Genomic DNA, 55242 nt, shown 5'->3' with positions numbered 1-55242 from the left:
GAGTTGCTTCATGTTCCTCCCCTTGTGTTGGATGTCACTGCGAAATCGGGCTGGGCGCGGCCACGGGGGCCAATGCGCTGCGCGCGAGCTTGCCCACGCTGGTGCGCGGCAAGGCTTGCGCCGCGCCGATGCGGCGCGGCACCTTGTAGCCGGCAAGATGCGTGGCGCAATGGGCCTGCAGGGCGTTCGTGTCCAGGCTCTGGCCGGGTGCGGGCGTGACCCAGGCGTGCACCACCTGTCCCAGCCGCTCGTCAGGCACGCCGAAGGCGGCGGCTTCGCCAACCTCGGGACGCGACAACAGCACTTGCTCCACTTCCAGCGGATAGACCTTGAAGCCGCCCACGTTGATGCAGTCGTGCCGTCTGCCTTGCAGATGGAGATAGCCTTCGTCGTCCAGAACCGCGACATCGCCGGTGTAGAACCAGCCTTCGCACAGGGCTCGCGCGGCGTCCGGAGCGGGCTGGCGGTAGCCCGCCATCACATGGGGACCGCGTACGCGGATTTCGCCGGGCTGGCCGGGCGGCAGCAGCCGCTCGCCGTGGTCCAGGTCCACGATCTGCAGTTCGCCGCCCGGCACGGGCAGGCCCACTGAACCCGGTTTGCGTGGGCGGTGCATGGGATTGAACGCCAGGCATGGACCGGCTTCGCTCATGCCGTAGCCTTCGTAGATGGGGCAGCCGGCGCGCTGCTCGAAGCGCGCCAGGGTCTCGCGCGGCAGCGGCGCGGCGCCGGAGAAACAGGCGCGCAGGCTGGCCAGGCGTTCCAGGCTCAGGGCCGGGCTCAGCAGCAGATCATGGAAAATGGCGGGCGCGCCCGGCAGCAGCGTGACACGGTGCGTGGCGATGGCCTCTATGGTGCGGGCGGCGTCGAAGCGCCGCATCACCACCAGCTCACCGCGGGCGTGCAGACTGAGGTAGAGCGACATCGAGACTGCCGACACATGGAACAGGGGCATCACGCAGAGCACCACTTCGGCCTCGCGCCGCGTTGGCAGCCAGGCTTCGCGCTGTGCGATGTTGTACGCGATCTGCCGGTGCAGGATATTCACACCCTTGGGGCGGCCGGTGGTGCCGCCGGTGTATTGCAGCGTGGCCAAGTCCTCGTGCCGCGGCAGGTCTGCGGGCAGCGCGCAGGCTTGCGGCAGCATGCCGAGCAGGCCGGCACCGTTGCCGGTGCAGAGGATGGCGCCGGCATCCAGGGCGGGACACAGGGCGCCCGGGTCCAGCTTCACGCTGTCGTCATGCAGCAGCATGCGGGGCGCGGCGTCTTCCAGCATATAGGCCAGTTCGCGTTCGCGGTAGCCGGGGTTGAGCGGCACGGCCTGGGCGCGCAGCGCATGCACGGCGAAGGTGGCGACCGCCAGGTCCAGAGAGTTCTGCATCAGCAGCGCGACCCGGTCGCCGGGCCGGACGCGTTCGCCCAGGCGGCGCGCCAGCGCTCCGGCCAGGCCGGCGTATTGCGCGTAGTTCAGGCGCGAGCCTTCGAAGGACAGGGCGGGAAGATCGGGCGTTTCGCGGGCGGCGTCGCGTAGCAAGTGGACCACCGAATCCGGGACCGCGGGCAGGGAGGGAACGTTCATGCCTTGCGCTCTGCGGCCTTGCGGGCGGCCTTGGCATCGCTGGCCTGCCACACAGTGGGCCGGCCTTCGCCGCCCAGCAGGGTGATGGGATCGGCGTTGTCGATATGGCCGTACTGCCCTTTGTAGATGCTGTAGCCGCACAGTTCCTGCAGACGGCGCGGGAAGCGCCGCACCACGTCGGCCGGGATGCCGAGCTGCAGGTTTTCCTGCTGGCGTATCCAGCCGGCGCAGTAGTAGCAAGACAGCGCGTAGCGGCGCGCATTGCTGTTGTTGGCGCCGCCTTTGTGCCACATGGCGCTGTCAAACAGCATGACGCTACCGGCCTTCATGGTGGCCTGCACGGTCTCTATGTCCTGCGCGCCGTAGGGCGGTGAAGAGTCGTAGCGATGGCTGCCGGGCACGATGTGGGTGGCGCCGTTTTCTGCGGTGAAATCGCTCAGCGCCCAGATGGCGTTGACCGCCAGCGGCGGGCGCGGCCGCGGCAGGGCCAGCTGCTGGGTGTCTTCGTGCAGGGGCTGGGCGCCTTGCCCGGGCGCCAGCGTCAACGAGCACAGCGAGGACAGCAGCAGTTCGCGGTCCAGCAGACGTTCGGCCAGGGCCAGCACCTCGGGTTGCAGCGGCACGTCCCAGAAGCGCGGATCGTAGACCAGCAGGTTATTGATGCGCACCGTCTTGCGGCCTTCGAACGAGGTCTGGGCGTAGCCGAGGTTGTGCTCGGCTTCGATCCGGATCAGGGCTTCCTGCAACTGGCTGACCTGCTCGGGTGGAATGATCCCGGGCAACACCACGAAGCCGTCGCGTTCAAAGGCTGCGATCCGCTCGTCGAGCGGTTCGGGCGTGCTCATCTTTTGTCTCCTGATGGGGCCTGGATCCGAGTCCGGCGATATAGGTCTGTGCGTATAATCGGCCGGTAGTCTTCGCCCTGCCAGCGCGTAGCGTCCACGGCAGTGGCGCAAAGCGTCCATCCCCAAGAAGATGGCGGCCCCCGTCGGCATGATCCGGTACTCAAGATGAGCGCGCAGGCCTACCACCACACCACCGATGTCATAGCGCCGCAGGACCAGTTCGCGTATTGGCGCGACGCGATCTGCGATGCCTACGTGCCGCTCGAACCCGAGCGCGATGCCGCGCGCAGCTTCCGCGGCCAGATCGACGGCCTGCTGCTGCCGGACCTTCATGGCTCGACCGTCACGGCGCAATCCCATGTGGTCAGATTGTCCGCGGCCGGCCTTTCGGCCCGCACGCAATCGCCTTTTTTCGCCAACCTGCTGTGTGCCGGCGAGGCCATGGTCTCGCAGGACGGAAGCGCCATGCGCGCGCGCGCCGGTGACGTCTACGTGGTGGATTGCGCTTCGCCCTGGGAAGTCGACTTTCGCACCGATTTCCGCATGTTCTGCATAGAAATTCCGGAAGGCCTGCTGCGGCCGCAGCTGGGGCGGCGCGGACGGCTGGCCACGCCGGTGCTGGACGGGAGTTCAGGGGCAGGACGGGTGTTGGCTAGCTACATGCGGCTGGTGAGCGAATTGCCGGCGAATGAACTGCAGCAGGTGCAGGCGCTGATGGTCAGGCATTGCAGCGAACTGCTATCGCGGACCCAGCTCGAAGGAACGGACGCTGGCGCACAGACCGCCGAACGGGTGAGGCATGACGTCCTGGATCGCATCCTGGCGCTGGTGCAGCGCCGTCTGGCCGACCGCGGCTTGACGCCGGCCTCGGCCAGCGAGGAACTCGGCATTTCGCGCAGTTATCTGTTCAAGATCCTGGCCGAGCACGGCTTGAGCTTCAGCGCCTACGTGCGGCAGTGCCGGTTGGAGAAATGCCGGCAGGCTATCGAAACCCAGCCTGGCCGCTCCATCGCGGATATCGCCGCCAGCTGGGGATTCGAGGAAGTTTCCACATTCAATCGGGCGTACCGCACGCACTATGGCCGCTCGCCAGGCAGCGGGCGCGGCGGTGCGCCCTCGCGGGCAGGGTAGCGGCGCATTACCACTTGCTCTGGCCCTGCGACTGCTGCATCTGCGGGGCGTTGGCAGGCCTGACTGTGTCCACGTACTTCTTGTAGGCGGCAACATACTCTGGGCTGCTGATGTCCGGGGTGCTGTCGCTGTCCCAGTTTCTTTCAACGCCGGATTGCTTCCAGGCAGCGAGATCCCGTTCGACCTGATCGCGGCTGAGCTGGACGTCGGACGGGGGCGCCGCGGTGGTGGGCGCGGCGGACATTTGCGCGACGGCGGGGCCGGAGAGCAGGGCGCAGGCTGCCAGGACGAGGGGAATCGCGGCGCGGACGGTTAGGGCAGTGTTCATGAAATGCTCCTGATGACGTGAGTGACCGCAGCATTGGAAACCGGTGTCCCTGGGGGCTTGCGGCAATGCAGCCCGGGGCAGGAACAGCTGCGCGACCGGATTGGCGCATTGGTGTTTTTCTTGGGCAGACCGGCCCGGTCCGCGGCGGGCGCGAACACGCTCCCGGCGCGGAGCCACGCCGCCAGGTTTGCGACTCGGGCCGGATCGGGCGTCCGGGCCTCATGCCTTCGTGCTCATCGTAGGACGGCGCAGGTGGACGCCACATACTCAATATTGAGTACGTCATGCCAGCGGGGGAGCGCGCTTAGAGCAGCGACGCCAGCCTGACGAGTTCGGACTGGCGGTTACATTCCATCTTGTTGAGCAGGGACGCCACCTGCTTGCGCACCGTCAGCACGGAGGCATGGCGCAGGGTGGCGACCTCCTCCACGCTATGGCCCATTGCGAGTCCGGCCAGCACCGCCGCTTCGGCGCGGGTGATGGCGAATACGGCTTCCAGCCGGTCGACGTCGGGTTGGGCGAAGGCGCTCTTGCGCCGCATGCGCACCAGCAGCATGCGGTTGCCGATCAGGCTCAGCGCTTGCGGGGCCGCGCTGATGTCGATCCAGGTCAATTCGCCCCAGCCAGCCGCCGCGGCCAGGGACCGCGCCTTGCCGTCGCGCGCAACCGCCTGGCAATAGGCGTCGAACAGCGCCTGTATTTTTGCGTCCGGATGGAGCAGCTTGCCGCCCCGCACGTTCCAGCCGCGCGCGTCGTCCAGATACCGCACGGCGAGCGCGGACATCTTGTCCACGATTGCATCGCGGCTGACCAGCAGCACCGCTTCGCCGACATCGGTGAGCGCGCTTTCGATGGCTGTCCAACCGATGGCGAGCGTCTTTTCGCGCTGAGCCAGCTCGCGGGCGCTCAGCAGGACGTCATGCCAGTGCGGATCGGGACTGGCCAGGTGGTCCAGCGCTTCGATCGCGCTCTGGACGGCAATCTGGTGTTCAGCCATTTGGTGCCTCCAACTCTGGTTCAGACGCAAACGCTGTCACGCATCACAGATCGTTGTAGAGGTGGCTCCGGCCAGATCGGGAGGAGCGCTGCGCGGCCGTGGTCTGGCGGCGCTTAGGCAAGACGGGCCGGTCTGATTGCCGGCGGGTTTTTCCCTAAGGAAATTATCCTCGCAAAATCCCGGGCCAGATGAAAAAAATGGGTACTGGGCGGGTATGAAAAGGGTCCGGATCCATAACCGCGCGCCCCATGGTCCGGGAAGTGGTGCGAGCGCACCGGGCCATGCTTACCAGCGCGCCGGGAAACAGGGGTCAGGGCTGTGCGCTGCCGCCGGGCGGATGGACCGCCGCGCGCCACAGGTCGAGGAAATGCCGCTTCTTGAGCGGGTCCAGATACACCAGCAGTCCCACGCCCAGTCCCACTGGCCGCACGCCTGCTTCCGGATTGACCGACGCGCTCACCGGCCGCATGCCGGACTGGCGGGCGACCATTTCCTGGCCGCGCGGCGACAACAGGTAGTCCAGGAACATCGCGCCCAAGTCTGCGCGCGGCGCCTGCCTGGGAATGATGGCGGAGCGCGACAGCATCAGCGTGTAGTCCTGCGGGTATACGATGGCCAGCGCCGCGCCTTGGTCGATGCGGTGCCGGGTATAGGACTCCAGCAGGTTATAGGCCAGCGTGATCTCGCCGCGTTCGAGCTTGTCCAGCGCGTCTTCCGTGGACGCGTGCACGGTGACGCGGTTGCGGCCCAGCTCGGCCAGCAGCGCGCCGGCCATACTGTCCAGGCGCGTGTCTTGTGTCGCCGCCAGGTAGCCGATGCCGCTGCCTTCGACATCGTAGGTGGAGATGGCGCCAGCCAGGGGCTGGTCCGGCGCCTGCAGCAGCGACAGCAGCTCGCGCCGGGTGCGCGGCGCCCGTGCGGGGGCAAGCTTGCCGGTGTTGTAGACCATGACGATGGGGTCGGTGCCGATGCTGAAGACTTCATCGCGCCAGTTGGCCCAGGCGGGCAGGGCGCGGGTCTCTGGCGAGATGTGGGCCTGCGCGTAGCCGTCGTTGACCAGCTTGGTTTGCAGGTCCATGGCGCTGCTGATGACGAGATCGGGGCCAGACCTGGACGCCGGCGTCCGTGCGGCGCGGGCGACGGTCTCGGCGTATAGCTCCTGTGTGGAAAGTTCGGTGTATTCCAGGCGCAGGCCAGGGTTGAGCCTGCTGAAGTCCTCCAGGACGCCGCGGAACACTTGCACGCTGTTCGAGGCGTGCACGACCAGCACGTTCTTGCTGTTGGCAGGCCCCAGCGTCAGGCCCTCGGCGCTGGTTTCCGCGGCATGACCGGCCACGGCCGGCAGCAGGGCGGCCAGCGCCGCCAGCAGGCGCAGGGGTTTCAGGAGATCAAGCTTCATGGGGGCGGGCCGGCAGCGTGACCACGGCGTCCAGGCCGCCGCCGACGCGGTTGCTCAGGGCCAATCGGCCCTGATGGATGTCGACCACGCGCTTGATGATGGACAGGCCCAGGCCGGCGCCGGGCGCGCGCGGATTCGGTCCACGCACGAAGCGCTCGAAGGCGGCGTTGGCCAGCGCCGGCGGAATGCCTGGCCCCTGGTCGGATACGGCAATGCGCCAGCCATCGTCCTGCGGCTCCAGCCGTACGTCGATGTGGCCGTCTTCGGTGGCGCCGTGGCGCAGGGCGTTGTCGATGAGGTTCTTGAAGGCTTCGCGCAGCATCAGGCTGTCGCCCAGAATGGTGGGGGGACTGCCAGGCGCATGGGCGGGCAGGTGCAGGCGCACGTCGGGTTGGGGATCGGCTTGCGGGACCGTGTCGTACACCGCCTGGCGTAGCAGCTCGGCCAGATCCACCGGCTGGAACTGGCGCATGTTGCTGCGGTGGATGACGCTGGCGTCGCTCAACAGCTGGTTGACCAGGCGCGAGAGCTTTTCGGCGTTGCGCAGCACGGCCAGCAGGCTGCGGCGTTGTTCAGCGGGATCGTCCTCGTCCAGCGCCACTTCCATCTGCGCGTGCAGCGCGGCCAGCGGCGTGCGCAGCTGGTGCGCGGCCTCGGCGATGAAGAGGCGCAGGGTGTCCAGGTTTTCCGACAGGCGCGCCATGAAGCCGTCCAGCGAGTGCACCAGCGTGTCGAGTTCCTCGGGTACCGGGGCGGCGATGGGATGCAGATCGGATGCGCTGCGGGCCGCCAGTTCGCGTTCGATGCGGCGGATGGGGGAGAGCGAACGCAGCAGGCCCCAATAGGCCAGCGCCAGCGCCGCGGCGGTGAAGCCGATCAGCGCCAGCGTGCCTTGCCAGAGGATGCCCGCCGCCAGCGCATTGCGAGCTTCGCGAGTTTGCGCGACCTGGATGAGCGCGGTCTCGGCGTTGCGGGGGCCGGCGATCTTGCGCTCCATCCAGGCGATGCGTACCGGCTCGCCTTGGTAGCTGGCGTCGTACAGGCGGGGCGTGTACGCCGGCCCGTCCTTACCGCGGCTGGGCGGCGCGGGAAGGTCCGCGTAGCCGGAGATCAGCGTGCCGCCGGCGTCGCCGACACGGTAGAACACGCGGTCGCGCGGCGCCTGCTCCAGCAGCGCCAGCGAGGCATAGGGCATGTCCATGCGCCATTCGCCCTGCACCAACTGCAGGCTGTCGGCGATGGACAGCACCGAGGAGCGCAGCAGCTGGTCGTAGGTGGTGTCGGCAGTCTGATTCGCATAGCCGCGCACCAGCAGGTAGAGCGTGGCCAAGGCGACGACGAACAGCGCCAGCAGCATGGCCAGCAGGCGGCGCTTGATCGAGATGCGGCCCTGCGCGGCGGCGGGCCGGGCGGATTCAGTCCCGGCCGGAGCCGGACGCGGCGGGGCTGTCGTGGTCATCGGTGGCAGTCAAAAGGTAGCCGGTGCCGCGCTGCGTTTCGATGCGCAGGGGCGAGCCTTCGAGCTTGCGGCGTAGCCGGGCGATATAGACCTCGATGGCGTTGGGCGCGGCATCGTCGTCGAAGGCGAACAGCTTGTGGGCGATTTCGGTCTTGCTGACGGCGCGGTTCATGCCGGCCAGCAGGATCTCCAGCAGGCTGTATTCGCGCTTGGGCAATTCGATGCGCTGGCCGGCCAGCGTGACCTGGCGCGCCGCGCTGTCGATGACCAGTTCGCCAAAGCGCAGCACGCCGGCGGCCTGGGCGCTGGGGCGTCGCAGCAGGGCGCGGCAGCGGGCTTCCAGTTCGCGGAAATCGAAGGGTTTGGCCAGGTAGTCGTCGGCGCCGGTATCCAGGGCGTGGACGCGGTCTTCGATGTCGATGCGGGCGGTCAGCGCCAGCACCGGCGTCTTGCTGCCGCGGTCGCGCAGCCGATGCAGGATGTCGAAGCCCGACATACGGGGCAGGCCGATGTCCAGGATGACGAGGTCGAAGGTTTCGTACTGCAGCACGCCGTCGGCGCTGAGGCCGTCGTTCTGGCAGTCGACGGCATGGCCGAGACGGCGCAGCCGGCGCACGAGTGCGTCGGCAAGGTCCGCGTCGTCTTCGATCACCAGTATGCGCATAAGGGCGATTGTCGCATGGCTGGACGAGCCTTCCCGCGCTGCTCTCGCGTTCAAAAACGACAGGTTGCCGACAGCTTTTATTTCTAGTCTTGCGGTCGCGCTTCCCCCAGCCGGAGGCGCGACACACGCATAACAACGACTAGCCGGAGATAACCCTCATGCTTCTGACCCTGCTTGGCTTCGGCATGGTGATCACGTTCATGACGCTGATCATGACCAAGCGCCTGTCGCCGTTGGTGGCGCTGATCCTTGTCCCCATTATTTTCGCCCTGCTGGGCGGATTCGGGTCGGGCATCGACAAGATGATGCTGGACGGCATCCGCAAGATCGCGCCTACCGGCGTGATGCTGATGTTCGCCATCCTGTACTTCGGGGTCATGATCGACGCCGGCCTGTTCGATCCCATCGTGGGCCGCATCCTGCGCGCGGTGAAGGGCGATCCGCTGAAGATCGTGGTGGGCACGACCGTGCTGGCGCTGGTGATCTCGCTGGACGGCGACGGTTCGACCACCTACATGATCGTGGTGGCGTCGATGCTGCCGCTGTACCGCCGCCTGAAGATGAACGCGCTGTCCATGACCTGTCTGGCGATGCTGGCCAGCGGCGTCATGAACCTGACGCCCTGGGGCGGCCCGACGGCGCGCGCCGCAAGCGCCTTGCACGTGGACGCGGGCGATATCTTCGTGCCGCTGGTGCCGGTGATGGGCGTGGCCATCGTGTCGATTCTGATCCTGGCCTTCTTCCTGGGCCTGCGCGAACGCCGCCGCCTGGGCGTGCTGTCGCTGCCGGACGGCGCCTCGCTGCACGCGGGCTACGACGAGGACGGCCCCAAGAACCTGCCCGAGATCGAGGTCGACCAGGACCTGCGCCGCCCCAAGCTGCTGTGGGTGAACGCCGGCCTGACGCTGGCGCTGATGGTGAGCCTGGTGCTGGGCGTGCTGCCGCTGCCGGTGTTGTTCATGATTGCCTTCGCGATTGCGCTGGTCATCAACTATCCCGACCTGGCCGAACAACGCCGCCGCGTCGCGCAGCACGCGGGCAATGTGTTGTCGGTGGTGTCGCTAATTTTCGCCGCGGGGATCTTTACCGGCATCCTGTCTGGCACCGGCATGGTCGAGGCCATGTCGCGCAGCCTGCTGGCTGTGATTCCGGATGCCATGGGTCCGTACCTGGCCGGCATCACCGCGCTGGTCAGCCTGCCGTTCACCTTCTTCATGTCCAACGACGCCTTCTACTTCGGCGTGCTGCCCATCCTGAGCGAGGCGGCCCAGGGCTATGGCATTTCGCCCGTCGAGATGGCGCGTGCCTCCCTGATCGGCCAGCCGGTGCACTTGCTGAGCCCGCTGGTGCCGTCGACCTACCTGCTGGTCGGCCTGGCCGGCGTGGACTTTGGCGACCACCAGCGTTACGCGCTGAAGTGGGCCACGATGGTCTGCCTGGTGATGCTGGCCGCGGCGCTGGCGTTCGGCTTGTTCCCGCTGGTCGGCCAGGTGGCCTGAGCGGCGGCGCGATACCGTCTTTTCAAAAGGGGAAGTACATGGCTTTGCGCATTGCTTACGTCACCAGCGGAATGGGCCACACGGGCACCGCGATCTGCCAGGCGCTGCACAACGCGGGACACCGCGTGGTGGCAGGCTGCGGGCCGCGCTCCTCGCGCAAGGACCACTGGCTGAAGGAACAGAAGTCGCTGGGCTACGACTTCATCGCGTCCGAGGGCGACGCCACGGATTGGGCCTCGACCGAGGCGGCCTTCGCCAAGGTGCGGCGCGAAGTCGGCGAGATCGACGTGCTGGTCAACAATGCCGGCGCCATGCTGGACATGCGGTTCCGCCAGATGAGCCACGCGGACTGGTCGGCGGTGCTGCGCAGCAATCTGGACACGCTGTTCAACACCACCAAGCAGGTGGTCGACAGCATGGCCGACCGCGGCTGGGGTCGCATCATCAACATCGGCTCCGTCGCGGCGGAGAAAGGCCAGATCGGCCAGATCAACTACGCCACCGCCAAGGGCGCGGTGATCGGCTTCACGCGTTCACTGGCGCAGGAAGTGGCGGCGCGCGGCGTGACCGTCAACCTGGCGTCGCCGGGCTTCATCGCCGACGATACCGTGAAGGCGTTTCCGCCGGCCCTGCTGGACCGCATCATTGAAAGCGTGCCGGTGGGCCGTCTCGGCACGGCCAAGGATCTGGCGGGGCTGTGCGCCTGGCTGGCATCGGACGAGGCGGCGTTCGTGACGGGTGCGAATTACGCGATCAATGGCGGCGTGTATATGAGTTGAGCCAGGCGGCGTCGGATTGCCGTACGCTAGGTCAATATAGTTTTTCAAGCCTCCCATCTCCTCGCGGGGGGGGCATGAGCAGGCGCCCTCCATGTTCTAAGGTTTCCCGAGAGGGATGATCAAGCCTTTGCATCTATTCCAGGACGAACGCCCGACTTATTGCTGCGCCTCAATTCGCCAGCTTCACCGCCCCGCTATCAATCAGCTTCTGCCACTTGGCGCTGTCCGCCTGGATGAACGACTGCAATTCATCCCGCGAGCCGCCGCCGGCGATCATGCCGGCGTTCTCAAGGGCGGCCTTGAACTCCGGCGTGGCCACGGCGGCGCGTAGCGCGGCGTTGACCTGATCCAGCTGCGCGGCCGGGATGTCCTTGCTGGCCGCGACCGAGAACCACTGAGTGGCGGCGTAACCCTTGAAGCCGGTTTCTTCCACCGTGGGCACGTCGGGCAGGCTGTCCAGGCGGTAGGGCGTGGTGACGGCGTAGGCCTTGAGCACGCCGGCCTTGATCTGCGGCATGACCGGGGCCGAGCCCAGGATGGCCAGGGGGATCTGGCCGCCGGCTACGTCGGCCACCGCCTGGCCGCCGCCCTTGTAGGGCACGTGCACGATGCGGGTGCCGGCGTACTGGTTGAGCAGTTCACCCGCCAGGTTCTGGGACGTGCCGTTGCCGGAACTGCCGTAGCTCCAGGTTTCGGGCCGTTGGCGGGCGTCGGCCAGCACGTCCTGCAAGGACGGCTTGGCGTCCTTGGCGGGGCCGACGATGACCATGGGGCCTTGGGCCATCAGGATGACGGGCGCCAGTTCGCGGCCGATTTCGGGCTGGGGCGTGGGATAGATCAGCGGACCGGGCACCGTCAGCAGATAGCCGTCGCTGGCCTTGCTGCGCGCCACCAGCTGTAGCGCGATGGCGCCTGCCGCGCCGGGGCGGTTTTCGACGATGACGTTCAGGCCGCTGCGCCGGGCCAGTTCCTGGGCGGCGATGCGGGTCAGTACGTCGGCGGTGCCGCCTGGGACGAAGCCGATCACCCAGGTGATCTGCTTGCCGGGCCATTCCAGCTTGGCGTCCGCCGCGCTGGCGGTGGCGGTCAGCGCGGCGCCCAGCAGCAGCGCGCAGCAGCGGATAGCGAATTTCATGTTTTCCCCTTGATGTTTTTTTGCTCAGGCCGCCGCGCGTTTCAGCTCGGGTCCGGCTTGCCGGGCGGCGTATTCGGATGCGCGGCGCAGGACTGGTTGAAGGACTGCACCATTTTCAGGATAGGGCCCAGCACCCAGGTATTGAAGATGAGGATGTCGCTTTCTTCCTTGGGGTCCTGCTTCAGGTTGAACAGGTACGGCGACTCCAGTTTGCCCTTGCCTTCGTTGACCTCGGGCTCCCAGTAGAAGTGCAGCTTCCAGTCGCGCCATTTGACTGCGCGCAGGTCGTTCTTGATGTAGAACAGGAAGCCCTCGCGCGCCGATGCCGGACTGGCGCCGGTGAAGAAGTCGGTCTGATCGATGCCGTCGATGGGGCGGTCCTGCGGAATGGCGGCGCCGCCGATGCGCGATAGCGTGGTGTACAGGTCGGTGACGTGCACGATCTCGTTGGAGACCTGGCCCGGCTGCACCTTGCCCGGCCAGCGGATCATGAAGGGCACGCGCAGGCTGCCTTCCATGGCGGTGTGGTAGGTGCCCGTCCAGGGGCCGGCGGTGCCGCGGTAGGGCTTGCGGAATTCCGGGCCGTTGTCGCTGCAGAAGATGAACACGGTGTCATCGCGCAGATTCAGCTCGTCCACCGCCTGCACGATCTGGCCGACGCGGTGGTCCATTTCCACCATGGAGTCGGCGAAGTCGCCGGCGCCGGTGCGCCCCGAGAAGTCCGGGTGCGGCAATGTGGGAAAGTGCAAGTGCACCAGCGGCAGGTACAGGAAGAAGGGGCGGCTGGCCTCGGCGTGCTTGCGCATGAAGCCGATGGACCGGTCGACCAGTTCGGCGTCGATGCCGCGGCGGGTCTCCAGATCGTAGACCTTGACGTTTTCGGAAGGCGCACCGGCCTGGCCCTGCATGATGTGCGGGATGTCGGCGACCGAGGGATCGAAGCCGATGGACGAGGTGAACTGGCTTTCGTCGGTGGTGCGCGGAATGCCGTACCACTCGTCGAAGCCGCGATCGGACGGATAGCGGCCGGGGATGTCGCCCAGATGCCATTTGCCGTAATGCGCCGTGGCGTAGCCCTGCCCGGACAATTGCTGGGCCAGGGTGATTTCGTCGCGCGCCAATCCTTGCGGCAGGCCCGGAGGCACGGACTGCAGGCAGCCGGTGCGGATGGGGTGGCGGCCGCTCATCAGCGCCGAGCGCGTGGGCACGCAATCGCTTTCCACGTTGAAGTTCTGCAGCAGCAGCCCTTCGGCGGCCAGCCGGTCGATATTGGGCGTGGGCGCGCCGCGCAGGGCGCCGCCGCCGTAGCAGCCCAGCTCGCCCCATCCCAGGTTGTCGGCCACGATCAATACGATATTGGGCTTCTTGTCCACGCGCTGCGCCTCCTGTCGGTCCTCGGGTTTATCCAGGGATTCTAGGAGCGCGGGCTCAGCTTAATATTCCTGAAGCTGAGTTTATGCATAACCAATAATTATGAATCTGTCGCTGCGTGACATCGAATATTTCCTGGCCGTGGTGGAGCATGGCAACCTGGACCGCGCGGCTGCCGCCTGCGGCGTCAGCCAGCCGGCGCTGTCGAAGTCATTGCAACGGCTGGAAGCCGACACCGGACTGGCCTTGCTGGACCGCGGCGGGCGCGGGCTGCGGCTGACTTCGGCGGGCCTGGCGTTCCGCGAACATGCGCAGCGGCTGTGGGCGGAATACCGCGACGCCGTGCGCAACGCGATGGAACTGCGCCTGGGCGAGGCCGGGCTGTTGCGCATCGGCGCCACCGGCGCCACGGTCGACAGCGTGGTGATGCCGGCGCTGCGCCGCCTGTTGCCGCGCCGGCCGGCGCTACGGGTGCAACTGACCCAAGGGCAATCGGACGATCTCAACGATCAGGTCGCGGGCGGCAAACTGGACCTGGCGGTGACGCCTATCTATGCCGACGTGCCAGGTTCGCTGCACCAGGAACCGATCCGCGAGGACGGATTGTGCGTGGCCGCCAGCCGCAAGCATCCGCTGGCCTCGCGGCGCAAGCTGGCCTTGCGCGACCTGGCAGGCCAGCGTTGGATCCTGCCGATGCCGGGTTCGGTGGCGCGCCATGCGTTGGAGGCCCGCTATGCCGAGGCAGGCCTGGCACAGCCTTCGGCGGCGCTGGAGGTGCAGCATTTTTCCGGAGGCGCGTTGGCGCTGTTGGCGGCCTCGGACCTGTTGGCGTTGATGCCGCAAAGCGCGCTGGGTCCGGACATCGCGGAGTTGCCGGTGGCGCTGGGCCGGCCCCTGCGGCGCAGCATGGCGCTGGTCACGCGCCATGGCACTACCTGGTCGCCGCTGATGCAGGAGTTCCGCGCGGCGGTGCTGGACGCCGCCGCTTAGCGCTCCGATTCCACCTGCCTGTTGATCCGCCGTATCGGCGGTTCTTACCCCTCGCAGCCCCTAGGGGAATTCCCTAGCGGGCGATCCTGAGCGTCAAACGCAAACGCAGCCAGGGCAACGCTTTCCTCGATGATTCTAATTAAGGCAATGGTTTTTTAAGAATATTGATATGGTTGGAATGCTCCCTGCTATCTAGAATCCGCCGCTAGTCGCCCTGCGCCCACGCGCGGCGCGGCGTTCGGGATCACGGCCAGGCATCGCACCGGGCCGCGGCATCACTAGACAAGGGGAATCAATGCTCTCGTACACATTGCGACGGCTGCTTATGACGCTGCCCGTCATGCTGTTCGTCGCGCTGTTCGTATTCGGCCTGCTGGATCTGGCGCCGGGCGACCCGGCAGCGCTGCTGGCCGGCGAAGACGCCACGCCGCAGGACATCGCGCGCATCCGCGCCACGCTGGGCCTGGACCAGCCGTTCCTGCATCGCTTCGGCGAATGGGGCTGGAACGTGCTGCATGGCGACCTGGGCACGTCGCTGTTCACCGGCCTGCCGGTCAGCCACATGATCGGCCAGCGGCTGGTGCCGACGTTTTCGCTGATGGTGATGACGCTGATCGTGTCGGTGGCCGTGGCCATCCCGATCGGCGCGCTGGCGGCCTGGAAGCACAACCGCTTGCAGGACCGCGGCATCATGGTCCTGGCGGTGTTCAGCTTCTCCGTGCCTTCCTTCGCGGTGGGTTATCTGCTGGCCTGGATCTTCGGGCTGCAACTGCGCTGGTTCCCGGTGCAGGGCTATGTGCCGCTCGCCACCGGCTTCTGGGCCTCGGTGCATACGCTGGTGCTGCCGGCGCTGGCGCTGGGCAGCGTCTACGTGGCGCTGATCACGCGCATCACGCGCGCCACGCTGCTGGAAACGCTGAGCCAGGACTATGTGCGCACCGCGCGCGCCAAGGGCGTGGGCAACCGCGGCCTGCTGTTCCGCCATGCCTTGAAGAACGCGGCGGTGCCCATCATCACCGTCATTGGCAGCGGCGTGGCCCTGTTGATCAGCGGCACGGTCGTGACCGAGACGGTGTTCTCCATCCCCGGCCTGGGCCGCCTGGTGGTCGACGCCATCCTGCGGCGCGACTACCCCGTCATCCAGGGCGTGATCCTGCTGTTCAGCTTCATGTACGTGCTGGTCAACCTTCTGGTCGATCTGCTTTATCGCGCCTTTGACCCGAGGATCAAGTACTGATGAATACCTTTACCGGCTTTCTCAAGCGGCATCCGACGACCGCCGTGGGCGGCGCGCTGCTGCTCCTGCTGTTCCTGGTGGCGCTGTGCGCGCCCTGGCTGGGCACCGTGGATCCGACCGCGCTGTCTCCCATACACCGCACGCGCTCGCCGAATGCGCAGTTCTGGTTCGGCACCGACCTGCTGGGGCGCGACGTCTACTCGCGGGTGATCTACGGCGCGCGCGTCTCGCTGATCGTGGGCTTTACCGTGGCCGCGCTGTCCACTGTGATCGGCGTGCTGATCGGGCTGGCGGCGGGTTTTGTGCGCTGGGTGGATGCGGTGGTGATGCGGATCATGGACGGCTTCATGTCCATTCCCACCATCCTGCTGGCCATCGCGCTGATCGCGCTGACCCGCGCATCGCTGCAGAACGTGATCATCGCGATCACCATCGCCGAGGTGCCGCGCGTGGTGCGCCTGGTGCGCGGCCTGGTGCTGTCGCTGCGCGAACAGCCCTATGTGGAGGCGGCCGTGGCGGCCGGCGCCAGCCGCTTGCGCATCGTCCTGCGGCATATTTTCCCGAACACGCTGGCGGCGCTGATGGTGCAGGCCACCTACATCTGCGGCGTGGCCATCCTGGCCGAAGCCAGCCTGTCGTTCATCGGCGCGGGCGTGCCGCCGTCGGTGCCGTCATGGGGCAACATCATGGCCGAAGGCCGCGCGCTGTGGCAGATCAAGCCGCACCTGATTGCCTTCCCGGCAGTGTTCCTGTCCATCACGATCCTGGCAATCAACATGCTGGGCGACGGTTTGCGCGACGCGGTCGATCCGCGCATGGCCAAGAGGATCTGATCCATGAATACGACGATACAGAACCGGCGCGTGCTGGAAATCGAAGACCTGTCGATCGCCTTCGGCCGTGGCGAAAATACGTTCCGCGCAGTGAAGTCGCTGAGCCTGCACGTGGACCGCGGCGAGACGCTGGCCATCGTGGGCGAATCCGGGTCGGGCAAGTCGGTGACCTCGCTGGCCGTCATGCGGCTGGTGGAGTTCGGCGGCGGCCGGATCGAAAGCGGACGCATGATCTTCCATCGCGGGGCTGGTCAGACCGTGGACCTGATTGCGGCCTCCGAAGACAGCATGCGCGCCATGCGCGGCAACGACCTGGGCATGATCTTCCAGGAACCCATGACCTCGCTGAACCCGGTGTTCACGGTGGGGTCGCAGATCGTCGAAGCGATCCGGCTGCACCAGCCGGGCGACGCCAGGTCGGCGCAAGCCGCCGCCCGGCGCATCCTCGACCAGGTGCGCATCCCGGACGCCGGCGCCATCATGGGCCGTTATCCGCATGAGCTGTCGGGCGGCATGCGCCAGCGCGTGATGATCGCGATGGCGCTGGCCTGCAAGCCGGCGCTGCTGATAGCGGATGAGCCCACCACGGCGCTGGACGTCACCATCCAGGCGCAGATCCTGCAACTGATCCGCGAGCTGCAGCACGAGATGGACATGGGCGTCATCTTCATCACGCACGACATGGGCGTGGTGGCAGAGGTGGCGGACCGCGTCATGGTCATGCGCAAGGGCGACGTGGTCGAGCACAACGACGTGCAGGGGCTATTCAAGGCGCCGCAGCATCCGTATACCCAGGCCTTGATGGCCGCCGTGCCCCGCTTGGGTGCGATGCGGGGCACCACGCTGCCGGCGCGCTTCCCCTTGCTGTCGGACAGCGCGGCGGGACAGGCGGCCGAGCCTGCGGCGGTGCCCGCCAAGGACGAGGTGGTGCTGAGCGTGCGCGGCCTGGTCACGCGCTTTGACGTGCGCGGCGGCGTGTTTGCCCGGGTCAAGAAGCGGGTGCACGCGGTGGAACAGGTCAGTTTCGATTTGCACGCGGGCGAAACCTTGGCGCTGGTGGGCGAGTCGGGTTGCGGCAAGACTTCGACGGGGCGTTCGCTGCTGCGGCTGGCCAAGACCACGCGCGGCACCATCGCGTTCCAGGGCAAGCCGGTAAGCCAGGATGATCCCGCGTCACTGCTGGCGCTGCGTAGGAACATGCAGTTCGTGTTCCAGGACCCGTTCGCCTCGCTGAATCCGCGCATGCGGGTGGGGGAATGCGTCAAGGAGCCGATGCTGATCCACAGCTTGCATAGCGGCGCGGCGGCCGATCGGCGCGCGGCGGAACTGTTTGAGCGGGTGGGGCTGGATGCGTCGATGATGCGGCGCTGGCCGCACGAGTTTTCCGGCGGCCAACGCCAGCGCATCTGCATCGCGCGGGCGCTCTCGGTGGATCCCAAGGTGCTGATTGCCGACGAGTCGGTGTCCGCGCTGGACGTGTCGATCCAGGCGCAGATCGTGAACCTGCTGATCGACCTGCAACGCGACCTGGGCGTGAGCTACCTGTTCATCTCGCACGACATGGCGGTGGTGGAGCGCATCAGCCACCGGGTCGCGGTGATGTACCTGGGCCAGATCGTGGAGATCGGCCCGCGCCAGGCGATTTTCGAGAATCCGCAGCATGCCTACACCCGCAAGCTGATGCAGGCCGTGCCTATCGCGGATCCTGCGGCGCGACGCCGCGCCGCACTGGAATTGAGTGAATTGCCCAGTCCGGCGCGCGCGGTGGGCGACGAGCCCGTGGTGCAGCCGCTGGTGCAGGTGGGTGATGGGCATTTCGTGGCGCGGCACCGTATCGGCGGCGCGTACTGAGTTTTTCCTTTTTATCCCGGAGATAGAAAATGGATCGTAGGAATTTCCTGTTGGCTTCTTCCGCTTCGGCGGCCGCCTGGGCCTTGCCCGGCATGTCCTGGGCCGCGCCCTCCAAGACCTCGTTCCGCTGGGTACCCCAGGCGGACCTGACCTTGCTGGACCCCATGTTCACCACCGTGGCCATGACCCAGGTCCACGCCCAATTGGTGTTCGACACGCTGTACGGGCTGGACGAGCAATACCAGCCCAGCCCGCAGATGGCCGCCGGCCACGTCAGCGAGAACGACGGACTGCTGTGGAAGATCACTCTGCGCGACGGGCTGGCGTTCCATGACGGCGCGCCGGTGCGCGCGCAGGACGCGGTCGCCAGCATCCAGCGCTGGGCCAAGAAAGACCTGATGGGCCGGTCGCTGATGCAGGCCACGGAATCGCTCTCCGCGCCGGACGACAAGACCATCCAGTTCCAGCTCAAGAAGCCGTTCCCGCTGATCCTGCACGCACTGGGCCGCCAATCCGGCAACATGGCCTGCATCATGCCCGAACGCCTGGCCAAACAGCCCGAGACCGAGGCCGTGAAGGAAATGGTCGGCAGCGGCCCGTTCACCTTCGCCGCCAGCAAGTGGGTGTCGGGCTCGCGCGTGGTGTACGAGAAGTTCGCCGGCTATGCGCCGCGCAAGGAAGACCGCAAGCCGGTCTTCACCGCCGGTCCCAAACTGGCGCACGTGGACGAAGTGCATTGGCACATCATCCCGGACCGCGCCACCGCGATCGCGGCGTTGCAGGCCAACGAGGTCGACGGCGTCGAGATGGTGGACAGCGACTTCCTGCCCATCCTGAGCCAGGACCCGAACATCAAGCTGGTCAAGCGCAGCCTGCCCACCATCGGCGTGATGCGCTTCAACCATCTGCACGCGCCGTTCGACAACCCGGCCATCCGCCGCGCGGTGCTCAGCGCCGTCAACCAGACCGAATACATGACGGCCATGAACGGCGCCGACTTCCCGGAATACTGGAGCGACCGCTGCGGCGTGTTCGTGCCGGGTTCGCCCATGGACAGCGATGCCGGCATGGACAAGCTGACCGGCAAGCGCGACATCGACGCGGCGCGCGCGGCGATCAAGGCGGCCGGCTACAAGGGCGAAACCGTGGTGCTGCTGGATCCGGTGGACTTCCCGACCTGGCACGCCGCGGCCCTGGTGACAGCGGACCTGTTCAAGCGCCTGGGCTTCAAGGTGGACCTGCAGACCATGGACTGGGGCACCGCCGTGCAGCGCCGCAACAACCAGGAAGCCCCCACCGCGGGCGGCTGGAGCGTGGCGTTCACCGGCAACACCGGCCCCAACAACCTGGACCCGGCCGGCCATCTGGCACTGCGCGGCAACGGCAAGCAGGCCTGGTTCGGCTGGCCCACCAGCGAACGCCTGGAACAGCTGCGGCTGGACTGGTTCAACGCCGCCGACCTGGACGCGCAAAAGAAGATCTGCCGCGAGATCCAGCTGCAGGTGTTCGAGGACGTGCCCTACATTCCGCTGGGCGCGAGCTATCCGGTCAGTGCGCTGCGCAGCAACTGGAAGGATTTCCAGCCGCAGATGTCGCTGTTCTACACGTTGCACAAAGCCTGAGGATTGGGGAGTTCCGTATGAGCAGCAAGGCCCCAAAGGTCGCCATTCTTGGCTTTCACCTGGAATCCAATGCGTTCTGCCCGCCCTCGGTGGAAGCCGACTTCCAGGCGCAGTGCTGGGAAGCCGGCGATACCATCAGCGAACTGGTGCGCGGCCCCAGCCGCCTGCCCAGCGAGGTGGCCGGTTTTTATGACCGCATGAACCAGCTGGGCAATTGGACCCCCGCGCCGCTGATCGTGATCGGCGCGCCGCCCGGCGGCCCGGCCAGCGCCGGCGTCTGGGCCGCCTTCCTGGCCGAGGCGGAGCAGCGCCTGCGTGCCGCCATGCCGGTGGACGCGATCTACGTGGCCAACCATGGGGCCTCGTCCGCGGAAGGCGAGAACGATACCGAAGGGGCGCTGATGCGCCTGCTGCGGGCGATGGTCGGCCCCGACGTGCCCATCGTGGCCACGCACGACCTGCACTGCAATGTGTCGGCCGAAACCGTGGATGCGCTGGACGGCCTGATCGCCTACCGCACCAATCCGCACGTGGATCAGCGCGAGCGCGCCGCCGAGGCCGCCGACATGATCCGCGAGATCCTGGACGGCACGCGCATGGTGACCGCCTACGTTCGCCTGCCGCTGACGCCGCCCTCCGTGACGCTGTCGACCGCCAGCGGACCTTATGCGGATCTGGTGGCGTTGGGGGCGTCGCTGACGCAGCGGCGCGGCGCAGGGCCGATTGCCAATGTGGCGGTGTGCGCGGGCTTCGTATTCTCCGACCTGCCCAAGTGCGGCGTGACCATCACGGTGACCGCGCGCGGCGATCTGCAGGCGGCGCGCCGCACGGCCTTGCAGGTGGCGCGCGCCGGCTGGGCCGATCGCGCACGCTACGTGGCCAATACCGTCGACGTGGCGCGCGCGGTGGCGCTGGCGCGCGAGGCCAGTCAGCCGTTGCTGTTCGCCGACGTTGCCGACAATCCTGGCGGCGGCGGCCGGGGCAACACCACCTGGCTGTTCAAGGCGTTTGACGAGGCGCGCATTGCGGGCGTGGTGATGGGGGTGTTCGTCGATCCGGACCTGGTCGCGCAGGCCGCGCAACTGGGAGTAGGCGCGGAATTCGAGGCGGTCTTCAACCGGGTAGAGAGCGAGTATTCGCGGCGCTATGCGGCAAGGGCCCGGGTGCTGAAGCTGACGGATGGCGAAGGCATGGGCCGGCGCGGCATTCTACGCGGGCGCAAGTTCTCGATGGGCGCGACCTGCCTGCTGGAGCTTGCGGAGTCGGGCATGAAAGTGGTGGTGGGCAGCCTGCGCCGCCAGTTGGCCGAGCCGGCCATGCTGGAGATGCACGGCATCGACATCGCCCAGGCGGGCCACGTGATCGTCAAGAGCCGCGGCCACTACCGCGCGGGCTTCGACGAGTTCTTCCCGGACCAGCGGATCCACGACGTGGACAGCCCGGGCCTGACCACGCCGAACCTGCGGCAGATCGCGTTCAAAGGCCTGCCACGGCCGGTCTGCCCGCTGGACGCCGACGCTGTCTGGCGCGAGCCCGACTGGGCTGCGGACCTGGCTGCCTAGGGCGGCAGGCCCGCCAGCGGACCCGCCCTAGCGGGCGGCGTCCGGCCCCGCCGCCATCCACGCGGGGTGGGCATAGGCGGCGTCGATCTGCGCACCCAGCGCTTCCACGAAGCGGGTGACGCTGGCCGGCAGTTGGCGGCCGGCCATGGTCTGGATGTGCATGTTGCGCTGGTGCAGTTCGGCGTTGGACATGGGGATGGTGATCAGCTCGCCGCGTTCGGTCGAGGTCATGACCGTGAGGTCGCCGGAAAAGCTGATCGCGCCCCAGCGCTGGCAACTGGTCTGGATCGCGCCCTGGTTATTGCAGGTCATCGCCACGTTGAGTTCGATCTTCTCGTGCATGCAGCACAGGTCGATGATGAAGCGGATCGTGCTGCCCGGCCCCATCAGCGCCACGGGATACTGGCCGATGTCGCGCATGGAAAGCGTCTTGCGGTCCGCCAGCGGATGGTCCGGGGCCATGACGGCGAACACCGGCATGCGGCGCGCATACTGCACATGCACCCCTTGGGGCGGCGACAGGTTGTAGCTCATGCCGATGTCGTCCTCGCCCTCGCGCACGCGGCGGTTGATTTCCGAGGACTGCAGGATGTTCAGCTCGAACCGCAGCGAGGGCTCGACCGCGAGGAATTCACCGATCACGCGCGGCAGTAACTCGCGTCCGAAGGCCTGGTTGGCCGAAATGCGGATCAGCTTCTGGCCGATCTGGCTCAGGTCGCGGATTTCGGCGCGGGCGCGCTCGGCCTCCAGCGAGGCGCGGCGCGCGTAGGCCTTCAGCAACTGGCCGGCTTCGGTCAGGACCATGCCGCGGGCATGGCGGTCGAACAGCAGGGTCTGGTGTTCTTCCTCCAGCTTGCGCACCATCCGGCTGACCGCCGACGGCGCCACGTGCAGCTTCTGCGCGGCGACCGTGAGCGAGCCCGAATCCACGACTTCCAGGAAATAGCGCAAGGCGGTGTTGAGCATGACGGCGGGTAGTGTTGCGGCGCGCTCAATACTAACGGAAAACCGCGGCGACGCCGGCCCTCAAGTGGCTTGCGGAAAGCCTCCGTAGGGCGCCCACCCCGATCCCGCGATGACGCCGCCGTCGCACGGAATGGTGGCGCCGGTGACCACCGCGGCCGCGGGCGACAGCAGGAAGAACACGACCTCCGCGATCTCACTCGGTTGCATCAGGCGGCCCAGCGGCGTGGCGTTCAGGATCGGCGTCATGTCGCGCTCCCCCTGCCGCTCCTTGGGCTTGAGAAAGGGCGTGTCGGTCCAGCCTGGCGCGATGGCGTTGACGCGCACCCCGCGCCGCGCCCAGTGCACGGCAAGAGCCTCGGTCAGGTTCACGACCGCCGCCTTGGCCGGGCCGTAGGCCAGCACCGGCCCGGGACGGAACGACAGCACGGACGCCACGTTGACGACCGCGCCGCGGCCGCGCGCGGCCATGGCGCTGCCGAACACGCGGCAGGATGTGTAGGTGCCCTTCAGATGGGAATCCACCACCCGTTCCCAGGCCTCGACCGGATAGTCCTCGATGGCGGTGGGAACCTGGGCGATGCCGGCGCAGTTCACCAGTCCCGTGGCCGGCGGCAGGAGGGCGGCAAGCTGCTCTTGCGCAGTCCGCAGCCCGGCCTCGTCCAGCACGTCGCCCGGGGCCGCCACGGCGCGCGGGCCGAGTTCCTGCGCCAGCGCCTGCGCGGCGTCCAGGTTCAGGTCCAGGATGGCGACGTGGCCGCCCGCCTGCACCACGCGCCTGCACACCGCCGCGCCGATGCCGCTGGCGCCGCCGGTAACGATGACCGACAGGGTCGGGTCCGTTGTGGAATCATCCATTCATCTTCCCCAGCGCGCCTTCAGGCGCTGTTCGAACAGGCGCAGGGCAAGGTCGATGCCTATGCCGACGATGCCGATGGCGATCATGCCGGCCATGACGATATTGGTGGCGACGTTGAGCTGCCCCTGCACCATCATGTAGCCGATGCCGTTGCCCACCACGATCAGTTCCGCGCCCACCAGCGACTGCCAGCCTATGCCGGCGCTGACCCGCAGGCCGGCCAGGATGGACGGCAGCGAGGCCGGCAGCAGCACTTCGGCGACGATGCGCGGGCCGCTCGCGCCCAGCGTGCGCGAGGCTTCGAGCAGGCGCGTGTCGACGAACTTGGCGCCGCGGTAGGCGCTGATCAGGCAGGGCGGGAAGGCGCCCGCGAAGATGATCAGGGTGGGGCCGCCTATGCCGGTGCCGAACCACAGGCCGGCGAAGGGCACCCAGGCGATCGGCGCCACGAAGCGCAGCGCATCGAAGAACGGGCTGACCACGTCGTCCAGCCAGCGGTACCAGCCCATCATCAGGCCCAGCGGAATGCCCACCGCCGCGGCCAGCAGGAAGCCGCAGGCGAAGCGGTAGAGGCTGGCGCCCAGGTGCGTCCAGAGCGTGGCGCCGGAATAGGGCTCGTTGCTGTACTGCACGATGGTCCGCAGCACGGTCAGCGGGCCAGGCAGGTAGTTGGGCGGAAAGACCCCGCCCACGCTCAACAGGTGCCAGGCCATGAAGAATCCGGCCAGCCCCAGGCACGACAGGCCGAAGGTGAAGGCGGGCGAGTCGCCCGAGGCGCGTGTCAGCGTAGCCATGGCAATGCCCTCTTTTCGATCCATTCCAGTCCGCGGGTCATCACCGCGCCCAGCAGGCCCACCCAGACCATGGCGTAGAGGATCATGCCGGGCCGGATGTCCAGCGCCGCGGTGTCCAGCACCTTGCCCAGGCCGATGAAGGCGCCGATGAGTTCCGCTGCCACCAGGGTCATCCACGCGGTCTGCAGCGACAGGCGCAGGCCGGTGAAGATCATGGGCATGGAACCGGGGATCAGCACGTCGCGCAGCATGCGCAGCGGATTGCCCGCGCCATGCACGCGCGCGGCTTCGATCAGCGTGGGATCGATGTTGCGCACGCCGGCATAGGTGTTGATCACGGCCGGCGTGAACGAGGACACCCAGATCAGGAAGATCTTCGCCGGGTCGCCCAGCCCCAGCCAAAGGATGGCCAGCGGAATCCAGGCCAGCGGCGGAATCGGGCGCAGCAACGAGAACACCGGCCCGACCAGCGCGTCGATGCGTTTGCTGAATCCCATCAGCAGGCCCAGCGGCACGCCGGTGCCGATGGCGACCAGAAAGCCCAGGAACACCAGGCGCAGACTGTGGCCGATGTGCTGGAACAGCGTGCCGCCGGCGTAGCCGGAGTCGCGCGACAGCTGCACGGCGGCCTGCCAGGTCGTGAGCGGCGTGGGAAAGCGCGCGCCGTTGACCAGGCCCAGCGCCGACACGATCCACCAGGCGGTGAAGGCCACGGCGACGGCGGCCACGCCCACGGTAATCCTGCGGCGCGAGGCGCGCGGCCGGCGCGCGGGCAGGGTGGCGATGTGTTCACTCATGGCCGGACCTCGCGGCGTCGCGCTCCAGATGGGCCACGTCTTCGAGCAGCAGCAGCATGGCGGTGCAGTCCTGCTCCTGCCGGCCCCAGGATTTGGCCAGCGCGAACATCTCGCGGGCGTAGCCGCCCAGGCCCAGCGGCGCGCCCACCGAGGCGGCCAGGTTCATGGCCAGGTTGATGTCCTTGTAGCCCATGCGCATGGGGAAGTCGGGACTGATGTCGCCCGCCAGCACCTTGCCGGGGAAATTGGTCAGGAGCTGTCCGCGTCCGGCAGTGGTGTTGGACAACACCTTGACGACGGTGGCGCGGTCCAGCCCGAGCTTGGCGGCGAACATCAGCGCTTCGCCCGTCAGCACCATGCCGACCATGGACATGTAGTTGTTGACCAGCTTGAGCCGGATGCCCGAGCCGAAAGGACCGACATGCACGATCTCGTCGGCCATGGCGGCGAAGATGGGCGCGGCCTGGTCGAAGTCGGCCTGCGCGCCGCCAGCCATGATCAGCGCCTTGCCCTGCGCCGCCTCGCGCGGCGTGCGCCCCACGGGGGCGTCGATGCAGCGCAGGCCCAGGCCCGCGAGGTCGGCGGCGATGCGGTCAGTCGCGACCGCATCGCCCGTGCTCATTTCGATGACCAGGGCGCCCGGATTCAAGCCCGCGGCCGCGCCATCGGCGCCGAAGAGGGCGTCGCGGACATGCGCGGAAGTGGGCAGCATGGTGATCGCCACATCGCAGCCGCGGGCGGCGTCCAGCGGCGTGGCGGCGCGCCGGAAACCCGTGTCGGCCAAGCGCTCCATGGCCGCGGGCACGACGTCGTAGCCTGATACTTCATACCCCTGCGCGGCCAGGTTGCGCAGCATCGCGCTCCCCATGACGCCCAGGCCCAGGAATGCGATGCGGGGTGATTCGGTGTGTTCCATGGGGCTTGCTCCGGTGTGGTCAGCTGCCTAGCCGCGCACTGGTGCTGCTGCGCGGCGGCGCGGTGGTGTCGCGGACGATCAGTTCCAGTTCGATGCAGACGTTCTCGGGCGGCGTGTCGGCGTCGGCCGCCAGCAGAATGCTGGCAGCGCGCTGGCCCAGCTCGAAGGCCGGCACGTTCAGGGTGGTGATGCCTGGCCGGCAATGGGCGGCCATTTCGATGTTGTCGAAGCCGGTGATTGAAATCTGCTCGGGCACGCGCAGGTTCTGCCACAGGCACTCCTGCAGCGCGCCGTAGGCCAGGATGTCGTTGCCGCACATGACCGCGGTGGGCGGCTCGGGCAGGCGCAGCAGCGTGGCCATGGCGCGGCGGGCTTCCGGCACGGTGTAGGGCTTTTCGATGACGTATTGCGGCGGCAGGTCGATGCCGCGGCGCTTGAGCGCGCGCGTGAAGCCGGCCACGCGGTCGGCGGCGCGGTCGTTGTCCTTGGAAATGCCGGCGATCACGCCGAGGCGGCGGTGGCCGATGTCCAGCAAGTAGTCGGCGATGCGCTGCGCCGCGGCGGCGTTGTCCCAGCCCACCATGGGCCAGGCATCGGCGGCGTCGTAATGGCAGGTGGTGACGAAGGGGATGCCCTTGGACTGCAGCAGCTCGTAGATCTCGGGGTCGCGGCTGCGCCCGACCAGCATCATGGCGTCCACGCCGCGCTCGATCAGCGCCCGCACTTCGCCGGCTTCGCGCGCCGGGCTGTAGTTGGTGCTGGCCAGCAGCAGCTGGTAGCCGTGTTCATGGATGGTCTGCTGCATGCCGTCGACCAGCTTGGCGAACAGCGCACTGTCCACGGTGGGAATGATGGCGCCCATGGTGCGGGTCTTGCGCGACGCCAGCGAACGGGCAGCGCCGTGCGGCACGTAGCCGGCTTGCGCCAGCAGCGCCATGGCGCGGGCGCGCAGGTCCGGCCGCACTTGTTCGGGGTGGTTCAGCACCCGCGACAAGGTGGCCGAGGAGATGCCGCCGCTGGCGGCAATCGACTTCAGGGTGTCCCCGGATAGGGGCGCTGACTTTCGCTTCATTTTTTGAAAGCGCTTTCAGAAATTGGATGATGTGAATATACAGTTATTGAAACGCTGTGGGTGATTTCTAGGGTTTTCTCGGGGTTGAATGAGATGGCTGCGCGCTTATTCTCTGTATGCGCTTTCAAAAAACCGAGCCCAGACGCAGATCCGGGCCTGCTATCCGGGGAATGCCGCGGCAGCTCGCGCATGCAGACCGGAATCCACTATCTGGAGACTAAGCATGTCGAGAATCCCCCGCATCCTGGGTCTGTGCCTGGCGCCGCTGGGCGCCTTGCTGTTGAGCCCGTCCGTGTCGGCCCAGGCGCCGACGCCCATCAAGGTCAGCTACCAGATCGCCTATTGGGCGCTGCCGATCTACATCGCCACGGAAAAAAACTGGTGGGCCGAAGCGGGCCTGAAGCCGGAATTCGTGGTGTATCCCGCGGGCGCGCAGCAGATCGCCGGCTCCGCCTCAAAGTCCTGGGACGTGGGCGGCACGGGGTCGCCGCCGGCGGTGCTGGGCGCGCAGCGCTACGGCATCGTGACGCTGGGCGTCACCAATGATGAATCCACCGCCAACGGCGTCATGGCGCGCAAAGAGAACGCCGCGGCCGTGCGCAGCAATGCGGCCAAGGAAGTGAAGGGCAAGCAGATCCTGCTCAGCCCCAACTCCACGGGCGAATACGCGACCATGGCCTGCCTGAAGAAGTGGGGCATGCAGCGCAGCGACGTCAGCGTGGTGACGCTTGCTCCGGCGCAATTGGTGTCCGCCTTCACCGGCGGCAACGGCATGCTGGCCGGCACCTGGGCGCCCAACTTCTACACGCTCAACGAGCAGATCGGCGCCGAAGTCGTATGCAGCGGCAAGGACGCCGGCGTGATGATCCCGGGCGCGCTGGTGGCGCGTGGCGAATTCGCGCAGCAGAATCCGGACGCGGTCGCCAAGTTCCTGGCGGTGTACCTGCGGGCCGTCAGTTTCGAGAAAAACAACAAGGCGGAAGCCATGGGCTACCTGCGCAAGTTGTTCCAGGCCAACGGCATCAAGCTCAACGACGGCTATCTGGGGCAGGAATTGGATCGGCCGATCTTCACGCTGGACGAGCAGCTCAAGCTGATGTCGCGCGCCGGCGGCAAGTCCACGCTGGACAACGCCTATGAGGCCCTGTCGGGCTACCTGAAGGGCGTGGGCACCATCACCGAGGTGCCGGATCCCAAGACCTACATCACGGACGACTACATGAAGCGCGTCGACCAGACCCCGGCGCTCAAGACCTTCGCCAACAAGACCAACTGAGCTTCATCCTTCTTCCGCGAGGCCACACCATGGCAGTAAGCAAGCTCAAATCCGCGGCGAAACAGCCCCAGGGCAATGAGGCCGCCGCGCGCGAAGTCGCCGCCGAGATGCTGGCGAACATCAAGTCCGGCGGCGAGGCCGCGGTGCGCGACTATGCCCGGCGCCTGGACAAATGGGAGGGGGACATCCTGGTCGGCGCCGCCGAGATCGAACGGCGTACCGCAGCCATCCCCGACGGCATCAAGCGCGACATCGAATTCGCCGCCGGCCAGGTGCGCAAGTTCGCCCAGGCGCAGATGGCTTCGGTGCGCGAGTTCGAACTGGAGCTGGCGCCGGGCCTGGTCGCCGGGCAGCGGCTGATACCTGTCAACGTGGCGGGCTGCTACGTGCCCACGGGGCGCTATGCGCACATCGCGTCCGCCTACATGAGCATCGCCACCGCCAAGGCGGCCGGGGTGCCCACGGTTATCGCCTGCTCCACGCCCTACCGCGGCGAGGGCATACATCCGCAGGTGCTGTACGCCATGAAGGTGGCAGGGGTGGACGCCGTGATGACGCTGGGGGGCGTACAGGCGATCGCCGCCATGGCCTACGGCCTGTTCACCGGTAAACCGGCCGACATCATTGTCGGGCCGGGCAACAAATTCGTGGCGGAGGCCAAGCGCATGCTGTTCGGCAGCGTAGGCATCGACGTCTTCGCAGGCCCGTCGGAGGTCTGCATCATCGCCGACGCCTCGGCGGATCCGGCTATCGTCGCCTCCGACCTGGTGGGGCAGGCCGAGCACGGACACGAGTCGCCGGCCTGGCTGATTACCACCGACCGGGTCCTGGCCGAATCCGTGCTGCAGCGGGTGCCCGAGCTGATCGAGTCCTTGCCGCCCACCGCGCGGGACGCGGCCGGCGCCGCCTGGCGCGACTATGGCGAGGTGGTGCTGTGCGATACCCGCGAAGAGGCAGTGGCGGTCTCGGACCGCTACGCCAGCGAACACCTGGAGGTCCATTGCGAGGATCTGGACTGGTGGTTCCGGCACCTGACCTGCTATGGCTCGCTGTTCCTGGGCGAGGAAACCACGGTGGCGTTCGGCGACAAGGCCAGCGGCACCAACCACATCCTGCCCACCAAGGGCGCGGCGCGCTATTCGGGCGGGCTGTCGGTGCACAAGTTCATCAAGACCGTCACCTGGCAGCGCATGACGCGCCAGGCCAGCCGCGATACCGCCCAGGTGACAGCCCGGATCTCGCGCCTGGAAGGCATGGAGGCGCATGCGCGCACGGCGGACGACCGCCTGGCCAAGTACTTCCCCCAGGAATCCTTCGAATTGGGCGAACCCGTGCGGGAGTGAGGCCATCATGCAGAACGATATGTCCCGCCTGTTCGACCTGGATGGCCGCGTCGCCTTGGTAAGCGGCGGCAGTTCCGGCATCGGCAAGGCCATCGGCCTGGCGCTGGCGCGGGCCGGCGCCAGCGTGGTGCTGGTGGCGCGGCGCGAGCAGGAGCTGGCTTTTGCCGCAGGCGAGTTCGAAGACGAAGGGCTGCACGCGCGCGCCTTGCCCTGCGATCTGGCCGACCGTGATGCGCTAAGCGGTTTTGCCGCCCGCGCGGCCCGGCCGTTCGGCGCGCCCGACATCCTGGTCAACGCCTCGGGCATCAATGTGCGCAAGCCCTTCGAGGACACCGCCGACGAGGACTGGGACCGTTCGCTGGCGATCAACCTGACCGCGCCGTTCCTGCTGACCCGCGCGCTGGCGCCTGCCATGCGCGAGCGCGGCTGGGGCCGCATCATCAACATCACCTCGCTGCAGTGCGTGCGCGCCTTTCCGGACAGCGCGCCCTATGGCGCGTCCAAGGGCGGCCTGATGCAGCTGACCCGCGCCATCGCCGAGTACTGGTCGCGCCACGGCGTCACCTGCAATGCGATCGCCCCGGGCTTTTTCGAGACGCCGCTGACCGCGCCGGTAATGAGCGATCCGGCCCGCGTGCAGGCGCTGGCTGCCAGCACCATGATCGGACGCAACGGCCGGCTGGAGGACCTGCACGGCGCGGCCGTGTTCCTGGCGAGCGAGGCCTCGGCCTACATCACCGGGCAGACCCTGTTCATAGACGGCGGCTTTTCGGCCCGCTGACCGGCATCTCCGTGGAGTCCCGCCATGAAAGCCCTTGTCTACACCGCGCCCAGCCAGCTGACGTACCGCGAGGAACCCGATCCGGCGCCGGCGGACGGCGACGCGCTGCTGCGCATCGAGGCCGTGGGCATCTGCGGCTCCGACATGCACGCCTATCACGGGCATGACCCGCGCCGCAATCCGCCGCTGATCCTGGGGCACGAGTTCGTCGGCACGCGGGTAGGCGGCAGCCGCGCTGGCCAGCGGGTCACCGGCAACCCGCTGATCCATTGCGGCCACTGCGATTTCTGCGTGCAGGGCCGCAACAATCTGTGCCGCAACCGCGGCATGGTGGGCATGACGCGTCCCGGTGCGTTCGCCGAATTCATGGCCATCCCCGAACGCTGCCTGATTCCCGTGCCGCAGGACATGCCGGCCGCCGCCGCCGCGCTGACCGAGCCGGCGGCCACCGCCTTGCACGGCGTGGCGCTGGCGCAGCGGGCACTGTTCCGTCCGCTGGCCGAAGCCCGGGCGCTGGTCGTGGGCGGCGGCGCCATCGGCCTGCTGACGGCGCTGCTGCTGCGCAGCCAGGGTTGCCGCGTCAGCCTGGCCGAAACCAACCCGCTGCGGCGCGCCTCGGCGCAGCAGCATGCCGGCTGCATGGCCTTCGACCCGCGCCAGACTGCTCCGGCGCAGGGCGCCTATGAACTGGTGGTGGACGCGGTGGGCGGCAAGCTCACGCGTCCGGCCGCGCTGGCCGCGGTCCAACCAGGCGGCGTCATGCTGCATATCGGCCTGCAGGACTGGGCCAGCGAGATCGACATGCGGCGGCTGACGCTGGACGAGATCACCTTGATCGGCGCCTACACCTACACCAGCGCCGACCTGTGGGCGACCGTGGACGCGCTGCATCGGGGCGTCTTTGGCGATCTGTCCTGGGTCGAGGAGCGCGAGCTGGGAGTGGGCGCGCAGGCCTTCTCCGACCTGGACGGCGGCCGCGCGGCGTCGGCCAAGATCGTGCTGAGGACGCATTGACATGGCCCGGCATCCCCTGTCCCCCCGCGCCGTCGCCGGCGCCCTGGCTCTGCTCGACCGGAGCGCTGCCATGACTGTCGTCAGCCCCCCCGCCCATCCGCCCGCGCCGGTACGTCGGCGCCTGTCCCTGCGTTGGCTGGTCAGCGGCGCCTCGGTTGCGGTGTTGCTGCTGGCCTGGTATCTGGCCACGGGTCCGCTGGAACTACTGAGCGCGGTGCAACTGCCGTCACCGGTTGATGCCTGGGATGCCTTGCTGGAGATCGCCGGCGAGGGCTATGCCGATGGCACGCTGCTGCAGCACATCACGTCCAGCACCGGGCTGGTGCTGTACGGCTTCGCCGCGGCGGCGCTGACCGGCGTGCCGCTGGGCATCCTGATGGGGCAGAGCCGGCTGGTCGAGGCCTACGTCAACCCGGTGTTCCAGATCGTCCGGCCGATCGCGCCGATTGCCTGGATTCCGCTGACCATCCTGTGGTTCGGACTGGGTACCAGCGCCAAGGTCTTCGTGATCTGGCTGGCGGCCTTCGCGCCCACCGTGATCAACACCTATACCGGCGTGCGCAACATCGACGACACGCTGATCCAGGCGGCGCGCGTCAATGGCGCCGTCGGTCGCCGCATGCTGCTGGATGTCATCGTGCCTGGCGCATTGCCCGCCATCTTCACGGGGCTGCGGACTTCGCTGCAGGCCTGCTGGATGGTGCTGGTGGCCGCGGAACTGGTCGGCTCTTTCATCGGTCTGGGCCATGTGCTGATCATCGCCACCCGCGACCTGAACTCGGGAATGATCGTGGTGGCCATGGCTGCCGTGGCCGGCATGGGCATGCTGATGTCGGCGCTGCTGGCGCAAATCGAACGCAGGGTGATGCCATGGAAAGCATGAACAGGGCACTCCGTGGCAGCGGCCACGCCATCGTCTCGCGCCGGGTGTTGGAACGCTGGCTGATGCCGGCTCTGGGCATCGCCACGCTGTTTGGCGGCTGGGCGCTGCTCTCCGGCCTGGGGCTGGTGTCGCCGGCCTTCCTGCCGGGGCCGCTGACGGTGTTGCGCAGCATGGCCGAACACACGCGCGAGCCCTATGCGGGTTCGGTGCTGCAGATGCATCTGCTGGCCAGCCTGGAGAAATTCCTGATCAGCTTCTCCCTCGCGGTCCTGTTGGGCGTGCCGCTGGGGCTGTTCATGGGGCGTTTCAAGGCCCTGGACTGGGCGGTGGCGCCGGTGTTCGAGGCGTTCCGCTTCATTCCTCCCATTGCCTGGGTGCCGTTCGCGATCTTCTGGTTCGGCACCGGCTTCCTGTCGCCCACGCTGGTGATCTTTGCCGGGGCTTTCGCGCCTTGCGTGCTGAACGCCTACCGCGGCGCCAAGCAGATCGATCGCGCCCTGATCGAGGCCGGCCAGATGCTGGGGGCCGGGCGCTGGGCGACGCTGACCGAGATCCTGCTGCCGGCATCGCTGGCGCACATCGTCGCCGGCATCCGGGTCGGCGCGGGGTTCGGCTGGCAGTCATTGATCGGCGCGGAACTCATCGTGGGGTCCACCGGGCTGGGCTACATGATCGTGCAGGGCGGCAGCAATCTGGAGCCCGCCATCGTGATCAGCGGAATGATCACCATCGGCCTGATAGGCGCGGGCATCGACTACGGCATGCGCGCCTTGCAGCGCCGGGTGCAGCGCAATTGGTCGCGGTGATCCACAAGAGGAGGGCGTAGAGGCAGGCGGTGCAGTTGGCGGCATTCCATACTGGAGAGAGACAGATGAAACACTACAAAGGCCTCAAGGCCTTGGCAGCGCTCGTGATCGGGTGCTGGCTGGGGGGACCCGGACAGGCGGCGGCCCAGGCCGCGCCCGCGGGCGCAGAGTTGTTCACCATCCGCATCGGCCAGCAGCCGCAGCGGTGGGCGCTGGAGTGGTACATCGCCAGCGAGAAAGGCTGGTGGCAAGAGGTGGGCCTGAAGCCGGAGATCTCGACCTTCGCCTCCGGCGCATTGGAGATCGCGGCGGGCGCGTCCGGATCATGGGACGTGGGCGGGGCGGGCAATATTCCGTCGCTGCTGGGGGCGTCGAAGTACGGCTTGCAGACCATAGGCCTCGCCGACGGCGAGGCCGCCATCATCACGCTGATGGCCACCAAGGACCGGGCCGACGAATACCTGAAGAATCCGGCGCTGCTCAAGGGCAAGACCATTCCCGTCACCAGCAACTCCACCGGCCAGTGGGGCGCGGCGGAATGCCTGTCCAGGAAGTTCGGGCTCAAGCCCGAGGACTATCGCTTCGTCAATCTGTCTCCGCCCGACATCAACGCGGCGGTAATGAGCGGCAAGTACGACATTTCTTCGGTATGGGCGCCCAACACCTACATCCTGCAAGAGGCCATAGGCGCAAAAGTGATCTGCACCGGCGCCGAACTGAAGATGCCGATCCACAGCTACCTGTTCACGACGCCGGCATTCGCCAAGCAGCATCCGGACAAGGTTGCCCGCTTCCTGGCGGTCTACTTGCGCGCGGTGGCCTGGCAGCGGGCCCATCCCGAAGAGGCGAGGGCCTACCTGAAAGCCTTCTTCGGCAGCGTGGGCGTGAAGTTCCCGGACAAGTACCTGGAGCAGGAACTGCGCGACCGGCCCGCCTTCGACCTGGCGGAGCAGACCAAGCTGTTCGCGCCCGGCCCGGGCGGTACCTCGGAGATGGTCGGCTGGTGGAACAGCGTGGGGGAATTCATGGTGTCCGCGGGCGTGGTCAAGAAGATCCCCGATCCCAAGACCATGGTGACGGGCAAGTATCTGCAGATGATCCAGGACGATCCCAAGCTCAGGGCCTTCGTCGCCGATGTCGCGAAGTAGGCCTGCGGCCGCGGCTCTCAATAAAGGAACGCAAGCATGAGTCAGATTACTTTCGAACGGGTGCAGCGCACGTTCAGCCGTGGCGGGGAAAGCTTCCTGGCCCTGGATGACGTGAGTTTCGAGGTGGGCGAGCGGGAGTTCGTTTCCATCGTCGGGCCGTCGGGCTGCGGCAAGACCACGCTGATGCGCATGGCGGCCGGCCTGGAGTTTCCCTCGGCCGGCAGCGTGCGTGTGGGCGGCAAGGAAGTCGAGGAACCTGGCCCGGACCGCGCCGTCGTGTTCCAGCAGTTCGCCTTGTTTCCCTGGAAGACCGTGACCGAGAACATCGGCTTCGGCCTGAAGTGCAAGGGCGCTACGCGCGAGGCGCGGGCCAAGACGGTGGCGCGCTACATAGAACTGATGGGCCTGTCGGGTTATGAGCAGGCCTATCCGCACCAGCTGTCCGGCGGCATGCAGCAACGCGTGGCCATCGCCCGCAGCTATGCCCTGGACCCCGACGTGCTGCTGATGGACGAGCCCTTCGGCGCGCTGGACGCCCAGACCCGCGTGGTCATGCAGGAAGAACTGGTCAAGCTGTCGCGGCTCAATCCGCGCACCGTGCTGTTCATCACCCACAGCGTGGAGGAAGCGGTGTACCTGTCCGACCGCGTGGTGGTGCTGACGGGCCGTCCCGGGCAGATCAAGGAAATCATCAACGTGGCCGACGTGCGCAAGCGCGAGGCCTGGGACAGCATGGAGCGCATCGAGGACGTGATGGACATGGAGGCGTTCGTGCATTTGCGCACGCACATCTGGAAGCTGCTGCGCGCGCAGGAGACCGAACCGCTGGACGCCGCCCTGGCCGCGGCCCACTGAAGGGAAGCATCGATGAAGCATATCAATGAAGGCGCGGCGCCCGCCGCGAAGACCTCGCGGCTTGCCGCCCTGCATACCGAGACGCCTTGGTGGCGGCTCAGCGCCACCGCCGCGGACGCGCAGGCCATCGAGCCGCGCGAAATGGTCCGCATGCTGGAGCAGCTGATACTGATCCGGCGCTTCGAGGAAAAGCTCTTGAAGCTGAGCGTGGGCGGTATCCTGCATGGTCCGGCGCATTCCAGCATCGGCCAGGATGGGGCGGCCGTGGGCGTCATGTCGATGCTGGAGTCGGCGGACAAGATCAACGGCACCCATCGCATGCACCACCAGTTCCTGGCCAAGGCGCTGAACCACGCCACGCCGGCGGATTATTCGCCGCTGGCCTCGGATACGCTGGACGCCCACCGCGACGTGGTCTATCGGACCTATGCCGAGATCCTGGGCCTGACGCCAGGCTATTGCGGCGGGCGCGGCGGCTCCATGCACCTGCGCTATCCCGAGGCGGGCATCTATGGCTCCAATGCCATCGTGGGCGGCAACCCTTCGCACGCGGTGGGCTACGCCTTCGCCGACAAGCTGCGCGGGCGCGATCACGTGTCCGTGGCCTTCTTCGGCGACGGCGCCATGCAGAGCGGAGCGGCCTACGAGGCCATGAACCTGGCGGCGCTCTACAACACGCCGACGATATTCTTCGTGGAAAACAATCTGTACGCGGTGTCCACGCACGTGTCGGAGCAGACCCGCGAAACCCGCCTGTCGGCGCGCGGCCTGTCCCTGGGCGTGCCGGCCATCGAGTTCGACGGCATGGATGTCGTCGCGGCGCGCCTGGCCATGCAGGAGGCTCGCGCCATCATCCGCCGCGACCGCGGGCCGGTGTTGCTGGAAGCGCAGACCTACCGCTACCTGCACCAATCTGGCGCCCTGAAGGGCAGCGCTTTCCGCTACCGCGACAAGGACGAGGAAGAGGCCTGGGGCGTGCGTGATCCCATTTCGACCTTCCCGGCGCAGCTGAAGTCGCTCGGCCTGATCGACGACGCCGGCATGGTCCGCCTGGAAGGCCGTGCCGACGAGTTGATAGACGGCGCGCTGGACCGGCTGCTGGAGAACTATGGCGACGAGGCCGCGCAGCGTATCCGCCCCGAACTGTGGCCGGATCCGGCCAGCGTGGACAGCGGCATCCGCGGCGACCTGGGCGAGCTCAAGGGCCTGCGTGCCGTCGAGCTGGAGGAGCAGGCGCCGGCCGATCTGGCGGACGCCAAGTTCCAGGACGTGATCTCGCGCGCCATGCTGCTGAATATGCAGCGCGACGACGGCATCTTCATCCTGGGCGAGGACGTGCATCGCCTGAAAGGAGGCACGGCCGGCGCCACCAAGGATATCGGCGACCATTTTCCGGACCGCCTTATCGGCACGCCGATCTGCGAGAACGGCTTCACCGGCCTGGCGCTGGGGGCGGCCTTGAACGGCATGCGCCCGGTGGTGGAGATCATGTATCCCGACTTCGCGCTGGTGGCGGCGGACCAGTTGTTCAACCAGATCGCCAAGGTGCGGCACATGTTCGGCGGCAAGTTCGCGGTGCCCGTGCTGGTGCGCAGCCGGGTCACGGCCGGCACCGGTTACGGCTCGCAGCATTCCATGGACGCCAGCGGCTTGTTCGCGCAATACCCGGGATGGCGCATCCTGGCGCCGTCGCGGCCTTACGACTACATCGGGCTGCTCAACGCCGCGCTGCGCTGCGACGATCCGGTCCTGATGGTGGAATACAACGACCTGTTCAAGCAGGTGGACAAGGTGCCCGCAGCAGATTGGGACTACATCGTGCCCATCGGGCGGGCCCGCGTCGCGCGCGACGGCGCGCGTTGCACCATCCTGACTTACGGCGTCATGGTCGATATCTGCTGCCAGGCCGCGGAGCGAACCGGCATCGATGCCCAGGTGATAGACCTGCGCACGCTGGATCCGCTAGGCATCGATTGGGAAACCATCGCGGCGGGCGTCAAGCGCACCCAGGCGCTGATGATCGTGGAGCAGACCACGCGCGGCACTTCGATCGGCTCGCGGGTGGCGAGCGAGGCGCAGTCCCGGCTGTTCGACTGGTTGGACCACGAGATCGTGCACGTCACGGGCGCCAATTCCTCGCCCGTGGTTTCCAAGGTGCTGGAGCGCGCGGCGCTGGCGGATGCGCAGGCCGTGGAGACGGCGCTGCGGTCCCTGGATAGCCGCCGCGGCGGTTCACGCTGACGCAGGCGCTCGCGCCTGGGAGAGACAAATGCTCAAAGACAAATTGCTTGCCACGCACCATACGGCTGTCTGCGTCAATGATTTCGAGCGCGCGCGGAATTTCTACACCGGCTTCCTCGGTTTCGAGCTGGAGGGGGAAATGGACCACCGCTGCGAGCCCGCGCTGGGCGAAGTGGTCGGCCTGCCGGGCGCGACCATACGCTGGGCCATGCTGCGCCACGGCGGGTACCGGGTCGAGCTGTTCAAGTACTACACGCCCGACGGCGACAAGCAGCCGCGCCGCCAATGCGATTTCGGCTACAGCCACATGGCTTTCGAGGTGGCGGATGTGGATGCGGTGTATGAGCAGGCGACGCAGGCCGGCTACGAGAGCGTGTCCTCGCCGCGCGTCATGCGGCAAGGGCGTACCAAGGTGTTCTATCTGATGGAGCCTGAAGGAGCCATTACCGAGTTCATCCAGTTCATGAACCCGGCCGCCTGACGCCGCGCTGGCACAAGGCGCTCCGAATACTTGAGGGGCGCATCGGATTTCGAAGGAACAAGCATGACGAGAACGCTGGATATGGTCGTCCCGCCGACGGGCGAGGCCCTGGACGCGGCCCGCCTGGTCGCCTGGATCGTGACGCCAGGCCAGGCCTTCAAGGCCGGCGACGTGCTGGTCGAGATCGAAACGGACAAGTCCATCATCGAGGTGCCCGCGCACGATGATGGGGTCATGGTGGAGCATCTCGTCGCCGTGGACGGCATCGTGAACGCGGATACGGTGATAGCAAGAATCCAGATGGAAGGCGAGGGGACGCCAGTGCCGGCTCCGCGTGCTGCCGTGGCGGCGCAGTCTGCTTCCGCCAAGCCCGCAGGGGCTGCGCAGGCGGATGCGCCCGCTGCCACGCAGGGGCCGGCGGTGTCGAAACCAGCACCGCAGCCGGCGGAGATCTCGCCGCCAGCTGCGCGCAAGTTTGCCACTCCCGCCGCCCGCCGCGTTGCGGCCGAGCGAGGCATCGCGCTGGACGGGGTGCAAGGGTCGGGCCCGAACGGCCGTGTGACCGTGGCGGACGTCGGGCAGGCAGGCATTGATGGACAGGACCGCATGCAGGCCCGAGGGGCGCCGGGAGAAAAGCGTGAGGTTTGGGCTTCCACACGCCACGGCGATGTTCGCGTGACCCTGTGGGAAGGAAGCCGTGCCGGCAGCCAGACCGCCGTGCTCATCCACGGCATGTTCGGCGACCGCGACGCCTGGGCCAGCCTGGCGCACGCGCTCAGCCGCGCCGGACTGCGGGTGCTGGCCATGGATCTGCCTTGCCACGGCGCCACGCGCTCGCAGGCGACGCACTTCGAGCATGTGGTGGATGCGGTGGCCGATACGGTCACGGCCCAATGCAACGGTTCCGTGACGCTGATCGGCCATTCCTTCGGCGCCGCCGTGGCAGCCCGGGCCGCGTCCCGGCCCGGCATGGCCGTGGACGGCCTGATCCTGATCGCGCCGGTCGGACTGGGCACGGAGATCGATCAGAGCTTTCTCACGGGCATGACGCATGCCGGCACCAACGAGGCCGCGCAGCGCGAACTGCAGAAGCTCACCGTCTCCGGCATGACGCCCTCGGGCAACTTCATCGACGCCTTGCGGCAAAGCACCCAGGCGCGGCGCGAACCGCTGATCGAGCTGTGCAGGGCAGTGGGCTGGAATGGCGTGCAGCAACTGAGCATTGTCGAGGATCTGGCCAATCTTGCCTGCCGCTGCACGCTGATTCACGGCCGGCGCGACGCCGTCATTCCGTGGCGTCACGCCCTGAATGCGCCGCCGAGGACCGCGCTGCATCTGCTGCCGGACGCCGGCCACATGCCGCAATGGGAAGCCGGCAAGCTGGTGGCGGATATCGTGTTGGATGCGGTGGCGGCGGCGCGCTGAGCCGCCGCGCTGGTCTTCCCGGCCTAGCGCCCGAACTTCAGCGACACGTCGACATGCGTGCCGCGGTCCAGATCGGCTCCAGGGGAGAAAGTGGATTCCGGCAGGCTCATCAGTTCCTGCCCAGTATCCCCGGCTTTTATCCGCCGCGCGATGTCGTCCAGCAGAAGCGTGCGCGTGGCAAAGCCGTGGCCTCGCAGGTTCCTCGCGTACAACCGGTAAGTCAGGTTGGGCTCGGACCCTTTCATCACGCCCAGGTCGAGCACCGCGCCCTGTTCGTCACGCAGCAGCAAGCGTCCCGGCCGGGCGTAAATGCGGTAAATGCGCCAAGGCGATGAGATGGCTGCGCGCGAGGGTTGGAAATCCGTGTGCGCATTGTTTTTGCGTCCCCCGCTAGCCGGCGCCGAACTGTGGGGAAGAAACTTGACGCATGCATGGGCCAGGCGTGCGAAGGTTTTTTTTACTGCGCTCACGCGCTGCATGCCGGTTGAACTTTCATAGCCGTACTCCATTATGGCGATACGGCGAGGCGACGCGCGTTCAAAGCACCATTCGCGCAGCATACGCGTTCAATCCTTGACGGCGTGGGAAAAAGGCAAAGGCGTTACGTAATTGGGATGCTCGTTACGTATCAGCGGGAAATAGGCGGAAAGCCGGAAGTTAATGCTGCTGAAAATACCCGGAGTATCGGCCTATGTGTTAACGGGGTGGTAATTGGAAACGCGCATTGACTTTCGCCGACCCTGCACCCATAGTGGGTTTGAAGCTTTTCGAGCATCGAGATTTTCGTCCGGTCTTGCTCCCTTTCCGGGGCGCTTCATTGTTCGCGGTCCTTTCCTTGACTGGCTTATCCACCGTCGCGGGCGCAGCCCCGCATTTAAAAGGAAGGACTCATGGAAACCGGCATAGTCAAATGGTTCAACGACGCCAAGGGCTTCGGCTTCATCATGCCCGAAAACGGCGGCAAGGATCTGTTCGCGCATTTCTCCGAAATCGTCAGCGACGGCCACAAGGTGCTGGTCGAGAATCAGCGCGTCAGTTATGTGACCGCGCAGGGCGCCAAAGGGCCTCACGCCACGCAGATCCGCGCTTTATGAGTAAAGGGCCGCAAGGCCCTTTTATCAAGTAGGGGGGGTTCATGTTTCACAACAATATGGTCTACAAGGGCTATCGGCTGACAGCCAGCGTGTCGCGGATTTCAGTCGGAGGCTCTGGACGGCCTGCGTTTACCGCCACGGTGGCCGTGGAGCTCGCGGGCAACCAGGACAAAACGGGCGTATCCCACGCCGTGCCTTTGTTTGCTTCGGGCGGCTTCGTTTCCAGTCCGGGCATGGCGGTGGACGCCGCGATCCATCATGGCCGCGTCGTCGTTGACGCGCACGCCCGGCCTGCGTGAGCCGCCAGCCGCGCCTCAGCCCTTCAGCCCGATGCGTCGCGCCAGCTTGTGCAGATTGCTGGCATCCACGCCCAGCGCGCGCGCGGCGTGGGCCCAATTACCTTGATGCGACTCCAACGCCCGACGGATGGCCTGCCGTTGGCAGGCATCGACCGCTTCCCGTAGCGTCTGGTCCGGCCCGACGGACGCGTCGGCATCGTCCTGCGGCGCCGCCACGGGCATGTCGCCATCGGACAAGTCCAGCAGCTTGGCGCCCAGGGTCACGATCTCGTTGCGCGTGGCGCCATGGCTGACGGCCTTGATGGCGGCGCGGCTGATGACGTGTTCCAGTTCGCGCACATTGCCGGGCCAGCGGTAGCGGCGCAGCATGTCCTCGGCTTCGGGCGACAGCCGGAGGCTGCGCAGGCCCAGGCGCGCGCGGTTCAGTTCCAGGTAGCGGCCGGCCAGCAGCAGCACGTCGTTGCCGCGGTCGCGCAGCGGCGGGATGGGGATGGGATAGACGGACAGCCGGTGATAGAGGTCGGCGCGGAAATCGCCCGCGCGCACCAAGTCGCGCAAGCTGCGGTTGGTGGCGGCCAGGATGCGCACGTCGACGCGGCGCGGGCGGTCGTCGCCCAGGCGCTGGATTTCGCCGTTCTGCAGCGTGCGCAGCAGCTTGGCCTGCACCAGCAGCGGCAGTTCGCCCACTTCGTCCAGGAACAGCGTGCCGCCGTTGGCGGCCTCGAAGCGGCCTGGGCGGTCCGCGACCGCGCCTGAGAACGCGCCCTTGGCGTGGCCGAACAATTCGCTTTCGGCCAGCGATTCGGGCAGGGCGGCGCAGTTCACATGCACCAGCGGCTTGTCGCGGCGGCGTGACAGGCGGTGCACGCGATGCGCGAACAGTTCCTTGCCCACGCCGGTTTCCCCCAGCAGCAGGATAGGCAGTTCCGAGTCCGCCACCACCTGGATTTCGTGCAGCAGGCGGCCGATGGCTTCGCTTTGCCCCAGAATCTCGTTGTTGTCGGCGACGGCGCTGTCGGCCGGTTCGGCGCCGCGCGCCACGCGCAGCGCCCGGATTTCCGCTTCCAGCCGTGTTGTGCGCAAGGCGGCTTCCAGCAGCACGATGTAATCGCGCAGATCGGACTGGGCCTCGGCGTCGAAGGTGCCGACTTCCAGCGCGTCCAGCGTTAGCACGCCCCAGGGCCGGCCCTCGATGTGCAGGCTGGTGCCCATGCAATCGTGCACCGGCAGCGGTTCGCCGGCCATGCCGTTGATCAGGCCGTCATAGGGATCGGGCAGGGTGCTGTCGTGGTGAAAACAGGTGACGCCGCGCCGCGCCAGGATGGCCGCCAGCCGTGGATGCTGCTGCACGGCGAAGCGGCGGCCCAGGGCGTCCTGCGTCAGGCCGTCCACCGCGATGGGGCGCAAGTGGTCTTCTTCCAGTTGCAGCAGGGCCACGGCGCCGCAGCGGAAGTGGGTGCGCAGGCTGGACACCAGCCGCTGCAGGCGGACGGCGGGAGGGAGATCGGCGACCAGATCGGCAAGCAGCAGGTTTTGCATGGGTGAATTTTACCGTCCCGGGGTGGTTTGAACCGTGGTTTTCCAGGGTCATATTCACCCTTTAATTTGCAATTCATTGATAAATAGCAAGTTTTTCCTGGCACGGTTTTCGCATTAGCTCCAGTACCCGTCACGAACTATGGAGAGACGCGATGAGCATGGTTGAGCAATCCCTGGGGCAATTGGCCCGCAGCATCCCTGGCGCCACGCAGGTGTTTCATGAGTACCAGCTGGATTTCTGCTGTGGCGGCAAGAAGAGCCTGGCCGAGGCGGCGGCTCAGCGTTCGCTGGACGCGGCGCAGATCGAGGCGCGCCTGATGGAGCTGGCGCGCACCCCGTCGCAGGAAACGGATTGGGGCCTGGCTACGCCGGCCGAACTGGTGGACCACATCCTGGCGCGCTACCACGAGGTGCATCGCCAGCAATTGCCCGAATTGATCCGGCTGGCGCTGAAGGTGGAGCAGGTGCACGCCGACAGCCCCGACTGCCCGACCGGCCTGGCCGACCACCTGCGCGTGATGCAGCAGGAACTGGAAAGCCATATGCAGAAAGAGGAACAGGTGCTGTTCCCGATGCTGGCCCGCGGCCATGGCGCCATGGCGACCATGCCCATCATGGTCATGCGCACGGAGCATGACGACCATGGCGTGGCGCTGGAACGGCTGCTGGCGCTGACCAACGACATCACGCTGCCGCGCGCCGCCTGCAACACCTGGCGGGCGCTATACCTGGGCCTGCGCACCTTCAAGGAAGACTTGATGGCGCACATCCACCTGGAAAACAACATCCTGTTCGAGAACGCGGCCAATCCCACGGCGCATGCGCGCAATTGAACGGGGCTGCGGACGATTCCGCAGCAAACCGCGAGCGGGGCGTCGGCCCCGCTGCTTCCGTACGGAAATCCAGGCATGAACATCGATAAATTCAAGCAGCAGCATGTGGACATCCTGCAGGGCATTGCGTCCCTGCGCCGGTTGGCGCATGCGGGCGTGGCCCGCAACGCGGCCGAAATCGCGCGCGGCATTGTGTCCATGAGCGCCACGATCAAGCTGCACCTGGCGGTCGAGGACCGGGCGCTGTATCCGGCGCTGGCGCGCAGCGACGATACTGACCTGGCACAGGCGGGCCGCGCATTCCAGCAGGAAATGGATGCGATCGCGCGCAGCTACGAGGCATTTGCGCGGCGCTGGAACAATGCCGGCAGCCTGGAGCTGGACGAAGCCGGCTTCCGGGCTGACGCCAATACGGTGCTGCGCCGCGTCCATGAACGCATGCAGCGCGAGAACCGCGATCTCTATCCCCGCATCGAGGCGCTGTAGCGGCTAGCGGCGTTCCGGCGGAATGCCGTCCAGGCTGCGCCGCAGCGCCTCGTGCGCGGCCAGGTCGACCGGGCGATGCTTGCGCTCCGCGCTGGCCGGGTACTTGCCCAGGAAATTCCCGCCCTTGCGGTCGCTGGCGGGACGGACCGGGCGGGGCGTGAAGCCGCCGCCGCAATTGGGGCAGACGTTGCCCAGCAGCCCCTCGGCGCAAGCGGCGCAGAAGGTGCATTCAAAGCTGCATATCCGGGCGGCGGCGGAGTCTGGCGGCAGCGCCGTATCACAGTGTTCGCAACTGGGTCGCAAGGCAAGCATATGGGCTCCTGGGGCAAGAGACGGGTCCAGGCGCCAGGGTAGGCCGGGACGTCCGGCGGCGCCATCGGGGTTACGGACAGAAAAGAAGTGAAAACGGCCAGGCGCACAGCGTTTGGCGGACGGTGGCCGCCTGTACACTCGAAAATCCTTTTGAGGGACAGGGGATACTTGATGGCCGGAAGCAGCTTCTTCGCACTGTTCGACGATATCGCGACCATATTGGACGACGTGTCCGTGATGACCAAGGTGGCGGCCAAGAAAACGGCCGGCGTGCTGGGCGACGACCTGGCGTTGAACGCCCAGCAGGTCAGCGGCGTGCCGGTCAACCGGGAACTGCCCGTCGTCTGGGCGGTGGCCAAGGGCTCCTTCATCAATAAGCTGATCCTGGTGCCGGCGGCGCTGCTGATCAGCGTGTTCGCGCCTTGGGCGGTGACGCCCTTGCTGATGCTGGGGGGCGCATTCCTTTGCTATGAGGGCGTCGAGAAGCTGGCGCATAAGTTCCTGCCGCACGGCGATTCGGACGAGGGCAATCACGCGGCGCGCGCCGAAGCCCTGCAGGATGCGTCGGTGGACATGGTGGCCTTCGAGCGCGACAAGATCAAAGGCGCGATACGCACGGACTTCATCCTGTCGGCGGAAATCATCGTCATCAGCATGGAGGCGGTAGCTGACGCGGATTTCACCCGCCAGGTGCTGGTGCTGTCGATCATCGCCATCGCGATGACGGTCGGGGTCTACGGCCTGGTGGCCGGCATCGTCAAGCTGGACGACCTGGGCCTCTACCTCAGCCAGAAGTCGTCCCAGGCCACGGCCTGGCTGGGCCGGCGCATCGTGGGCGCGGCGCCCTATCTGATGAAGACGCTGTCGGTGGTGGGCACCGCCGCCATGTTCATGGTGGGCGGCGCCATCCTGACTCACGGCATCCCGCCGGTGCAGGCCGCCGTCGACCAGGCCGCCGCCGCGGTGGGCGGGGGCGGGGTGGTGCAGGCGCTGACGGCCACGCTGCTCAACGCCTTGTTCGGCATCGTGGCCGGGACCGTGGTGCTGGGGGTGGTCAGTCTGGCCAAGCGGCTGTTCAAGAAGGACTGAAGCGAGGAAAGGCTGAAACGCGCAGGCGCCGCCCCGCAGAGCGGGCCGTGCCTGCGCCATCCAGGGAGCGCCGAGGCGCTCTTTTTTTACGCCCCTAGGGAATCCCCTGCCTTGTTGCGCCGGAATACGTGCGCCTAAAATTGGCGCCAATTTATGTGATCATTATTTCGACCACCGGCATAAACCATGCGTCCGCCCGCGCGGCCATGGAAACGAGGAAACCATGCAGTCCAACGCAGCACTCGCCATCCAGCCCGACGCCGCCCGCGCGCGGGCCATGTACGACCTGGGCCACAGCACCGTCTTTGCCGCCCGCTCCGACCCGCGCTTTTCCTATTGCACCTATGTGCCGCCGCACATCGACAGCGCCAGGCATCCGATGCAGTTGGTGGTGATCATGCACGGCACCGGCCGCGCTTTCGTGGAATACCGCGACGCGTTCGCGGAGTTCGCCCGCTGGAACGACTGCATCGTGCTGTGCCCGCTGTTCCCCGTGAGCCCGCTGGGCGACGGCAACCGCGACGGCTTCAAGCAATTGCGCGAAGGCGACATCCGCTATGACGAGATCCTGCTCGACATGGTGGCGGAAGTGGGCGAGAAGTTCGGCTGCGATTTCTCGCGCTTCGGCTTGTTCGGCTACTCGGGCGGCGGCCAGTTCGTGAACCGTTACGCCTACCTGCACCCGGAAAGCCTGTGGGCGGTGTCGATCGGCGCGCCGGGCTCGGTCACGCTGCTGGATCCCAGCCAGGATTGGTGGGTGGGCGTGCGCGACGCGGAGGCCCGTTTTGGCAAACGCATCGACATCGAAGCGCTCAAGCAGGTGGCGGTGCACATGATCGTGGGCAAGGCCGACCTGGAAACCTGGGAAATCACCCATCGCGAAGGCGGCAAGTTCTTCATGCCCGGCGCGAACTCGGCGGGCAACACGCGCCCTGAGCGTCTTGAGTCGCTGCGCCGTTCGTTCGAAGCCCAGGGCGTGAACGCGGTGCTGGACGTGGTAGAAAACGTGCCGCACGACGGCCTGAAATGCGTGGGCCAAGTGCAGGACTTCCTGGCCTCCGCCTTGCGCAAGCTGCGACATGAAGGCAACTGAGACCGGCGGACGCGGCGCTTGCGGGCATCCGCGGGTCCGCGACCAGGAATAGGAGAGGGGCATGCTGCGTTTCGCGCTATCCCGTATCGTCATGGCCATACCGACACTGCTGATCGTGGCGGTGGCGGTGTTCGTGATGATCCGGCTCATACCGGGCGATCCTGCCCAACTGCTGCTGGGAGACCTGGCAACGCCGGCCGCGCTGGCCGACCTGCGGGCGCGGCTGGGGCTGGACCAGACCTGGCTGACCCAGTTCGGCATCTGGTTCGGCAATATGCTGCACGGGGATCTGGGTTCGTCCATCAACACCGGCCAGCCGGTGCTGCCGCTGGTGTGGGACCGCTTCCTGATCAGCGGCCGCGTGGTGCTGGTGGCGGTGCTGTTCGCCGCGCTGGTGGCGGTGCCGGCCGGCATGATCGCCGCCTGGAAGCAGAACAAGGCGCCCGACCTGTTCCTGGTGGGCGCGGCCACGCTGCTGGTGTCCATTCCGACCTTCTGGCTGGGCCTGCTGCTGCTGATCTTCTTCGGCCTCAAGCTGCAATGGCTGCCGGTGGTGGGCTATGTCTCCATCGGCGAGGACTGGAAGGCCGGCCTGCTGTACCTGGCCATGCCCATCCTGACCCTGTTCCTGCATGAAATCGGCGTGCTGATGCGCATGGCGCGGGCCAGCACGCTGGAAGTGCTGCGGCTGGACTACATCACCCATGCGCGCGCCAAGGGCCTGTCGGAATCCGCGGTGCTGATGCGCCATGCGTTCCGCAACGCCTTCGGCCCGACCTGGACGCTGATCGGCCTGGTGCTGGGCAACCTGCTGGGCGGCATCGCGGTGGTGGAGACCGTGTTCACCATTCCCGGGCTGGGACGCCTGCTGGTGGACTCCATCTTTGCCCGCGATTACCCCGTGATCCAGGGCTGTCTGTTGTTCGTGGGCGTGGTCTACGTGATCGTGAACCTGTTCATCGACCTTTGCTATCCCCTCTTTGACCCGAGAGTGACCGCCGAATGAAAAAGCGAATTGCAGCCAACGCGCTATTGGGCGGCGCTATCGTGGCGCTGATGATAGTGGCGGCCGTCATGGGCGCTTTCTGGACGCCGCATGATCCGCTCAAGATCAACTTCGTGGCGCGGCTCAAGCCGCCCGGCGGCGAATTCCTGCTGGGCACGGACGAGTTCGGGCGCGACGAGCTGTCGCGCCTGCTGGCCGGGGCGTCCAGCAGCGTCTGGATCAGCCTGCTGACCGTGACCTTCGCCATCGTCGCGGGCACCCTCATCGGCACGCTCACGGGCTTTGTGCGGGGCTGGACCGACCGCATCATCATGGCCTTCAACAATGCGCTGCTGGCATTCCCCGGCCTGCTGCTGGCCTTGGGCCTGCTGGCGGTGGTGGGCGCCAACAAGTACGGCATCATCCTGGCGCTGGGCCTGGCTTACACGCCTTCGGTGACGCGCATCGTGCGCGGCACGGTGCTGTCGCTGCGCGAGAAGGAGTTCATCGAATCCTCGCGCGTGCTGGGCAATTCCGAGCTCTACACCATGTTCCGCCACGTGCTGCCGAATTGCGTGGCGCCGCTGACGGTGCTGGCGACCTCCATGTTCGGCTGGGTCATCCTGGCGGAAAGCGCGCTGTCCTTCCTGGGCCTGGGCGTGCCGCCTCCCGCACCCACCTGGGGCAATATGCTGGCCGCCGCCCGGCCGTTCATGGCGCAGGCTTCCTATCTTTCCATTCTTCCCGGCCTGGCCATCGCGCTCGCGCTGCTGGGAATCAATCTGCTGGGCGATGCGGTGCGAGACCGTTTCGATCCCCGCATGAGGGGCGTGCAATGAGCGCACTGGTATCGGTATCGAATCTGTCGCTGACCGTCGGCCACGGCGGCCGCGAGATCGTCAGCGGGGTGTCCTTCGAGGTGGCTCCCGGCGAGATGGTCGGCATCGTCGGCGAATCCGGCAGCGGCAAGACCCAGGCCGCCCGCGCCATCATGGGCCTGACGCCATCGCCGCTGGTAGTGGCGGGCGGCTCCATCAAGTTCGAAGGCGTCGAAGTGACTCAGGCCTCGCCGGCTGCGCTGCGCAAGCTGCGCGGCGCGCGCATCGGCATGGTGTTCCAGGAGCCGATGACGTCGCTGAATCCGTCCATGCCCATCGGCCGGCAACTGGACGAGGGCTTGAAGCTGCACCGCAAGGACCTGTCCACGGCGGCGCGCCGCGAACGCATCCTTGAAATGCTGCGCCGGGTTGGCATCCGCGACCCCAAGGGTGCGATGGAAGCTTGGCCGCACGAGTTCTCCGGCGGCATGCGCCAGCGCATGATGCTGGCCTCCGTGATGTTGCTGGAGCCGGCGCTGCTGATCGCCGACGAGCCCACCACGGCGCTGGACGCGGTGGTGCAGCGCGACGTGCTGGAACTGATGGTGGACCTGACGCGCGAACACCACACCGCAGTGCTGATGATCAGCCACGACCTGCCGATGGTGGCGCGCTACACCGAACGCATGGTGGTGATGCAGCACGGCAAGGTGCTGGAAACCGGCGCCACGGCCGCCATCCTGGAACGGCCGCAGCATCCCTATACGCGCAAGCTGCTGGACGCCATGCCGCGCCGGCTGCCGGCGCGCCAGCTGGGCAAGGAGGCGCCGATCGTCGAGGTCAAGAACCTGGTGGTGGACTACGCCGGGCACCAGCGCTTGTTCTCGCGCACCGGCGCCAAGCGCGCGCTCAACGGCATCGACCTGCACGTCAAGCCGCGTGAGGTGGTGGCGGTGGTGGGCGGTTCGGGTTCGGGCAAGACCACGCTGGGCCGGGCCATTGCCGGGCTGCTGGCGCCGACCTCGGGCCAGATCCTGTTCCGCGGCCAGCCCGTGAACCGCCGTTCGGCCTCCTGGCGCGACTACCGGCTGAATTGCCAGATGGTGTTCCAGGACCCGTACTCCTCGCTGGACCCGCGCATGACCATAGGCCAACTGGTGGGCGAAGGCCTGCGCATGCTGGACGACATGCCGGCGGCAGACAAGCGCCGCCGGGTGGACGAGGTGCTGGCCGAAGTGGGCCTGGGCTCCGAATACGCCAAGCGCTATCCCCACGAAATGTCGGGCGGGCAGCGCCAGCGCGTGGCGATCGCCCGCGCCATCGTGCGCCGTCCGGCCTTCGTCATTGCCGACGAACCGGTGTCCGCGCTGGACGTGACTGTGCGCGCGCAGGTGCTGGACCTGTTCGCCGACCTGCAGGAGCGCCACGGCTTTTCCTGCCTGTTCATCAGCCATGACCTGGGCGTGGTGGAGCAGGTGGCCGACCGCGTGGTGGTGATGCGCGACGGCGGCATCGTCGAGCAGGGCTCGCGCGACGCCGTGTTCGACCAGCCGCAGGAGGAATACACCCGCAGCCTGCTGTCGGCGATTCCGGCGCTGGAATCCACCGAAACCGGTGGCGTGCGGCTGCGTTGGCGGCTGGACCAGCAGGAGCCGTTGCGGGCCAATGCCTGAGGGGCGGGTTTCCCAGGGGGCGCTGGCGCCGTCCCCCGGGATACTTACGCATAAAATACGCGCTTCGGATTTGATAGACGGGAGTGGTCCATGCCGAAAGCGGCAACGGCACAGCCCGGCCTGGTTGATCGCATCGCCCACGATATTCAGGCGGGTGTGTACGGTCCCGGCGCCTGGCTGAAACAGATCGACCTGCAGGAACGCTACGACGCCAAGCGTCTGGACGTCCGGCGGGCGCTAGACCAATTGGCCGCCAAGCGGCTGATCGCGCACATCCCGAACCGGGGCTATCACGTCTATGCGATGGACCCGGACCAGCACCTGCAGATCCGCGACATCCGCATCCTGCTGGAAACGGGCGCGGCGGCGGACCTGATGCCCAACGTCACGGCGGCCAAGGTGCGGGCCTTGCGCACCCTGGCCGAACGCTTCGCCAAGCTGCTGCAGGATGGCACGCTGCTGGAGCAGTACGAGGTCAACCTGGCTTTCCATGCGGGCATGTATGACATGTGCCGCAACCGGGAATTGACCGCGCTGATCCAGGAAACCCGGGCCCGCGGCCCCGCGGCGCCGGCCAAGGAATGGGTGACGCGCTCGCGCATCGAGATTTCCGCGCGCGAGCACTTCGACATGGTCGACGCGCTGGAAGCGCGCGACGTCAAGCGCCTGCAGAAAATCATTGCGCAGCACGTGGGGCAGGACATCTCCTGAGACGTTTTCCGCGACTCGCGCTACGCACATGCGGCGGCCTCTTGAAACAGGGCCGCCGTTTTTCATTCCGGCGGCGCTTTCAGGGATACCCCCGATAGCGGCGTGGCGCATTCCGCCCATAATGAGCAGCTAATTTTGGCGCCAATATATGCGTGAATTTTGCGCCGCACGCCGGGGAGTCTTTGCATGCACCACGTTTTCGTACCCAGAGCGCTCGCGCTCAGCCTGGCGCTGGCCGCCGCCGGTTCGGCCCAGGCCGCGCTGCTCACCATTGCCCAGCCGGCCGACATCCGCTCGACCAACCCCGGCGTCAACCGCGACAACACCACCGACGGCGTGGTGCTGAACATCGTGGAAGGTCTGGTCGGCTACCGCGAAAACGGCACCGTGGGCCCCTTGCTGGCCAAATCCGTGGACCTGTCGGAAGACGGCCTGACTTATACCTTCAAGCTGCGCGATGGCGTCAAGTTCCACAACGGCGCCACGCTGACCTCGGCCGACGTGATCTGGAACTGGCAGCGCTACATGGATCCCAAGACGGATTGGCGCTGCCGCAGCGACTTCGACGGCCGCAACGGCCTGAAGGTGACGGACGTCTCCGCGCCCGACGCGCAGACCGTGGTGATGAAGGTGGACCGCAAGTCGGCCGTGTTCCTGGATTCGCTGGCCCGCACCGACTGCGGCATGACGGCCATCATCTCCAAGGATTCGGTGGCGGCCGACGGTTCCTGGATCAAGCCGGTTGGTACCGGCCCCTACATGTTCAAGGACTGGAAGCGCGGCGAATACACCTTGCTGTCCGCCTTCAAGGATTACGCCTCGCCTGGTGGCGACAAGCCGGACGGCTACGTCGGCTCCAAGCGTCCGCTGGTGGAGGAAGTGAAGTTCCTGGTCGTTCCCGATCCTTCGACCTCGAAGGCCGGCTTGCTGTCGGGCGCCATCGACGCCGCGCAGATCACCAACACCGACGTGGGCGAACTGAAAAGCGCGAAGAACCTGGCGGTGTTCAGCCCGCATGACGCCGTCAAGCACGTGCTGCTGTTCCAGACCGAGGATCCGGTGCTGAAGAACGTCAAGATCCGCCAGGCCATCGCCGCGTCGCTGGATATCCCCCAGGTTGTGGCCGCGGCTTCCGAAGGCCTGGGCCAGCTGAACAACTCCGCCGTCTACGCGGGTTCGGCCTATTACAAGGATGCGGAAAAACGCGGCTACAAATACGATCCGGCGCGCGCGCAGCAATTGCTGAAGGAAGCCGGCTATAAGGGCGAGCCCGTGGTCATCTACGCCAACAAGCGCGCCCACGTGCCCAGCTACCAGGTGGCGGTGATCGCGCAGGCCATGATGCAGTCCGTGGGCATCAACGCCAAGATCGAGGTGCTGGAATGGGCCACGCAGCTGGACCGCTACAACACCGGCAAGTACCAGATCAGCTCGTTCTCGTTCTCGTCGCGCCTGGACCCCTCGCTGAGCTTCGAGCAGTTCTCGGGCGACAAGGCCAAGCAGCCGCGCAAGGTCTGGGACGATCCCGCGGCGCAGAAGCTGATCGATGAGAGCTTCCTGGAATCCGATCCGGCCAAGCGCCAGGCGCTGTTCGACCAGCTGCATGCCCTGATGCTGGAACAGACGCCGATGCTGATGCTGTACAACGGCGCGGACGCCTGGGCTTCCAGCAAGCGCGTCGAAGGATTCTCGGTCTGGGAAGGCAAGCCGCGGGCCTGGGAGACCAAGGTCCGGGACGGCAAGTAAGGCGATTGTCCGCAAGGAGGAACGATATCGGCCCTGAGCGTGAACTCAGGGCCGATGTCATGCGGACGGCGCGCGCGGATCTGGATTCCGCGGGGACTGCCCTCAGTCGAGCTTGACGCCCGCCTGCTTGATCACGGCGGCCCAATCCCGGACTTCGGCGCCCAGGAACGTGCTCAGCTCGGCCTGCGTGGACGGCGCCAGGATCAGGCCCTCGTCGGCAAAGCGCTTGCGCAGCTCGGCGTTGGTCAGCACTTTCTCCAGCGCGGGTTGCAGGCGCTGCACCACTTCCGCGGGCACGCCCGCAGGCGCCATCAGGCTGTACCAGGTGGTGGCTTCCAGCCCCTTCACGCCCTGCGAGGCCGCGGTCGTCACTTCAGGCAGGGCAGGCGACTTTTCCTTGCCCGTCACCGCGGCGGCGCCGATCCGGCCGCCCTTGTACTGCGGCAGCATTTCCACCACCTGCGTGACGCCCATGCTCAATTCGCCCGAGGCCACTGCCAGCAGCACCGGCGCGCTGCCCTTGTAGGGCACGTGCACCAGCTTGCCGCCCGTGGCCAGGTTCAAGACTTCACCCGTCAGGTGGGTGATGCTGCCCGCGCCGGACGAGCCGAAGGTCAGCTTGCCCGGATCCTTGTTCGCCAGCGCGATCAGCTCTGGCAGGTTCTTCGCCTGCAGGCCGGGATTGACCGCGAACACCAGCGGACTCTTGCCCACCAGCGTGATGGGCGTGAAATCCTTCACGGGGTCGTAGTTAAGGTTCGGATACAGGCTGGGCGCAATCGCCAGCGTCGACACATTGCCCAGCAGCAGCGTGTAGCCGTCCGGCTCCGCGCGCGCCACCGCATTGGTGCCGATGGTGCCGCCCGCGCCGGCGCGGTTTTCCACGATGACCTGCTTGCCCAGCGTGTCGTTCAGCTGCTGCGACAGCGCGCGCGCCAAGGTGTCGGCCGCGCCGCCGGGCGGGAAGGGCACGACGATGCGAATGGGCTTGCTGGGATAGGCCTCGGCTTGCGCTGCCGGGCTCAGGCCCAGCGCCAGCAACCCGGCCAGGGCCGTGGCCAGCAGGCCGCGGCGATTGATTTTCTGGTACTTCGACATGCTGCTCTCCTGATGAGAAAACGGGGGCGATGCAGAAAACGAATCAGCGCGCGGCGCCTTGGGCAGCCGGATGGTGCGCATGCCAGTGGCGCGCGATGTCGGCGCGGCGGCAGACCCAGACGTCGCCATGCGCCGCCACGTGGTCCAGGAAGCGCGCCAGGCCTGCCGCGCGGCCCGGCTGGCCGACCAGCCGCAGATGCAGTCCCACGGACATCATCTTGGGAGCCGTGGCGCCTTCCTCGTACAGCATGTCGAAAGCGTCGCGCAGGTACTCGAACAGGTCCTGCCCCGTGGCCATGCCGCCGCGGATGAACTTGGCGTCGTTGTTGGCCAGGCCGTAAGGCACCAGCAGGTGGGGCTTGCCGCCGACCTGGGTCCAGTAGGGCAGTTCGTCGTTGTAGGTATCGGAGTCGTAGAGGAAGCCGCCTTCCTCGGCCAGCAGGGCGCGGGTGTTCAGGCTGGGGCCGTAGCGGCAATACCAGCCCAGCGGCCGGGAACCGACCGTGCGGGTCATCGATTCCACCGTGTGGCGGATGCGCTCGCGTTCCTCTTCCAGCGTCAGGTTCTGGTGCCGTTCCCAGCGCCAGCCGTGCGCGCACACGTCATAGCCCGCCGCCTTGATGGCCTCGCAGACTTCGGGATTGCGCTCCAGCGCCAGGCCGCAGCCCAGTATCGTGGCCGCCATGCCGCGTTCCTGCAGCAGGCGGTGGACGCGCCAGAAGCCGATCCGGCTGCCGTACTCGAACATCGACTCGGCCGCCAGGTCGCGCCCCGCGAAGCCGCCCGCGCCGCCCTCGGTCAGCCCGGTCTCGGATTCAGCATCGCCGTCCGGCACCGAAGGCTCGCCGCCTTCCTCGTAGTTGATGCACAGGTTCAGCGCCAGGCGCGCGCCGCCCGGCCATTTGGGATCGGGCGGATTGGCGCCGTAGCCGACAAAGTCGCGGCGCAAGTGCGGATGATCGGTAGTCATAGCGGGGCTAGCCATCGGTGAGAAATCAATCGGAAAGCGAAACCAGGGCGTGCGGAGCCGGCGCCTGCCAGAACTCGTCGTCATCGCCGCGGCCGGTCTGGCCCATCAGGACCAGGAACTCCGCCGGCCCCTGCAACACGGTCAGGCCGTGATGCCAGGCACCCACGCGGTAGCACACGCCCTGGCTGCCGGTCGCGAGAAACGCTTCCAGCCGCGCCATGTCGGGCAGATCGTCGGCCCCGGTAGGCGCCACCACGACCAGATAGGGCGAATCCGTCAACGGCACGAAACTCTGCGCCGCATAGCGATGGCGTTCCATCAGCCGGATCTCGACCGGCCCCGGCGGCGCCGCCTGCACCCGGCTGACCCAGCTTGCGTGCCGCACGACTTCGGGCCCATGCCGCATCGGCTCGGTCAGGTAATGGCGCCGCTCCGTGCCCTGATGCGCGATCACTTCGCCATAGGGCGCGAACGCCTCGGGCGTAAGCAGCCGCGGGCGGATCATGCGCGGCGAACCACTCATGTCACGCGCCATGGCTCAAATATCCCAGCGAATTCACATAGCTGCGCCGTACGTTCTCCAGATGCGCCGCCATCGCCTGCCGCGCGCGGGCCGATTCGCCCGACAACAGCGCCTGCACGATCGCCAGATGTTCTTCCCGCGCCTGCACCTGCCGCTGCGGCAAGCGCTCCACATCGCACATCCGCACCTGCCGCCGCGTCGCCGTGATCATGGTCGCCAGATTCCGGTTGCCGCAATACGCCGCCACCAGATCGTGCAGCGCGTTGTCGACCTCCCAATCCGACTTCTCATCCGCCGTCTTCGCATCCAGCAAGGCCTGCAGCCGCGCCCGCAGCCCTTCCAACGGCTCCGCCGGAATCCGCCCGGTCGCCATCGCCGCCGCCTCGCTCTCCAGCAGGCTGCGGATCTGCAGCAGTTCCAGCAGATCCGTCACGCCAAACGAGCGCACCACGATGGACCCGTTGGACAGCCGCTCCAGCATCCCTTCGCCCAGCAGCCGGTTCATGGCCGCGCGCAAAGGCGTACGCGACACCTCCAGCTCATCCGCCAGCCGCCTTTCCTCCAACACTTCCCCCGCCGGAATCCGGCGCGAAACGATCTGGTCCAGCAGGGTTTGATAGGTACGTTGTGTAGCGTTCATGTGTGTTGCAGCGTAAGAAAAAGGCGCGAACGACAGAGACTCCCAATTGCCGTCCCGCGCAATGGATGAGAAGGTACCCCACTGGTATCCCAAAGAGATACCAGTAGTATCCCTAATGGTTATTGCCAGTTGGCCGGCGCTAGCCCAGGTGGCGACGGAGTCGAAAAGCGGGACAGGGAAGGAAGAACTGCCCAGGGTAGAGGGCAGGCCGCGCGTGAATGCGCGAATGGCAAATGCGAACGGAAATCCGAGGGAGGTACAACGAAGAGGAACAACGAACGCGGAACAACGAACGCGGAATGACGAAGAACGGGAAAAAGACAGAATCAACACCCGCGCGCAAGCGCAAATCACCACGACGCCCCACCACCACGTAAGCTGCTTGCGGCCGCCTGCGC

Annotated in this window: 54 protein-coding genes (1 of these 54 only partly in view); 31 read left to right on the top strand and 23 right to left on the bottom strand. The window is 67.0% G+C overall.

Annotated elements, in window-relative coordinates; translation table 11 throughout:
- The 3 genes in view from AC6LKD_RS07775 to AC6LKD_RS07765 are tightly spaced (at most 22 nt apart) and all read right to left on the bottom strand, a layout consistent with a single transcriptional unit that may run on beyond the window.
- On the bottom strand, positions 1 to 12 hold the start of the coding sequence (locus AC6LKD_RS07775; RefSeq protein ID WP_498115723.1) for a phytanoyl-CoA dioxygenase family protein. It extends 918 nt beyond the left edge of the window; the window shows 12 of its 930 coding nt (coding positions 1-12); it begins with the start codon at positions 10 to 12; the stop codon falls past the left edge of the window.
- Between the two features lie 22 nt (positions 13 to 34).
- Positions 35 to 1579: a class I adenylate-forming enzyme family protein gene (locus AC6LKD_RS07770; protein WP_498115722.1), complete on the bottom strand. Its 1545-nt coding sequence runs from the start codon at positions 1577 to 1579 to the stop codon at positions 35 to 37.
- A complete protein-coding gene (locus AC6LKD_RS07765; RefSeq protein ID WP_498115720.1) occupies positions 1576 to 2424 on the bottom strand; it encodes a phytanoyl-CoA dioxygenase family protein in 849 nt (282 codons plus the stop codon). Before AC6LKD_RS07765 ends, AC6LKD_RS07770 begins: the two co-directional genes overlap by 4 nt.
- A gap of 165 nt (positions 2425 to 2589) precedes the next feature.
- On the opposite strand from AC6LKD_RS07765, the gene AC6LKD_RS07760 reads away from it, so the two are divergent.
- Complete coding sequence (locus AC6LKD_RS07760) at positions 2590 to 3555, top strand: AraC-like ligand-binding domain-containing protein (protein WP_492274888.1); 966 nt, start codon at positions 2590 to 2592, stop codon at positions 3553 to 3555.
- 7 nt (positions 3556 to 3562) lie between these two features.
- On the opposite strand, the gene AC6LKD_RS07755 is transcribed toward AC6LKD_RS07760, so the two are convergent.
- The 5 genes from AC6LKD_RS07755 to AC6LKD_RS07735 all read right to left on the bottom strand — a co-directional run bounded on the left by AC6LKD_RS07755 (position 3563) and on the right by AC6LKD_RS07735 (position 8402).
- Positions 3563 to 3883 (bottom strand): DUF4148 domain-containing protein, encoded by a 321-nt coding sequence (locus AC6LKD_RS07755; RefSeq protein WP_013392061.1) that lies wholly within the window; start codon positions 3881 to 3883, stop codon positions 3563 to 3565.
- Positions 3884 to 4187: 304 nt separating this feature from the next.
- On the bottom strand, positions 4188 to 4880 hold the full coding sequence (locus AC6LKD_RS07750; protein WP_492274887.1) for a helix-turn-helix transcriptional regulator: 693 nt from the start codon (positions 4878 to 4880) through the stop codon (positions 4188 to 4190).
- A gap of 310 nt (positions 4881 to 5190) precedes the next feature.
- The gene (locus tag AC6LKD_RS07745) at positions 5191 to 6279 is read right to left on the bottom strand and encodes an ABC transporter substrate-binding protein (RefSeq protein WP_498115719.1); all 1089 of its coding nucleotides are present in this window, start codon (positions 6277 to 6279) and stop codon (positions 5191 to 5193) included.
- Entirely contained in the window at positions 6269 to 7738 is a 1470-nt protein-coding gene (locus AC6LKD_RS07740; protein WP_498115718.1) for a sensor histidine kinase N-terminal domain-containing protein, read from the bottom strand. Before AC6LKD_RS07740 ends, AC6LKD_RS07745 begins: the two co-directional genes overlap by 11 nt.
- On the bottom strand, positions 7695 to 8402 hold the full coding sequence (locus AC6LKD_RS07735) for a response regulator transcription factor (RefSeq protein WP_013392065.1): 708 nt from the start codon (positions 8400 to 8402) through the stop codon (positions 7695 to 7697). The genes AC6LKD_RS07740 and AC6LKD_RS07735 overlap by 44 nt, the downstream gene beginning before the upstream one ends.
- Before the next feature lie 158 nt (positions 8403 to 8560).
- Between AC6LKD_RS07735 and AC6LKD_RS07730 the strand changes: the two genes are divergently transcribed.
- Both AC6LKD_RS07730 and AC6LKD_RS07725 read left to right on the top strand, forming a co-directional pair.
- Positions 8561 to 9901 carry a CitMHS family transporter gene (locus AC6LKD_RS07730; RefSeq protein WP_013392066.1) on the top strand — a complete coding sequence of 447 codons (1341 nt, stop codon included), beginning with the start codon at positions 8561 to 8563 and terminating at the stop codon, positions 9899 to 9901.
- Positions 9902 to 9939: 38 nt separating this feature from the next.
- Positions 9940 to 10680, top strand: a complete 741-nt coding sequence (locus tag AC6LKD_RS07725) for an SDR family oxidoreductase (RefSeq protein ID WP_013392067.1) — start codon at positions 9940 to 9942, stop codon at positions 10678 to 10680.
- 169 nt (positions 10681 to 10849) lie between these two features.
- Here AC6LKD_RS07725 and AC6LKD_RS07720 read toward each other — a convergent pair whose 3' ends face one another.
- A complete protein-coding gene (locus AC6LKD_RS07720; protein ID WP_498115716.1) occupies positions 10850 to 11815 on the bottom strand; it encodes a Bug family tripartite tricarboxylate transporter substrate binding protein in 966 nt (321 codons plus the stop codon).
- A gap of 41 nt (positions 11816 to 11856) precedes the next feature.
- Positions 11857 to 13188 (bottom strand): arylsulfatase, encoded by a 1332-nt coding sequence (locus tag AC6LKD_RS07715; protein WP_498115715.1) that lies wholly within the window; start codon positions 13186 to 13188, stop codon positions 11857 to 11859.
- A gap of 100 nt (positions 13189 to 13288) precedes the next feature.
- Between AC6LKD_RS07715 and AC6LKD_RS07710 the strand changes: the two genes are divergently transcribed.
- From AC6LKD_RS07710 to AC6LKD_RS07685, 6 genes are all read left to right on the top strand, one after another.
- Complete coding sequence (locus tag AC6LKD_RS07710; protein ID WP_492274881.1) at positions 13289 to 14176, top strand: LysR family transcriptional regulator; 888 nt, start codon at positions 13289 to 13291, stop codon at positions 14174 to 14176.
- A gap of 295 nt (positions 14177 to 14471) precedes the next feature.
- The gene (locus AC6LKD_RS07705; protein ID WP_041652619.1) at positions 14472 to 15413 is read left to right on the top strand and encodes an ABC transporter permease; all 942 of its coding nucleotides are present in this window, start codon (positions 14472 to 14474) and stop codon (positions 15411 to 15413) included.
- Positions 15413 to 16246 carry an ABC transporter permease gene (locus AC6LKD_RS07700; protein WP_013392074.1) on the top strand — a complete coding sequence of 278 codons (834 nt, stop codon included), beginning with the start codon at positions 15413 to 15415 and terminating at the stop codon, positions 16244 to 16246. The genes AC6LKD_RS07705 and AC6LKD_RS07700 overlap by 1 nt, the downstream gene beginning before the upstream one ends.
- A 3-nt stretch (positions 16247 to 16249) precedes the next feature.
- Positions 16250 to 18097, top strand: coding sequence for an ABC transporter ATP-binding protein (locus AC6LKD_RS07695; protein WP_498115713.1), 1848 nt, complete (start codon positions 16250 to 16252; stop codon positions 18095 to 18097).
- Between the two features lie 29 nt (positions 18098 to 18126).
- Positions 18127 to 19719 (top strand): ABC transporter substrate-binding protein, encoded by a 1593-nt coding sequence (locus AC6LKD_RS07690; RefSeq protein ID WP_498115711.1) that lies wholly within the window; start codon positions 18127 to 18129, stop codon positions 19717 to 19719.
- A gap of 17 nt (positions 19720 to 19736) precedes the next feature.
- Positions 19737 to 21281 (top strand): M81 family metallopeptidase, encoded by a 1545-nt coding sequence (locus tag AC6LKD_RS07685; protein WP_498115710.1) that lies wholly within the window; start codon positions 19737 to 19739, stop codon positions 21279 to 21281.
- 27 nt (positions 21282 to 21308) lie between these two features.
- Here the strand turns inward: AC6LKD_RS07685 and AC6LKD_RS07680 are convergent, their stop codons facing one another.
- From AC6LKD_RS07680 to AC6LKD_RS07655, 6 genes are read right to left on the bottom strand one after another with little or no spacing between them, the layout of a single operon-like run.
- Positions 21309 to 22247, bottom strand: coding sequence for a LysR family transcriptional regulator (locus AC6LKD_RS07680; RefSeq protein ID WP_492274879.1), 939 nt, complete (start codon positions 22245 to 22247; stop codon positions 21309 to 21311).
- Between the two features lie 60 nt (positions 22248 to 22307).
- Positions 22308 to 23102 carry an SDR family NAD(P)-dependent oxidoreductase gene (locus tag AC6LKD_RS07675; protein ID WP_498115709.1) on the bottom strand — a complete coding sequence of 265 codons (795 nt, stop codon included), beginning with the start codon at positions 23100 to 23102 and terminating at the stop codon, positions 22308 to 22310.
- Positions 23103 to 23897 carry an ABC transporter permease gene (locus AC6LKD_RS07670; RefSeq protein WP_498115708.1) on the bottom strand — a complete coding sequence of 265 codons (795 nt, stop codon included), beginning with the start codon at positions 23895 to 23897 and terminating at the stop codon, positions 23103 to 23105.
- On the bottom strand, positions 23885 to 24694 hold the full coding sequence (locus AC6LKD_RS07665) for an ABC transporter permease (protein WP_498115707.1): 810 nt from the start codon (positions 24692 to 24694) through the stop codon (positions 23885 to 23887). Before AC6LKD_RS07665 ends, AC6LKD_RS07670 begins: the two co-directional genes overlap by 13 nt.
- The gene (locus AC6LKD_RS07660; RefSeq protein WP_498115706.1) at positions 24687 to 25610 is read right to left on the bottom strand and encodes an NAD(P)-dependent oxidoreductase; all 924 of its coding nucleotides are present in this window, start codon (positions 25608 to 25610) and stop codon (positions 24687 to 24689) included. Before AC6LKD_RS07660 ends, AC6LKD_RS07665 begins: the two co-directional genes overlap by 8 nt.
- 19 nt (positions 25611 to 25629) lie before the next feature.
- Positions 25630 to 26682, bottom strand: a complete 1053-nt coding sequence (locus tag AC6LKD_RS07655; RefSeq protein ID WP_498115705.1) for a LacI family DNA-binding transcriptional regulator — start codon at positions 26680 to 26682, stop codon at positions 25630 to 25632.
- 223 nt (positions 26683 to 26905) lie between these two features.
- On the opposite strand from AC6LKD_RS07655, the gene AC6LKD_RS07650 reads away from it, so the two are divergent.
- The 11 genes from AC6LKD_RS07650 to AC6LKD_RS07600 all read left to right on the top strand — a co-directional run bounded on the left by AC6LKD_RS07650 (position 26906) and on the right by AC6LKD_RS07600 (position 38935).
- Positions 26906 to 27958 carry an ABC transporter substrate-binding protein gene (locus tag AC6LKD_RS07650; protein ID WP_013392084.1) on the top strand — a complete coding sequence of 351 codons (1053 nt, stop codon included), beginning with the start codon at positions 26906 to 26908 and terminating at the stop codon, positions 27956 to 27958.
- 29 nt (positions 27959 to 27987) lie between these two features.
- A complete protein-coding gene (gene hpsN, locus AC6LKD_RS07645) occupies positions 27988 to 29301 on the top strand; it encodes a sulfopropanediol 3-dehydrogenase (RefSeq protein WP_498115703.1) in 1314 nt (437 codons plus the stop codon).
- 7 nt (positions 29302 to 29308) lie between these two features.
- Positions 29309 to 30082, top strand: a complete 774-nt coding sequence (locus tag AC6LKD_RS07640; RefSeq protein WP_492274875.1) for an SDR family NAD(P)-dependent oxidoreductase — start codon at positions 29309 to 29311, stop codon at positions 30080 to 30082.
- 24 nt (positions 30083 to 30106) lie between these two features.
- A complete protein-coding gene (locus AC6LKD_RS07635; protein WP_498115701.1) occupies positions 30107 to 31096 on the top strand; it encodes an alcohol dehydrogenase catalytic domain-containing protein in 990 nt (329 codons plus the stop codon).
- A gap of 70 nt (positions 31097 to 31166) precedes the next feature.
- Entirely contained in the window at positions 31167 to 31979 is an 813-nt protein-coding gene (locus tag AC6LKD_RS07630; protein WP_013392088.1) for an ABC transporter permease, read from the top strand.
- Positions 31976 to 32785 (top strand): ABC transporter permease, encoded by an 810-nt coding sequence (locus AC6LKD_RS07625; protein WP_148260588.1) that lies wholly within the window; start codon positions 31976 to 31978, stop codon positions 32783 to 32785. Before AC6LKD_RS07630 ends, AC6LKD_RS07625 begins: the two co-directional genes overlap by 4 nt.
- A gap of 65 nt (positions 32786 to 32850) precedes the next feature.
- Positions 32851 to 33933 (top strand): ABC transporter substrate-binding protein, encoded by a 1083-nt coding sequence (locus AC6LKD_RS07620; RefSeq protein WP_498115700.1) that lies wholly within the window; start codon positions 32851 to 32853, stop codon positions 33931 to 33933.
- Between the two features lie 36 nt (positions 33934 to 33969).
- Positions 33970 to 34788, top strand: coding sequence for an ABC transporter ATP-binding protein (locus tag AC6LKD_RS07615; protein ID WP_013392091.1), 819 nt, complete (start codon positions 33970 to 33972; stop codon positions 34786 to 34788).
- A 12-nt stretch (positions 34789 to 34800) separates the two neighbouring features.
- Positions 34801 to 37029, top strand: coding sequence for an alpha-ketoacid dehydrogenase subunit alpha/beta (locus AC6LKD_RS07610; protein WP_498115699.1), 2229 nt, complete (start codon positions 34801 to 34803; stop codon positions 37027 to 37029).
- A 28-nt stretch (positions 37030 to 37057) separates the two neighbouring features.
- Positions 37058 to 37510: a VOC family protein gene (locus tag AC6LKD_RS07605; protein ID WP_013392093.1), complete on the top strand. Its 453-nt coding sequence runs from the start codon at positions 37058 to 37060 to the stop codon at positions 37508 to 37510.
- 63 nt (positions 37511 to 37573) lie between these two features.
- Positions 37574 to 38935 carry an alpha/beta fold hydrolase gene (locus AC6LKD_RS07600; RefSeq protein ID WP_498115698.1) on the top strand — a complete coding sequence of 454 codons (1362 nt, stop codon included), beginning with the start codon at positions 37574 to 37576 and terminating at the stop codon, positions 38933 to 38935.
- A 23-nt stretch (positions 38936 to 38958) separates the two neighbouring features.
- On the opposite strand, the gene AC6LKD_RS07595 is transcribed toward AC6LKD_RS07600, so the two are convergent.
- Entirely contained in the window at positions 38959 to 39405 is a 447-nt protein-coding gene (locus AC6LKD_RS07595; protein ID WP_498115787.1) for a hypothetical protein, read from the bottom strand.
- 420 nt (positions 39406 to 39825) lie between these two features.
- Between AC6LKD_RS07595 and AC6LKD_RS07590 the strand changes: the two genes are divergently transcribed.
- Positions 39826 to 40029, top strand: a complete 204-nt coding sequence (locus tag AC6LKD_RS07590) for a cold-shock protein (RefSeq protein ID WP_006217928.1) — start codon at positions 39826 to 39828, stop codon at positions 40027 to 40029.
- A gap of 41 nt (positions 40030 to 40070) precedes the next feature.
- Positions 40071 to 40328, top strand: coding sequence for a hypothetical protein (locus AC6LKD_RS07585; RefSeq protein ID WP_013392096.1), 258 nt, complete (start codon positions 40071 to 40073; stop codon positions 40326 to 40328).
- Positions 40329 to 40343: 15 nt separating this feature from the next.
- On the opposite strand, the gene norR is transcribed toward AC6LKD_RS07585, so the two are convergent.
- On the bottom strand, positions 40344 to 41867 hold the full coding sequence (gene norR / locus AC6LKD_RS07580) for a nitric oxide reductase transcriptional regulator NorR (protein WP_498115696.1): 1524 nt from the start codon (positions 41865 to 41867) through the stop codon (positions 40344 to 40346).
- Positions 41868 to 42019: 152 nt separating this feature from the next.
- Between norR and ytfE the strand changes: the two genes are divergently transcribed.
- Complete coding sequence (gene ytfE / locus AC6LKD_RS07575; RefSeq protein WP_013392098.1) at positions 42020 to 42700, top strand: iron-sulfur cluster repair protein YtfE; 681 nt, start codon at positions 42020 to 42022, stop codon at positions 42698 to 42700.
- 75 nt (positions 42701 to 42775) lie between these two features.
- Positions 42776 to 43186 (top strand): hemerythrin domain-containing protein, encoded by a 411-nt coding sequence (locus AC6LKD_RS07570; RefSeq protein WP_013392099.1) that lies wholly within the window; start codon positions 42776 to 42778, stop codon positions 43184 to 43186.
- Between the two features lie 3 nt (positions 43187 to 43189).
- On the opposite strand, the gene AC6LKD_RS07565 is transcribed toward AC6LKD_RS07570, so the two are convergent.
- On the bottom strand, positions 43190 to 43498 hold the full coding sequence (locus tag AC6LKD_RS07565; protein WP_498115694.1) for a DUF1272 domain-containing protein: 309 nt from the start codon (positions 43496 to 43498) through the stop codon (positions 43190 to 43192).
- A gap of 171 nt (positions 43499 to 43669) precedes the next feature.
- Between AC6LKD_RS07565 and AC6LKD_RS07560 the strand changes: the two genes are divergently transcribed.
- From AC6LKD_RS07560 to AC6LKD_RS07530, 7 genes are all read left to right on the top strand, one after another.
- Positions 43670 to 44587, top strand: coding sequence for a DUF808 domain-containing protein (locus AC6LKD_RS07560; protein WP_498115693.1), 918 nt, complete (start codon positions 43670 to 43672; stop codon positions 44585 to 44587).
- Positions 44588 to 44810: 223 nt separating this feature from the next.
- On the top strand, positions 44811 to 45680 hold the full coding sequence (locus tag AC6LKD_RS07555; protein ID WP_498115692.1) for an alpha/beta hydrolase family protein: 870 nt from the start codon (positions 44811 to 44813) through the stop codon (positions 45678 to 45680).
- Between the two features lie 61 nt (positions 45681 to 45741).
- Positions 45742 to 46686, top strand: coding sequence for an ABC transporter permease (locus tag AC6LKD_RS07550; protein ID WP_013392103.1), 945 nt, complete (start codon positions 45742 to 45744; stop codon positions 46684 to 46686).
- Positions 46683 to 47504, top strand: a complete 822-nt coding sequence (locus AC6LKD_RS07545) for an ABC transporter permease (protein WP_013392104.1) — start codon at positions 46683 to 46685, stop codon at positions 47502 to 47504. The genes AC6LKD_RS07550 and AC6LKD_RS07545 overlap by 4 nt, the downstream gene beginning before the upstream one ends.
- The gene (locus tag AC6LKD_RS07540; protein WP_498115691.1) at positions 47501 to 49156 is read left to right on the top strand and encodes an ABC transporter ATP-binding protein; all 1656 of its coding nucleotides are present in this window, start codon (positions 47501 to 47503) and stop codon (positions 49154 to 49156) included. The genes AC6LKD_RS07545 and AC6LKD_RS07540 overlap by 4 nt, the downstream gene beginning before the upstream one ends.
- A gap of 90 nt (positions 49157 to 49246) precedes the next feature.
- Positions 49247 to 49867 carry a GntR family transcriptional regulator gene (locus AC6LKD_RS07535; protein WP_088138933.1) on the top strand — a complete coding sequence of 207 codons (621 nt, stop codon included), beginning with the start codon at positions 49247 to 49249 and terminating at the stop codon, positions 49865 to 49867.
- 186 nt (positions 49868 to 50053) lie between these two features.
- A complete protein-coding gene (locus AC6LKD_RS07530; RefSeq protein ID WP_013392107.1) occupies positions 50054 to 51613 on the top strand; it encodes an ABC transporter substrate-binding protein in 1560 nt (519 codons plus the stop codon).
- 102 nt (positions 51614 to 51715) lie between these two features.
- Here the strand turns inward: AC6LKD_RS07530 and AC6LKD_RS07525 are convergent, their stop codons facing one another.
- The 4 genes from AC6LKD_RS07525 to AC6LKD_RS07510 all read right to left on the bottom strand — a co-directional run.
- Positions 51716 to 52711 carry a Bug family tripartite tricarboxylate transporter substrate binding protein gene (locus AC6LKD_RS07525; RefSeq protein WP_498115690.1) on the bottom strand — a complete coding sequence of 332 codons (996 nt, stop codon included), beginning with the start codon at positions 52709 to 52711 and terminating at the stop codon, positions 51716 to 51718.
- Positions 52712 to 52754: 43 nt separating this feature from the next.
- Entirely contained in the window at positions 52755 to 53681 is a 927-nt protein-coding gene (locus AC6LKD_RS07520) for an allantoinase PuuE (protein ID WP_498115689.1), read from the bottom strand.
- 25 nt (positions 53682 to 53706) lie between these two features.
- Positions 53707 to 54204, bottom strand: coding sequence for an ureidoglycolate lyase (locus AC6LKD_RS07515; protein WP_498115688.1), 498 nt, complete (start codon positions 54202 to 54204; stop codon positions 53707 to 53709).
- Position 54205: 1 nt separating this feature from the next.
- Positions 54206 to 55242, bottom strand: a 1037-nt coding sequence (locus tag AC6LKD_RS07510) for a GntR family transcriptional regulator (RefSeq protein ID WP_498115687.1), incomplete at its 5' end; no start/stop codon positions are given.

This window comes from Achromobacter sp. D7-1 (genome assembly GCF_059760445.1).
The sequence above is the reverse complement of the archived record's forward strand: the minus strand, read 5'-3'. Positions and strand labels throughout refer to the sequence as shown.

Excerpts from the sequence above, each read along its gene's own strand:
- AC6LKD_RS07770 (WP_498115722.1), bottom strand. The coding sequence starts at position 1,579 with ATGAACGTTCCCTCCCTGCCCGCGGTCCCGGATTCGGTGGTCCACTTG.
- AC6LKD_RS07765 (WP_498115720.1), bottom strand. The coding sequence starts at position 2,424 with ATGAGCACGCCCGAACCGCTCGACGAGCGGATCGCAGCCTTTGAACGC.
- AC6LKD_RS07760 (WP_492274888.1), top strand. The coding sequence starts at position 2,590 with ATGAGCGCGCAGGCCTACCACCACACCACCGATGTCATAGCGCCGCAG.
- AC6LKD_RS07755 (WP_013392061.1), bottom strand. The coding sequence starts at position 3,883 with ATGAACACTGCCCTAACCGTCCGCGCCGCGATTCCCCTCGTCCTGGCA.
- AC6LKD_RS07750 (WP_492274887.1), bottom strand. The coding sequence starts at position 4,880 with ATGGCTGAACACCAGATTGCCGTCCAGAGCGCGATCGAAGCGCTGGAC.
- AC6LKD_RS07745 (WP_498115719.1), bottom strand. The coding sequence starts at position 6,279 with ATGAAGCTTGATCTCCTGAAACCCCTGCGCCTGCTGGCGGCGCTGGCC.
- AC6LKD_RS07740 (WP_498115718.1), bottom strand. The coding sequence starts at position 7,738 with ATGACCACGACAGCCCCGCCGCGTCCGGCTCCGGCCGGGACTGAATCC.
- AC6LKD_RS07735 (WP_013392065.1), bottom strand. The coding sequence starts at position 8,402 with ATGCGCATACTGGTGATCGAAGACGACGCGGACCTTGCCGACGCACTC.
- AC6LKD_RS07730 (WP_013392066.1), top strand. The coding sequence starts at position 8,561 with ATGCTTCTGACCCTGCTTGGCTTCGGCATGGTGATCACGTTCATGACG.
- AC6LKD_RS07725 (WP_013392067.1), top strand. The coding sequence starts at position 9,940 with ATGGCTTTGCGCATTGCTTACGTCACCAGCGGAATGGGCCACACGGGC.
- AC6LKD_RS07720 (WP_498115716.1), bottom strand. The coding sequence starts at position 11,815 with ATGAAATTCGCTATCCGCTGCTGCGCGCTGCTGCTGGGCGCCGCGCTG.
- AC6LKD_RS07710 (WP_492274881.1), top strand. The coding sequence starts at position 13,289 with ATGAATCTGTCGCTGCGTGACATCGAATATTTCCTGGCCGTGGTGGAG.
- AC6LKD_RS07705 (WP_041652619.1), top strand. The coding sequence starts at position 14,472 with ATGCTCTCGTACACATTGCGACGGCTGCTTATGACGCTGCCCGTCATG.
- AC6LKD_RS07700 (WP_013392074.1), top strand. The coding sequence starts at position 15,413 with ATGAATACCTTTACCGGCTTTCTCAAGCGGCATCCGACGACCGCCGTG.
- AC6LKD_RS07695 (WP_498115713.1), top strand. The coding sequence starts at position 16,250 with ATGAATACGACGATACAGAACCGGCGCGTGCTGGAAATCGAAGACCTG.
- AC6LKD_RS07690 (WP_498115711.1), top strand. The coding sequence starts at position 18,127 with ATGGATCGTAGGAATTTCCTGTTGGCTTCTTCCGCTTCGGCGGCCGCC.
- AC6LKD_RS07685 (WP_498115710.1), top strand. The coding sequence starts at position 19,737 with ATGAGCAGCAAGGCCCCAAAGGTCGCCATTCTTGGCTTTCACCTGGAA.
- AC6LKD_RS07680 (WP_492274879.1), bottom strand. The coding sequence starts at position 22,247 with ATGCTCAACACCGCCTTGCGCTATTTCCTGGAAGTCGTGGATTCGGGC.
- AC6LKD_RS07675 (WP_498115709.1), bottom strand. The coding sequence starts at position 23,102 with ATGGATGATTCCACAACGGACCCGACCCTGTCGGTCATCGTTACCGGC.
- AC6LKD_RS07670 (WP_498115708.1), bottom strand. The coding sequence starts at position 23,897 with ATGGCTACGCTGACACGCGCCTCGGGCGACTCGCCCGCCTTCACCTTC.
- AC6LKD_RS07665 (WP_498115707.1), bottom strand. The coding sequence starts at position 24,694 with ATGAGTGAACACATCGCCACCCTGCCCGCGCGCCGGCCGCGCGCCTCG.
- AC6LKD_RS07660 (WP_498115706.1), bottom strand. The coding sequence starts at position 25,610 with ATGGAACACACCGAATCACCCCGCATCGCATTCCTGGGCCTGGGCGTC.
- AC6LKD_RS07655 (WP_498115705.1), bottom strand. The coding sequence starts at position 26,682 with ATGAAGCGAAAGTCAGCGCCCCTATCCGGGGACACCCTGAAGTCGATT.
- AC6LKD_RS07650 (WP_013392084.1), top strand. The coding sequence starts at position 26,906 with ATGTCGAGAATCCCCCGCATCCTGGGTCTGTGCCTGGCGCCGCTGGGC.
- hpsN (WP_498115703.1), top strand. The coding sequence starts at position 27,988 with ATGGCAGTAAGCAAGCTCAAATCCGCGGCGAAACAGCCCCAGGGCAAT.
- AC6LKD_RS07640 (WP_492274875.1), top strand. The coding sequence starts at position 29,309 with ATGCAGAACGATATGTCCCGCCTGTTCGACCTGGATGGCCGCGTCGCC.
- AC6LKD_RS07635 (WP_498115701.1), top strand. The coding sequence starts at position 30,107 with ATGAAAGCCCTTGTCTACACCGCGCCCAGCCAGCTGACGTACCGCGAG.
- AC6LKD_RS07630 (WP_013392088.1), top strand. The coding sequence starts at position 31,167 with ATGACTGTCGTCAGCCCCCCCGCCCATCCGCCCGCGCCGGTACGTCGG.
- AC6LKD_RS07625 (WP_148260588.1), top strand. The coding sequence starts at position 31,976 with ATGAACAGGGCACTCCGTGGCAGCGGCCACGCCATCGTCTCGCGCCGG.
- AC6LKD_RS07620 (WP_498115700.1), top strand. The coding sequence starts at position 32,851 with ATGAAACACTACAAAGGCCTCAAGGCCTTGGCAGCGCTCGTGATCGGG.
- AC6LKD_RS07615 (WP_013392091.1), top strand. The coding sequence starts at position 33,970 with ATGAGTCAGATTACTTTCGAACGGGTGCAGCGCACGTTCAGCCGTGGC.
- AC6LKD_RS07610 (WP_498115699.1), top strand. The coding sequence starts at position 34,801 with ATGAAGCATATCAATGAAGGCGCGGCGCCCGCCGCGAAGACCTCGCGG.
- AC6LKD_RS07605 (WP_013392093.1), top strand. The coding sequence starts at position 37,058 with ATGCTCAAAGACAAATTGCTTGCCACGCACCATACGGCTGTCTGCGTC.
- AC6LKD_RS07600 (WP_498115698.1), top strand. The coding sequence starts at position 37,574 with ATGACGAGAACGCTGGATATGGTCGTCCCGCCGACGGGCGAGGCCCTG.
- AC6LKD_RS07590 (WP_006217928.1), top strand. The coding sequence starts at position 39,826 with ATGGAAACCGGCATAGTCAAATGGTTCAACGACGCCAAGGGCTTCGGC.
- AC6LKD_RS07585 (WP_013392096.1), top strand. The coding sequence starts at position 40,071 with ATGTTTCACAACAATATGGTCTACAAGGGCTATCGGCTGACAGCCAGC.
- norR (WP_498115696.1), bottom strand. The coding sequence starts at position 41,867 with ATGCAAAACCTGCTGCTTGCCGATCTGGTCGCCGATCTCCCTCCCGCC.
- ytfE (WP_013392098.1), top strand. The coding sequence starts at position 42,020 with ATGAGCATGGTTGAGCAATCCCTGGGGCAATTGGCCCGCAGCATCCCT.
- AC6LKD_RS07570 (WP_013392099.1), top strand. The coding sequence starts at position 42,776 with ATGAACATCGATAAATTCAAGCAGCAGCATGTGGACATCCTGCAGGGC.
- AC6LKD_RS07565 (WP_498115694.1), bottom strand. The coding sequence starts at position 43,498 with ATGCTTGCCTTGCGACCCAGTTGCGAACACTGTGATACGGCGCTGCCG.
- AC6LKD_RS07560 (WP_498115693.1), top strand. The coding sequence starts at position 43,670 with ATGGCCGGAAGCAGCTTCTTCGCACTGTTCGACGATATCGCGACCATA.
- AC6LKD_RS07555 (WP_498115692.1), top strand. The coding sequence starts at position 44,811 with ATGCAGTCCAACGCAGCACTCGCCATCCAGCCCGACGCCGCCCGCGCG.
- AC6LKD_RS07550 (WP_013392103.1), top strand. The coding sequence starts at position 45,742 with ATGCTGCGTTTCGCGCTATCCCGTATCGTCATGGCCATACCGACACTG.
- AC6LKD_RS07545 (WP_013392104.1), top strand. The coding sequence starts at position 46,683 with ATGAAAAAGCGAATTGCAGCCAACGCGCTATTGGGCGGCGCTATCGTG.
- AC6LKD_RS07540 (WP_498115691.1), top strand. The coding sequence starts at position 47,501 with ATGAGCGCACTGGTATCGGTATCGAATCTGTCGCTGACCGTCGGCCAC.
- AC6LKD_RS07535 (WP_088138933.1), top strand. The coding sequence starts at position 49,247 with ATGCCGAAAGCGGCAACGGCACAGCCCGGCCTGGTTGATCGCATCGCC.
- AC6LKD_RS07530 (WP_013392107.1), top strand. The coding sequence starts at position 50,054 with ATGCACCACGTTTTCGTACCCAGAGCGCTCGCGCTCAGCCTGGCGCTG.
- AC6LKD_RS07525 (WP_498115690.1), bottom strand. The coding sequence starts at position 52,711 with ATGTCGAAGTACCAGAAAATCAATCGCCGCGGCCTGCTGGCCACGGCC.
- AC6LKD_RS07520 (WP_498115689.1), bottom strand. The coding sequence starts at position 53,681 with ATGACTACCGATCATCCGCACTTGCGCCGCGACTTTGTCGGCTACGGC.
- AC6LKD_RS07515 (WP_498115688.1), bottom strand. The coding sequence starts at position 54,204 with ATGAGTGGTTCGCCGCGCATGATCCGCCCGCGGCTGCTTACGCCCGAG.